At 68.9% G+C, this 50,710-nt stretch carries 58 protein-coding genes and 1 pseudogene; 26 read left to right on the forward strand and 33 right to left on the reverse strand.

What is annotated here, in order from left to right:
• The coding region (locus ACFY2X_RS44975; RefSeq protein ID WP_389950902.1) for a hypothetical protein at positions 1-206 on the reverse strand (206 nt) is incomplete at its 3' end.
• A 90-nt stretch (positions 207-296) separates the two neighbouring features.
• Here ACFY2X_RS44975 and ACFY2X_RS44980 point away from each other — a divergent pair.
• From ACFY2X_RS44980 to ACFY2X_RS44995, 4 genes and pseudogenes are all read left to right on the forward strand, one after another.
• A pseudogene (locus ACFY2X_RS44980) lies at positions 297-626 on the forward strand (DUF6245 family protein); the annotation flags it as partial.
• 17 nt (positions 627-643) lie between these two features.
• Positions 644-1,174, forward strand: a complete 531-nt coding sequence (locus ACFY2X_RS44985; RefSeq protein ID WP_389950905.1) for a recombinase family protein — start codon at positions 644-646, stop codon at positions 1,172-1,174.
• A 188-nt stretch (positions 1,175-1,362) separates the two neighbouring features.
• Positions 1,363-1,977, forward strand: a complete 615-nt coding sequence (locus ACFY2X_RS44990; RefSeq protein ID WP_389950908.1) for an RNA polymerase sigma factor — start codon at positions 1,363-1,365, stop codon at positions 1,975-1,977.
• Positions 1,974-2,597: a hypothetical protein gene (locus ACFY2X_RS44995; RefSeq protein WP_389950911.1), complete on the forward strand. Its 624-nt coding sequence runs from the start codon at positions 1,974-1,976 to the stop codon at positions 2,595-2,597. The genes ACFY2X_RS44990 and ACFY2X_RS44995 overlap by 4 nt, the downstream gene beginning before the upstream one ends.
• A 415-nt stretch (positions 2,598-3,012) precedes the next feature.
• Here the strand turns inward: ACFY2X_RS44995 and ACFY2X_RS45000 are convergent, their stop codons facing one another.
• The 6 genes from ACFY2X_RS45000 to ACFY2X_RS45025 form a co-directional block, all read right to left on the reverse strand.
• Positions 3,013-3,933 carry a transglutaminase-like domain-containing protein gene (locus tag ACFY2X_RS45000; protein WP_389950913.1) on the reverse strand — a complete coding sequence of 307 codons (921 nt, stop codon included), beginning with the start codon at positions 3,931-3,933 and terminating at the stop codon, positions 3,013-3,015.
• A 149-nt stretch (positions 3,934-4,082) separates the two neighbouring features.
• Positions 4,083-4,220, reverse strand: a complete 138-nt coding sequence (locus tag ACFY2X_RS45005; protein WP_389950915.1) for an alpha/beta fold hydrolase — start codon at positions 4,218-4,220, stop codon at positions 4,083-4,085.
• Between the two features lie 47 nt (positions 4,221-4,267).
• Positions 4,268-4,972 carry an alpha/beta fold hydrolase gene (locus ACFY2X_RS45010; RefSeq protein WP_389950918.1) on the reverse strand — a complete coding sequence of 235 codons (705 nt, stop codon included), beginning with the start codon at positions 4,970-4,972 and terminating at the stop codon, positions 4,268-4,270.
• Between the two features lie 113 nt (positions 4,973-5,085).
• Positions 5,086-5,640 carry an alpha/beta fold hydrolase gene (locus ACFY2X_RS45015; RefSeq protein WP_389950921.1) on the reverse strand — a complete coding sequence of 185 codons (555 nt, stop codon included), beginning with the start codon at positions 5,638-5,640 and terminating at the stop codon, positions 5,086-5,088.
• Positions 5,641-5,777: 137 nt separating this feature from the next.
• Positions 5,778-6,761 carry a hypothetical protein gene (locus ACFY2X_RS45020; RefSeq protein WP_389950924.1) on the reverse strand — a complete coding sequence of 328 codons (984 nt, stop codon included), beginning with the start codon at positions 6,759-6,761 and terminating at the stop codon, positions 5,778-5,780.
• A complete protein-coding gene (locus tag ACFY2X_RS45025; RefSeq protein ID WP_389950927.1) occupies positions 6,679-7,140 on the reverse strand; it encodes a hypothetical protein in 462 nt (153 codons plus the stop codon). The genes ACFY2X_RS45020 and ACFY2X_RS45025 overlap by 83 nt, the downstream gene beginning before the upstream one ends.
• Before the next feature lie 395 nt (positions 7,141-7,535).
• Here ACFY2X_RS45025 and ACFY2X_RS45030 point away from each other — a divergent pair, with 395 nt between their 5' ends.
• Positions 7,536-8,300: an alpha/beta fold hydrolase gene (locus ACFY2X_RS45030; protein WP_389950929.1), complete on the forward strand. Its 765-nt coding sequence runs from the start codon at positions 7,536-7,538 to the stop codon at positions 8,298-8,300.
• A gap of 120 nt (positions 8,301-8,420) precedes the next feature.
• A complete protein-coding gene (locus tag ACFY2X_RS45035; protein WP_389950933.1) occupies positions 8,421-9,086 on the forward strand; it encodes a class I SAM-dependent methyltransferase in 666 nt (221 codons plus the stop codon).
• 290 nt (positions 9,087-9,376) lie between these two features.
• On the opposite strand, the gene ACFY2X_RS45040 is transcribed toward ACFY2X_RS45035, so the two are convergent.
• On the reverse strand, positions 9,377-9,862 hold the full coding sequence (locus ACFY2X_RS45040; protein ID WP_389950935.1) for an ATP-binding protein: 486 nt from the start codon (positions 9,860-9,862) through the stop codon (positions 9,377-9,379).
• A 237-nt stretch (positions 9,863-10,099) separates the two neighbouring features.
• On the opposite strand from ACFY2X_RS45040, the gene ACFY2X_RS45045 reads away from it, so the two are divergent.
• From ACFY2X_RS45045 to ACFY2X_RS45055, 3 genes are all read left to right on the forward strand, one after another.
• Positions 10,100-10,912, forward strand: coding sequence for a helix-turn-helix transcriptional regulator (locus ACFY2X_RS45045; RefSeq protein WP_389951047.1), 813 nt, complete (start codon positions 10,100-10,102; stop codon positions 10,910-10,912).
• Positions 10,903-11,112, forward strand: coding sequence for a DUF397 domain-containing protein (locus ACFY2X_RS45050; protein WP_389950938.1), 210 nt, complete (start codon positions 10,903-10,905; stop codon positions 11,110-11,112). The genes ACFY2X_RS45045 and ACFY2X_RS45050 overlap by 10 nt, the downstream gene beginning before the upstream one ends.
• Positions 11,113-11,813: 701 nt before the next feature.
• Positions 11,814-12,413: an MFS transporter gene (locus ACFY2X_RS45055; protein WP_389950939.1), complete on the forward strand. Its 600-nt coding sequence runs from the start codon at positions 11,814-11,816 to the stop codon at positions 12,411-12,413.
• A gap of 151 nt (positions 12,414-12,564) precedes the next feature.
• Here ACFY2X_RS45055 and ACFY2X_RS45060 read toward each other — a convergent pair whose 3' ends face one another.
• Positions 12,565-13,371: an SDR family oxidoreductase gene (locus tag ACFY2X_RS45060; protein WP_389950942.1), complete on the reverse strand. Its 807-nt coding sequence runs from the start codon at positions 13,369-13,371 to the stop codon at positions 12,565-12,567.
• A gap of 156 nt (positions 13,372-13,527) precedes the next feature.
• On the opposite strand from ACFY2X_RS45060, the gene ACFY2X_RS45065 reads away from it, so the two are divergent.
• From ACFY2X_RS45065 to ACFY2X_RS45080, 4 genes are all read left to right on the forward strand, one after another.
• A complete protein-coding gene (locus ACFY2X_RS45065; RefSeq protein ID WP_389950945.1) occupies positions 13,528-15,912 on the forward strand; it encodes a nitrate- and nitrite sensing domain-containing protein in 2,385 nt (794 codons plus the stop codon).
• Complete coding sequence (locus tag ACFY2X_RS45070; RefSeq protein WP_389950948.1) at positions 15,912-16,319, forward strand: roadblock/LC7 domain-containing protein; 408 nt, start codon at positions 15,912-15,914, stop codon at positions 16,317-16,319. Before ACFY2X_RS45065 ends, ACFY2X_RS45070 begins: the two co-directional genes overlap by 1 nt.
• Before the next feature lie 61 nt (positions 16,320-16,380).
• Positions 16,381-16,728 carry a DUF742 domain-containing protein gene (locus ACFY2X_RS45075; RefSeq protein WP_389950950.1) on the forward strand — a complete coding sequence of 116 codons (348 nt, stop codon included), beginning with the start codon at positions 16,381-16,383 and terminating at the stop codon, positions 16,726-16,728.
• Positions 16,709-17,284 (forward strand): ATP/GTP-binding protein, encoded by a 576-nt coding sequence (locus ACFY2X_RS45080; protein ID WP_389950952.1) that lies wholly within the window; start codon positions 16,709-16,711, stop codon positions 17,282-17,284. Before ACFY2X_RS45075 ends, ACFY2X_RS45080 begins: the two co-directional genes overlap by 20 nt.
• A gap of 123 nt (positions 17,285-17,407) precedes the next feature.
• Here the strand turns inward: ACFY2X_RS45080 and ACFY2X_RS45085 are convergent, their stop codons facing one another.
• From ACFY2X_RS45085 to xylA, 5 genes are all read right to left on the reverse strand, one after another.
• Complete coding sequence (locus ACFY2X_RS45085) at positions 17,408-17,776, reverse strand: DUF742 domain-containing protein (protein WP_389950955.1); 369 nt, start codon at positions 17,774-17,776, stop codon at positions 17,408-17,410.
• Positions 17,773-18,162 (reverse strand): roadblock/LC7 domain-containing protein, encoded by a 390-nt coding sequence (locus tag ACFY2X_RS45090; protein ID WP_389950957.1) that lies wholly within the window; start codon positions 18,160-18,162, stop codon positions 17,773-17,775. Before ACFY2X_RS45090 ends, ACFY2X_RS45085 begins: the two co-directional genes overlap by 4 nt.
• Positions 18,163-18,259: 97 nt before the next feature.
• Complete coding sequence (locus ACFY2X_RS45095) at positions 18,260-20,476, reverse strand: nitrate- and nitrite sensing domain-containing protein (protein ID WP_389950959.1); 2,217 nt, start codon at positions 20,474-20,476, stop codon at positions 18,260-18,262.
• Positions 20,477-20,576: 100 nt separating this feature from the next.
• Positions 20,577-21,269, reverse strand: coding sequence for a DUF998 domain-containing protein (locus ACFY2X_RS45100; protein WP_389950962.1), 693 nt, complete (start codon positions 21,267-21,269; stop codon positions 20,577-20,579).
• Positions 21,270-21,416: 147 nt separating this feature from the next.
• Positions 21,417-22,568, reverse strand: coding sequence for a xylose isomerase (gene xylA, locus ACFY2X_RS45105; protein ID WP_389950964.1), 1,152 nt, complete (start codon positions 22,566-22,568; stop codon positions 21,417-21,419).
• 79 nt (positions 22,569-22,647) lie between these two features.
• On the opposite strand from xylA, the gene ACFY2X_RS45110 reads away from it, so the two are divergent.
• The gene (locus tag ACFY2X_RS45110; protein ID WP_389950966.1) at positions 22,648-23,817 is read left to right on the forward strand and encodes an ROK family protein; all 1,170 of its coding nucleotides are present in this window, start codon (positions 22,648-22,650) and stop codon (positions 23,815-23,817) included.
• Here the strand turns inward: ACFY2X_RS45110 and ACFY2X_RS45115 are convergent.
• Positions 23,786-24,007, reverse strand: coding sequence for a hypothetical protein (locus ACFY2X_RS45115; protein ID WP_389950968.1), 222 nt, complete (start codon positions 24,005-24,007; stop codon positions 23,786-23,788). The genes ACFY2X_RS45110 and ACFY2X_RS45115 overlap by 32 nt on opposite strands.
• A gap of 194 nt (positions 24,008-24,201) precedes the next feature.
• On the reverse strand, positions 24,202-24,651 hold the full coding sequence (locus ACFY2X_RS45120) for a MarR family winged helix-turn-helix transcriptional regulator (RefSeq protein WP_389950970.1): 450 nt from the start codon (positions 24,649-24,651) through the stop codon (positions 24,202-24,204).
• A gap of 72 nt (positions 24,652-24,723) precedes the next feature.
• Between ACFY2X_RS45120 and ACFY2X_RS45125 the strand changes: the two genes are divergently transcribed.
• Positions 24,724-25,233: a VOC family protein gene (locus ACFY2X_RS45125; protein ID WP_389950972.1), complete on the forward strand. Its 510-nt coding sequence runs from the start codon at positions 24,724-24,726 to the stop codon at positions 25,231-25,233.
• Positions 25,234-25,472: 239 nt separating this feature from the next.
• Here the strand turns inward: ACFY2X_RS45125 and ACFY2X_RS45130 are convergent, their stop codons facing one another.
• Entirely contained in the window at positions 25,473-26,438 is a 966-nt protein-coding gene (locus ACFY2X_RS45130) for a DMT family transporter (RefSeq protein ID WP_389950975.1), read from the reverse strand.
• Between the two features lie 232 nt (positions 26,439-26,670).
• Here ACFY2X_RS45130 and ACFY2X_RS45135 point away from each other — a divergent pair, with 232 nt between their 5' ends.
• Positions 26,671-27,717, forward strand: a complete 1,047-nt coding sequence (locus ACFY2X_RS45135; protein ID WP_389950978.1) for a YihY/virulence factor BrkB family protein — start codon at positions 26,671-26,673, stop codon at positions 27,715-27,717.
• Positions 27,718-27,778: 61 nt separating this feature from the next.
• On the opposite strand, the gene ACFY2X_RS45140 is transcribed toward ACFY2X_RS45135, so the two are convergent.
• The 7 genes from ACFY2X_RS45140 to ACFY2X_RS45170 all read right to left on the reverse strand — a co-directional run bounded on the left by ACFY2X_RS45140 (position 27,779) and on the right by ACFY2X_RS45170 (position 33,966).
• Entirely contained in the window at positions 27,779-28,639 is an 861-nt protein-coding gene (locus ACFY2X_RS45140) for a hypothetical protein (RefSeq protein ID WP_389950981.1), read from the reverse strand.
• Positions 28,640-28,798: 159 nt separating this feature from the next.
• A complete protein-coding gene (locus tag ACFY2X_RS45145; RefSeq protein WP_389950984.1) occupies positions 28,799-29,668 on the reverse strand; it encodes a hypothetical protein in 870 nt (289 codons plus the stop codon).
• Positions 29,669-29,771: 103 nt separating this feature from the next.
• Positions 29,772-30,656 carry a hypothetical protein gene (locus ACFY2X_RS45150; protein ID WP_389950986.1) on the reverse strand — a complete coding sequence of 295 codons (885 nt, stop codon included), beginning with the start codon at positions 30,654-30,656 and terminating at the stop codon, positions 29,772-29,774.
• A 293-nt stretch (positions 30,657-30,949) separates the two neighbouring features.
• Entirely contained in the window at positions 30,950-32,197 is a 1,248-nt protein-coding gene (gene fmdA, locus ACFY2X_RS45155) for a formamidase (protein WP_389950989.1), read from the reverse strand.
• A 116-nt stretch (positions 32,198-32,313) separates the two neighbouring features.
• Positions 32,314-32,961, reverse strand: a complete 648-nt coding sequence (locus ACFY2X_RS45160) for an AmiS/UreI family transporter (protein ID WP_389950992.1) — start codon at positions 32,959-32,961, stop codon at positions 32,314-32,316.
• 187 nt (positions 32,962-33,148) lie between these two features.
• Positions 33,149-33,424, reverse strand: a complete 276-nt coding sequence (locus ACFY2X_RS45165) for an FmdB family zinc ribbon protein (RefSeq protein WP_389950994.1) — start codon at positions 33,422-33,424, stop codon at positions 33,149-33,151.
• A gap of 143 nt (positions 33,425-33,567) precedes the next feature.
• Entirely contained in the window at positions 33,568-33,966 is a 399-nt protein-coding gene (locus ACFY2X_RS45170; protein WP_389950997.1) for a winged helix-turn-helix transcriptional regulator, read from the reverse strand.
• Positions 33,967-34,079: 113 nt separating this feature from the next.
• On the opposite strand from ACFY2X_RS45170, the gene ACFY2X_RS45175 reads away from it, so the two are divergent.
• Complete coding sequence (locus tag ACFY2X_RS45175; protein ID WP_389950999.1) at positions 34,080-35,012, forward strand: NADP-dependent oxidoreductase; 933 nt, start codon at positions 34,080-34,082, stop codon at positions 35,010-35,012.
• 4 nt (positions 35,013-35,016) lie between these two features.
• On the opposite strand, the gene ACFY2X_RS45180 is transcribed toward ACFY2X_RS45175, so the two are convergent.
• Positions 35,017-35,607 (reverse strand): TetR/AcrR family transcriptional regulator, encoded by a 591-nt coding sequence (locus ACFY2X_RS45180; protein WP_389951001.1) that lies wholly within the window; start codon positions 35,605-35,607, stop codon positions 35,017-35,019.
• 52 nt (positions 35,608-35,659) lie between these two features.
• Here ACFY2X_RS45180 and ACFY2X_RS45185 point away from each other — a divergent pair, with 52 nt between their 5' ends.
• The 4 genes from ACFY2X_RS45185 (at position 35,660) to ACFY2X_RS45200 (ending at position 38,135) form a co-directional block, all read left to right on the forward strand.
• Positions 35,660-36,616, forward strand: coding sequence for a GNAT family N-acetyltransferase (locus ACFY2X_RS45185; protein ID WP_389951004.1), 957 nt, complete (start codon positions 35,660-35,662; stop codon positions 36,614-36,616).
• Between the two features lie 135 nt (positions 36,617-36,751).
• Positions 36,752-36,880, forward strand: a complete 129-nt coding sequence (locus tag ACFY2X_RS45190) for a hypothetical protein (protein WP_389951006.1) — start codon at positions 36,752-36,754, stop codon at positions 36,878-36,880.
• On the forward strand, positions 36,877-37,200 hold the full coding sequence (locus ACFY2X_RS45195) for a hypothetical protein (protein WP_389951009.1): 324 nt from the start codon (positions 36,877-36,879) through the stop codon (positions 37,198-37,200). Before ACFY2X_RS45190 ends, ACFY2X_RS45195 begins: the two co-directional genes overlap by 4 nt.
• A gap of 5 nt (positions 37,201-37,205) precedes the next feature.
• A complete protein-coding gene (locus tag ACFY2X_RS45200; protein ID WP_389951010.1) occupies positions 37,206-38,135 on the forward strand; it encodes a hypothetical protein in 930 nt (309 codons plus the stop codon).
• A gap of 248 nt (positions 38,136-38,383) precedes the next feature.
• Here the strand turns inward: ACFY2X_RS45200 and ACFY2X_RS45205 are convergent, their stop codons facing one another.
• From ACFY2X_RS45205 to ACFY2X_RS45230, 6 genes are all read right to left on the reverse strand, one after another.
• Entirely contained in the window at positions 38,384-39,046 is a 663-nt protein-coding gene (locus ACFY2X_RS45205) for a GntR family transcriptional regulator (protein ID WP_389951012.1), read from the reverse strand.
• 208 nt (positions 39,047-39,254) lie between these two features.
• Positions 39,255-40,163 carry a polysaccharide deacetylase family protein gene (locus tag ACFY2X_RS45210; protein WP_389951014.1) on the reverse strand — a complete coding sequence of 303 codons (909 nt, stop codon included), beginning with the start codon at positions 40,161-40,163 and terminating at the stop codon, positions 39,255-39,257.
• Positions 40,150-40,863 (reverse strand): fumarylacetoacetate hydrolase family protein, encoded by a 714-nt coding sequence (locus ACFY2X_RS45215; protein ID WP_389951017.1) that lies wholly within the window; start codon positions 40,861-40,863, stop codon positions 40,150-40,152. The genes ACFY2X_RS45210 and ACFY2X_RS45215 overlap by 14 nt, the downstream gene beginning before the upstream one ends.
• Positions 40,864-40,866: 3 nt before the next feature.
• Positions 40,867-42,117 (reverse strand): MFS transporter, encoded by a 1,251-nt coding sequence (locus ACFY2X_RS45220; RefSeq protein ID WP_389951019.1) that lies wholly within the window; start codon positions 42,115-42,117, stop codon positions 40,867-40,869.
• Positions 42,114-43,529, reverse strand: a complete 1,416-nt coding sequence (locus ACFY2X_RS45225; RefSeq protein ID WP_389951022.1) for an amidohydrolase family protein — start codon at positions 43,527-43,529, stop codon at positions 42,114-42,116. Before ACFY2X_RS45225 ends, ACFY2X_RS45220 begins: the two co-directional genes overlap by 4 nt.
• 2 nt (positions 43,530-43,531) lie before the next feature.
• On the reverse strand, positions 43,532-44,281 hold the full coding sequence (locus ACFY2X_RS45230) for a sulfite exporter TauE/SafE family protein (RefSeq protein ID WP_389951025.1): 750 nt from the start codon (positions 44,279-44,281) through the stop codon (positions 43,532-43,534).
• A 51-nt stretch (positions 44,282-44,332) separates the two neighbouring features.
• Here ACFY2X_RS45230 and ACFY2X_RS45235 point away from each other — a divergent pair, with 51 nt between their 5' ends.
• Both ACFY2X_RS45235 and ACFY2X_RS45240 read left to right on the forward strand, forming a co-directional pair.
• Complete coding sequence (locus ACFY2X_RS45235) at positions 44,333-44,536, forward strand: hypothetical protein (protein ID WP_389951028.1); 204 nt, start codon at positions 44,333-44,335, stop codon at positions 44,534-44,536.
• Between the two features lie 9 nt (positions 44,537-44,545).
• Positions 44,546-45,547, forward strand: a complete 1,002-nt coding sequence (locus tag ACFY2X_RS45240; RefSeq protein WP_389951031.1) for a small ribosomal subunit Rsm22 family protein — start codon at positions 44,546-44,548, stop codon at positions 45,545-45,547.
• Between the two features lie 22 nt (positions 45,548-45,569).
• Here the strand turns inward: ACFY2X_RS45240 and ACFY2X_RS45245 are convergent, their stop codons facing one another.
• Entirely contained in the window at positions 45,570-46,226 is a 657-nt protein-coding gene (locus ACFY2X_RS45245) for a response regulator (protein ID WP_389951033.1), read from the reverse strand.
• Positions 46,223-47,485: a sensor histidine kinase gene (locus ACFY2X_RS45250; protein WP_389951036.1), complete on the reverse strand. Its 1,263-nt coding sequence runs from the start codon at positions 47,483-47,485 to the stop codon at positions 46,223-46,225. Before ACFY2X_RS45250 ends, ACFY2X_RS45245 begins: the two co-directional genes overlap by 4 nt.
• 117 nt (positions 47,486-47,602) lie before the next feature.
• Here ACFY2X_RS45250 and ACFY2X_RS45255 point away from each other — a divergent pair, with 117 nt between their 5' ends.
• The 3 genes from ACFY2X_RS45255 to ACFY2X_RS45265 are packed head-to-tail and all read left to right on the forward strand — an operon-like array spanning position 47,603 to position 50,535.
• Entirely contained in the window at positions 47,603-48,523 is a 921-nt protein-coding gene (locus ACFY2X_RS45255) for an ABC transporter ATP-binding protein (protein ID WP_389951039.1), read from the forward strand.
• A complete protein-coding gene (locus ACFY2X_RS45260) occupies positions 48,523-49,320 on the forward strand; it encodes an ABC transporter permease subunit (RefSeq protein ID WP_389951042.1) in 798 nt (265 codons plus the stop codon). The genes ACFY2X_RS45255 and ACFY2X_RS45260 overlap by 1 nt, the downstream gene beginning before the upstream one ends.
• 21 nt (positions 49,321-49,341) lie before the next feature.
• Complete coding sequence (locus tag ACFY2X_RS45265; RefSeq protein WP_389951044.1) at positions 49,342-50,535, forward strand: alpha/beta hydrolase family protein; 1,194 nt, start codon at positions 49,342-49,344, stop codon at positions 50,533-50,535.
• Positions 50,536-50,710: the final 175 nt, after the last annotated feature.

Genomic DNA, 50,710 nt, shown 5'->3' on the forward strand with positions numbered 1-50,710 from the left:
CCACCTTCCCGGAGGCGCCGCTGACCATGGCCCTCACCAAGGACGCCACCGCCCTGAACGGCCAGGTCGTCGACGAGCACTGAGACGCCGAAGGGGCCGCCCCCCAGGGACGGCCCCGGCGATCGCCAGGGCACCAGCACGAGACGGCCGCGTTCGATGATCTCGGCTTCGCCCTGGCCATCCGGTTCCCCGGCGCCAGGAGCCACCGCGCCCTACGGTGGGCGCCCATGGACATCCCCCCGCTGCACGATCAGCCCGCCACCGCCGTCCAGCTCGGCGGCCCCGAGCCGTACCGGATGAGGCTGGCCAACGCCCTGCTCGGCGCCGTCCAGGTCGAGGCCATGCTCGCCGAGAGCTCCGCGGCCGGCGTCGAGGACCTGGCGGCCGCGCACCACCAGCAGCTCGCCACCGCGGGTGTGGCCGACGACCCCGACAAGCTCGTCGGGTTCCTGCGCTGGCAAGCCCTACGCGTGGCCGGCCCGCTGCGGTTGATCGCTCAAGACCCGTCCACCGGCCCGATCCCGCTGGCGGCCGCGCACACCGCCGAGGGCCTGCAAAGGCTCCTGGGTGTCATCGGCGCTGGGCAGGTGCCCGACGTGGAGACGGTGAAGGAGCACATCGCCGAGATGCGGGCGGCCCGCGAGTGCCTGGTCACCGCGATCGGCAACGTCGACATCCTGCTATCGACAAGGCGTACGGGAAGATCGATCGACGCCCCGAGCTCGACAAGGCGCTGGACTACCTCTGGCCCGGCGACACTTTCGTCATCACCCGCCTGTCGCGCGCCGCCCGCTCCCTGCGCCACCTGCTGGACTTGGCGGCGCAGCTTCGCGAGCGCGAGGTCCACCTCCTGGTGCTCAAGCAGGGCATCGATACCTCCACGCCGTCCGGGCGCCTGCAGTTCCACATGTTCGGCGCCTTCGACGAGTTCCTCCGGGAGCTCATCGTCGAGGGCACCCTCGAAGGGCTCGCCTCGGCCCGAGCGCGCGGCCGCGTCGGCGGGCGCCCACCGGCCCTGGACGCCCACGGCGTGGAGATGGCCCGCGCGTTGTACGAGATGAAAGGCGACGACGGCAAGCGCCGCTACACCGTCCAGCAGATCGCCGACCGGCTCGGCGTCAGCCGCGCCACCATCTACCGCCACCTCAATCCCGACAAGCCGGACAAGGCATAGGAGGAGCCCGGCGCCACCCCGAAATCGGCCAGCTAGGTCGATGGCCCTCCAGCCGGGAAGTCATGGAGTCCCAGGAGCACGAAGAAACTTCCCACGAATATGGCGCTGGCCTGCGATAGCGCAGGAGCTTGGCCGCCTGTGGCGGCTATCACATGGAACTGGAATCGACGTGCGGACACAGACGAGTCGTGAGCATTGATCTCGAGTTATGGTCCCGCGCGGCCGAAGGGGACAGCGAGGCCTTCGGGGCCTTGTTCGACAAGTATGCGCGCGATGTCTATAACCACTGTTTCCGCCGCACCGCAGACTGGTCGGCCGCCGAAGACCTCACCTCGGTGGTGTTCCTGGAGGCGTGGCGGCGGCGCGGCCATGTGCGAATCCTCCATGAAAGCGCGCTCCCCTGGCTGCTCGGCGTGGCCAACAACGTTTTGCGCAATCGGCACCGGTCACTGCGCCGCCACAAGACGGCACTGGAACAGCTCCCGCCCCAGGTCTACGAACCCGACCCCGCCGAGGACATCGCCGGGCGAATCGACGACGAGCACCGGATGCGCGAAATCCTGGCGCTGATGGACCGGCTGCCGCTGGCGGACCGCGAAGTCCTCGCCCTTTGCATCTGGTCGGAGTTGACCTACGAGGAAGCCGCCGTCGCCCTGGGCATCCCGGTGGGCACGGTGCGGTCGCGACTGTCCCGGGCTCGAAGCCGCTTGAAAGACCTCCTGGAAAAGGAACCCAAACCACGGCTTGGACACAGATGGAGTGAGCGCCTCTCAGCGCTCCGCAAGAAGGGAGAGGAGCTGTGACAAACCACAAGCTTCCGAAAGAACGCGACCTTCCTGCCGCCCGGCACTCACTCAGAAAGGCCCACCTGATGACCATGATCGAACAGGAAACCGCATCTGCACCGGTACGCCCGCACCGTCGCTGGCTAGGCTTGGCCATCTTGGGAACCACAGTCGCCGCCGCACTGGCGATCGGCGTCCCCGCGCTGCTGGGCCAGGGTGCCACCCCGGCGAACGCGGTGATCCGCGAACCGGACGGGTCCATCAAGATCTACGTCAGGGACTACAAGCATCCCGAGGTGATCGAACGCCAGTTGCGCAACCTCGACGTGCAGGCGGACGTGACCTTCCTGCCGACCGGCAAGCAGTGCAAGGAGCCCCGGGGTACGTACCTGCCGGACAATCCGGCCTTGCTCACCACCGAACCGCCGGCTGAAGGTGAGGATGCCTATTGGAGGCTGCATCCGGAGCAGATCAAGCCGGGGCAGACCTTCGTCTACACCATGTGGTACGAGGAACACGGGGACAACCGTATGGCCAGCGGCCTCTACCGGGTCGTGACCGGCCCGGTGGCGCCCTGCGAAGTCGTTCCCGGCGGCCCCGTGATGCAGGAGGGCCCCGAGGGCGGCGTCGGGGGCTGATCCCGCACGCTGGTGACGCGCCCGGAGTGAATCTCCCAACGGAACCATTTCGCACGGCAAGCGCCTTCCCGCGGGGCAGAACGGTGCCAAAGGGGTCAGTGCGGGGTCGTAAGCGTGGTTGCAGGTCCCCCCTGCGGCATTCGATGGCTTTGCCCTGTGCACGCCCAACGCGCATCTCAAGCCCGAGTCTGATCCCGGGGACTCGGTAGTAATCGCCGAAAATCCAACGAACCTATCTCTGACCTGCTCTGATGTGAGGGCGCCGCGGGGCTGGCGGGCCGGGCCGAGGATCTCGCCGACCTCGTCCGGATGCCTCACGTCGATGCTGGTCGGCGAGACCCGTTGGATTCTCGGCGATTACTACCGGCCCCCATGATGCTCAGGCACATGTCTGTATGACCGGGCGCGGGGGCTATCAGCGGAGTGTGACTTCGCTCGGGCCATTGAACGGCGCCAGCGACAGCACCGTCTTCGGGGTCCGCAGCTCCTCGTTCTCCGCGAAGAGCTTCCGCACCGCGTCGAAGGGGACGTCGTCGCATGCCACCAGCGAGGCCTGGTCGTACAACTCACAGGTCGCGTCCGTCATCTCCCTGGCGCCGCCCGCTCCCGTCCCCCAGATGTCCCACAGCAGCGGCTCCACCTTGTTCAGCGCTGCGAGGTCGAACCGGACGTCATGGGCCACGAACCACTCCCCGAACATCGGCCCCTCCTCTGGAGGGTGGAGTCCGAAGGTCTTCGGGTCCGCCTCGCCCGCTCGGATGGCCTGCCACGCCTTGCCCGCAACCAGAAAGCGGTCGCGGGGCACGTCCATCGGGTCGAAGTCCACCTTCCATGTGTCGATGATCACTGGGTCGGTCAGCTGCGGGTCGGCGAGCAGCCAGCCGCGCTCCTGGTCCCAGTACTCGGTGACCACATGGTCGGCGTGGAAGCCATCCGAGCCGAAGTAGTCGGCGAAGCCGGACCGAAGGCGTGCGGGTATACCCGCATGGCGTAGGAACGAGCAATAAAGGAGCGCGAAGTCCCGGCAGACGCCGACGAAGCGGTCACTGACCTCGCGCCGTTGCGTCAACGGCGCATCGTTCCGCGCGACCATGATCCGCAAAATGTCGTCGAGGTAGCGCGTCTCGGCATCGTTGTGCAGGCGGTTCTGCAGGATGGCATACCGGAACGGCTCACCCTCCAGGCGATGGATCATCAGGTCACGTGCTATCCGGGCAAGCTGAACCCGATCACCCGGCAGGTCGACATAGAGAGGGGCGAGCCCTCCCGGGTCGGAGAAAGCGCTCTGCGCGGCATAGAAGGCGGCGGCTTCCGGTGAGAGATGAGCGGATGGCATGGCTGGCCCTCCGGACGAAATCGGCTACACGTTCGATTGCTGGCCAACGGCCCTCACCGTGCCAGAATTCGCCCGCAATTGTCTAGATTTCCCAGGTCTACGCTGACCTCATCAAAGGCGGTGATGCGTTGACCCCTTGAGACCGCCACCTAATCCCGACAGCTTTTGACGTTGGAGGCGAAGGCGGTGATGGCTGCGGTGAAGACATCGGACTGTTCGAGATGGCCCAGATGGCCGCTGTCGCGGAGGTGGGCGAAGCGGGAGTGGGCGATGCCTTCGTGCAGCATGCGTCCCCAGGAGGGGCCGCAGATGAAGTCGTGGGCACCGCTGATGATCAGGGTGGGTGTGGTGAGCGCGTGCAGTTTGCCGCGGTTGTCGAAGGGAGGTTCGGCGGCGTGCAGGGGTCCGCCCAGGCGCGTAGCCCGGCCCGCAGCCCGGCCAGTTCGCTCTCGTGGGCCCAGTAGTCGGCGAAGTAGGCGGGCAGGACGGCACGTAGTGCCCGGGTGCAGGATGCGTTGTCGGTGGCTTCCAGGGCTTGGCGGAAGGCGTGCGGGATGAGTGCGGCTTCGGGCTGGCCGGGGTGGCGCTCGGGAAAGCGGTCGAGGTTGTCGAGTGCCTGGTGCCAGAATTCCTGCCCGGTGCAGGGTGAGGTGTCGTAGAGGATGAGACCGGCCAGGGCGGTGGGGTGGGCCAGCGCGTAGTGCTGGGCGACGAACCCGCCGTGGGAGTGACCGATCAGGAACGGGGGCGGCGTGCGCAGGTGCTCGACGAGTTCGTGCAGTAACTGGGCGTAGGTGTCGATGCGGTAATCCTGCGGCCGGGACAGGTGACCGGATCCGCCGGTGCCGACCGGTTCCAGGTGGACCAGCGTCAGATGCTGCTCCAGGCGCGGCATGCGCAGGTACTCCCAGCCCAGACCCGGACCGCCCGGATGGACCAGGCATACGGGTCCGGTGCCGGCGACGTGGTAGCGCTGCAGGGCGCCCCGGATGCTGACGCTGTGGGTACCGGGCCGGAGCGGGTCGGATGAGGGTGCCATCGAGTCCTCTTGAGGGTGAGAGGTTGCCCCGGGATCGCCGGGACAACGCTCAGTGGGGGCGCCGATCGGAGCGGGATCCGATCGGCCTGGCGCTCGAAGAACGCATGGCAGGGTCAGCCGACGGCGTGGGCGGCATCCTTGATGACGCGGGTCACCAGGCCGGGCTGGCTCATCATCGGCACGTGCGAGGCCCCCTTCGCCTCATAGACGTGCGACTTGGCACGCCTGTAGAAGAAGCGCTCCAGAGCCGGCGGGATGGCCTTGTCCTGGGTGGCCACCAGCGCCCAGGAGGGGATGGTGCGCCAGGCGGCCGCCGTGGTCACGTCGGTGTAGGAGGAGGCGGCGAACGGGCGTTGGGTGGCCTGCATCAGCCGGGTGGTGGAGGCGGGCAGGTCGGCGGCGATGTAGGCCAGCGCGCCGACGTTGGGGTGGGTATCGGCCTCGCTGATGACCACGCCGCCGTAGGAGTGGCCGACCAGGACTGCCGGGCCGTCCAGGCCGTCGAGGACCTGGCGGGTCGCGGCGACGTCACCGGCCAGCGACAGCGTCAGGTTCTGCACGATGCGGACGCTGAAGCCGTCCCTGGCCAGCTCGTCGTAGACGCCCTGCCAGTCGGATCCGTCCACGAAACCACCGTGCACGAGCACGATGTTCCTGATGGTCGTCATGGTCACTCCTGACCTGGATGAACAGGCCCGCTGCCTGTCCGACGCCCCTCATTCAAATCGAGCGCGAGATCACGGACCATGCAGAACAGCACGCAGAAGTACGGCGGAACCTCCAGCGGTTCAGCGCCGGGCGGCCCCTATGCCGTCAACGCCGCTGCCAGGTCGCGGCAGCGGCCTGCCGCCTCCACCTCACCGCTCGACTCGAACACCTCGGCCGCCTGCGCGTAGGTCTGGCGGCTTTCTTTCCTGCGGCCTTGCTCGGCCAGGACGCCCGCCAGTGTCTCCAGAACACGGGCTTGTGAGCTGAAGGCGTGAAAGGTCTCCAGCCCGGCTGCTGCCTCGCTCAGCGTGGCGATCGCCTCGGCCGGGTGACCGAGCAGGCTCAGGCAGTGGCCGATCCTGGCCAATGTCTGCGGCCGGGTGAAGGAGGCGATGTCCGGTGACATGCCCGGGTTCTCGTCTTCCAGCAAGGACATCACGTGCCGGAACTGCTCCAGCGCCGCTTCGCGGTGTCCGTCGGCGGCAAGGACGTCGCCCAGCGCGTTCAGGCTTTGCGCGTAGGCGTCGATGTCGGCGTCGGTGTGGAACAGCTGCGCCGATCGCGTGAGGGAGTCGGCTGCCTCGCTGAGCCGGCCGAGATGACGCAGCGCCGTCCCGGTGTACTGGTGAGCCCAGGCGATCTGCGCCCTTGACCCGCTGCGGGTGGCGAGCTCCAGCACCTGGGACGCCATCAGCAGCACCGCTTGCAGGTCGGCGGGCGGCACCAGATGCACCCAGGCCAGATAGTTGAGCTGGGTAGCGTGCTGAGCCGTATCACCCAGGGCGTCGGCCGCCTGAGCGCCGAGCGTGAACACCTCTAGCCAGTGCGGCCAGTACATCCACCGGTCGGAGAACCAGTGCATCGATTCCGCGCAGTCCAGCACGAGCGCGTGCTGGCCGTCGCTGGAGGCCAGCCGTAAGGCGGCCAGCCAGTTGTCCGCGTCCGCCCGCAGCCAGCGCTCGGCCTCTTGCGAGGAGGCGACGACCGCGAGGTCGGGGTCAGGCCGGCCGGGGCTGCCACCGTAAGTGGGCTCGAACCACCGGCCGGCCATGATGGCCATGCGCAGCAGCCAGGAGGTCACCGATCGCCTCCTGGCCGTCGGCGGAGCCGCGTTTGGCCAAGATTCCGGTCAGCAGTTCCGCCGCCTCCTCCTGCGGCAACGGGCCCAGGCTCAGCCGCTGCACCCCCTCCAGTCCGGCCAGCAACCGGCGGCTGGTCACCAGAGCGCGGCTCGGCCCGCCGCCCGGCAGGAGCAGGCGGACCTGCTCCTCAGACCTGGCGTTGTCGAGCACGACCAGCACCCGCCGCTCCCGCAGCAGCGAACGGTACAGCGAGGCGCGGTCCGCGGCCTCGCCGGGTATCTGCCGCTCGGCCGTGCCGAGCGCGCGCAGCACCTGCGCCAGGGCGTCCCCGGCCGCGAGCGGCTGGGCGGACATGCCGTACAGGTCGACGAAGAACACCCCGCCGGGAAAGGCGGGGCGCAGGACGCGGGCGGCACGGACGGCAGAGGATGGAAGATCCTCTGAACACGCTCGTCCGGTCTGCTGCCTCAAACTCCCGGCCAACCAGCAGCATTCACCCCTCCCGAAGATCACGAACCGCAATCGTGATTACTCGCACAGCTACTTGGGGCTGGGGACATCTTCGGGAGCGGAAGGCCAGAGGCAAAGCAACTGCGAGCAACCGGGAGTTCCCGGCCAGGTTGGCATAAAGTCAGACATAGATCAGCACTGCCTGGGAAACACTCAAGTCGCGCTACCACGCCCGGCATTCGCTCAATGAGCCTTGGGCGCCTCCCTCAGCCCCGGTGGAATTCGGATGTGCCTCGCGATTCGGATCTCTACGATCGGGCCTCATGACACTTGCCCATGATGTGACCGGAAGCGGCCCGACGGTGGTCCTGCTGCACTCCACCGTGTGTGATCGGCGGATGTGGGACCCGCAGCTGCCGACTCTGGTCAACGCCGGCTATCGCGTGGTGCGCTGCGACTTACGCGGCTTCGGCCAGAGTCCCCTGCCAGACCGGCCGTACAACGACGCCCAGGACGTTACAGATCTGATGGATCTACTCGGGGTCGAGCACGCGGCACTGGTCGGGGCATCCGGTGGGGGCCAGGTCGCGCTGGAGATCGCAGCCCGCTGGCCGCAGCGAGTGACCGCGCTGGTGCTGCTGTGCACCGCGTTGTCCGGACACAAGCCCAGCGCCGAATTGAGAGCCTTCGGCCAACGCGAAAATGCACTGATCGAAGCGGGTGACATCGCGGGGGCTACCGAGCTCAATGTGGCCATGTGGTTGGGACCTGACTCCGACGAGGCTACTCAGGACAAGGTGCGCCAGATGCAGCGCCACGCGTTCGACGTTCAATTGGCGGCCGTCGAGGAGGTCGGGCCGATAACGGTCGAGGCCGACCTTGCTGCCATCACCGCCTCCAGCCTGCTCGTCTCCGGCCGCCACGACCTGGTGGATTTCCGGCAGATCGCCGCCCAGTTGTCGGATCAGCTTGCCGACGCCCGCCATCTCGAACTTGCCTGGGCGGGCCACCTACCGAGTCTGGAGTGCCCGGACGCGTTGAACCCGCTACTGATCGACTTCCTGCATGAGACACGCGCCGCCGACTGAGCCGTTCCGGGCCGCTCCCCGCCACAGGTGAAGATCACCAAGGGCCCGGCCTGCGCCTGACCCTCGGATGATCCCGCGCAACCTAGATCATTTTGAGAACGCTCCCTATCATGACCCCCCATGACCGAGCCGGACTTCCTCACCGCCACCCGCACCGCTTACGACGACGCCGCCGCCCACTACGCCGAGATCCTCCCCGAGCGATTCCACGCCAACCCGCTCAACTACGCGATGATCTCCGCCTTCGCCGAACTGGTCCGCGCCGACGGTGACGGCCTGGTGGCGGACGCGGGGTGCGGCCCCGGCCACGTCACCGCTTATCTGCGCTCCCTGGGCGTGACCGCCTTCGGCGTCGACCTGTCACCGGAGATGATCGTGCTCGCCCGGGACGCCTATCCGGAGCTCCGCTTCGAGGTGGGGCTGATGGACGCCCTCAGGGCAGAGGACGCCTCCTTGGCCGGAGTCCTCGCCAACTACTCGATCCTCCACATCCCACCCGAGCGGCTCCCCGCGACGCTCACCGAGTTCCACCGCGTGCTCGCCCCCGGCGGCCACCTGCTGCTCGGCTTCCCGGCATACGACGACCCCGCCGAACTGGCCAAGGCGTTCGACCACCCGACAGCCCTCGCCTACCAGTACTCACCCGACCGCCTGGCCGCGCTGCTGCTCCAAGCCGGGTTCGCCGAGGTGGCCCGGTTGCTCATCGCCCCGCGCGAGGACTCCAAGCTGGGTATCTCACACGCCTATCTCCTCGCTCGCCGTACGGCACCTGGGCCGCGCGCCTGACCACCCCACCTCACAACGGGAGGGGTTTTGGGCCCCCGGCAGGGGCTCTCTCCCGGACAAGAGACGAAACCGCGTGAATGGATGACGTGGGAAGTTCACACGGTTCCCTGCCGGGGACGGTTGTGGGGCGTCCAGTAGGCGTCCAGTGGGCGGACGGCGTTCGCCGGGGGCGGTCCGTTCCCCTGGTCGGCCGGTGGCCGTGGCACGGAAGGGGATCGGCGGCGCCGAGACGGCCGGAGAAGTGGCGCCGAGACGGCCGGAGAAAACGCCGGAAGCGGCCCGTTTTCTGGTCAGCCAGTGGTGGTGAGAACCGAGGGCGGGCCGGGGGTGCCGAGACGGTCGAGGGGTGGTTCGGCGGGGAGTTCGCACCACACGGTCCGGCCGCAGCCCCGGCCGTGGTCGCAGCTTCCCCAGTTGCCCTGGGAGAGTTCGTCGACGATCCACAGGCCCCGCCCGAACTCGGCCCTGGCGTTCTCGGCCACCGTCCGGGGAGCCTCCCGGCGGGGCGCGTCGAACGTGGCGCCCCGGTCGGTGACCTCGATCCGGTAGACCGCCCCCCGGCGATATAACGCGAACCGGATCAGATCGGCGCCCACCCGATGGCGATCGGCGTGTTTGAACGCGTTGGTCATCAGCTCGGAAACGACCAGCCTCACGGCCTCGTAGGCGTAATGGTCTCTTCCGATAAGCTCGCTTACCACATCGCGAGCGCGGGATACCGATTCGGCCGCACGCGGGAGGAAGACTTCCCCGAGTTTCGTGGACTGCGATTGCATGACAAGGCCTTTCTCCCAGCGTTCCCACTGATGTGGCGACCCTCTAGTCGATCGACGGTCGGGAGTCCGCCAGGTGGCGGTTCGCTTTTGACAATCTCAGAGAAGGGCTAGCCAAGCAGCTGATTTGAGTCCACAATCACTCACAAGTTCCTCCGAATCACTGGCGTGATGTGAAGTCCGTGAATGCGAATGAAGTTCCGCGAACGGTAGGGGATATCGATTATGACCTTCTCGGGGATGGAGTCACCCGCACCGCCACGTGTTTATTTCGGGACAGAACTACGCAGAGCCCGCGTTGCTGCGGGAATGACACAAAAACAACTTTCTGCGCTAATAACTGTGTCACCCAGTCAGCTGAGCATGCTGGAGAACGGACAGCGGGAGCCGAACCCGCAACTGGCTCAAGCGGCGGACCAAGCCCTCGGCCTGGGAACCACGCTCACGGATCTACTGGATGCGCTCAACAGAGCGGTCAACCAGCTTCCTCACTGGTTCCGTCCCTGGTTGGAGATCGAGACGGAAGCAAAAACCCTCCGCATGTGGGAGCCCCTTGTGCTTCCTGGCCTGCTCCAGACCCCTGACTATGCGCGGGCGGTCCTGCGAGGACAGCCTGGAATAACAGAGAAGCAGGTAGAAGAAGCACTTGAGACACGCATGAGACGGAAAGTCATCTTCAACCGTGAAGCGCCACCGATGTGCTCGGTAGTGATTGACGAGACTGTCATGCACCGCCCTATAGGGGGCCATGAGATCATGCGCGAGCAGTTAGAACACCTGGTGGAAGCGGCCAGACGCCCCCACATCACCGTTCAAGTAGTACCCCTGAGCCTGGGGGCTACCACGAGCCTCGTGGGAGGGTTCGCGATAGCTCAGCTCCCGTCAGGACCAGATGTGGCCTATATGGAGTCAGTGAGCCATGGCCAGGTAACCAATCGCGCGGAAGAAGTGCAGGCCGCTAGCCTCAGGTATGACGCGATACGTGCGGAGGCCCACCCTTGGCATGCATCGGTAGAGCTGATCGAAGAGATTGCGAAAAAGACATGGAGCTGAGCGACGAGCTGAAGACCGCAGCATGGCGCAAGGCCAAGGCGTCTACCTCCAACGGCGGCAACTGCGTTGAGGTCGCCGAACTGTCCGGCGGACGCCGGGCCGTCCGTGACTCCAAGAACCCCACCGGCCCCGCACTGGTCTTCACCCCCTCCGAATGGGCCGCCTTCGTCGGCGGCGTGAAAGACGGCGAGTTCGACTAGCCGGTCTCGGACGTCGTCGACCCACCGGCCACGCGGGTCCGCGACGCGAAAACCCCGGTCACCGGGCGAGGTCAGGGGCGTGGGGAGCCTTCGTGGTTCCTTACGTCCCTCCGGCGGACGGCCAGGCGCCGGTCCGATGGTCTTACAGGGTGTCCTTGACCTTGATCTGGCCGTTGTCGATCACGAACCTCTGGTTGGCGTGATCCAGGCACTGCCACAGGCGGATCTCGGTGCTGTTCGCGCGAACGAACAGTTACAGATCAAGCACTCTGCACACGTGCTTGGTCCGCCCATCTGGAACAGCACGCCGAAGAACCGGCCGGGATCCGCCGCGCCCCCAATCCTGACCCGCAGCCCGCAGCGATCACCTGACGTTCGGCATGGACGATCCATGACAGATTGAGCCAGAATACAGAACGAATCATTCTGTTCCGATATGCTGCTCCGTGTTGGCCAGAGCACGACCACAGGGGGGAGTGTTCGTAGGTTCGGTCTCGGCCGCTTTCGTGATCTCGCGGGCCCGGCGGCCCGGGGCGGGCATCGGTCGCATCGCCAAAGCACGCATCCCGCAGGCGGCTCGAACCCACGTGCCCCGCGGGTGGCTCGAACCGGTCACCTGGCGCACCACCGGCCACCTATCGGAACGAAACTTCCCTCTGTTCGTTGTGCTGCTCGCCAGAAATTGATCATAAGGAGTAGCAATGACCGAATTGAGCCAAATTCACGCCGCGACCGGACGCTGGCGGATGCTCAGCGCCCTCTCCTTGGGAGTTCTCGTCTTGGCGGCGAACGTGACCATGCTTGATTTCCTTCAACTGTTCGGGCTGGACCCTGAGGCGACTCCCATGACGATCACCTGGGTGATTTACGCCTATCCCCTCGCCTTCGTGGGCGTGCTGATCCCGGTGAAGGCTCGTAAGAGCGTGCTCATGTCGGGGTTCGCCGCCTTCGGTCTCGCCTCACTGTTGTGCGCCTTCGCCCTTCAGTCCGGTGGCCTGCTGATCTGTGGCCGGGCCGCACAGGGCTTGGCGGCCGCTGTGGCGCTCCGGGCGGGCTTCGGTCTCATGGCCGCGGCCTTCCCCGGCACCCAGGTGTGGCGCGCGGTCGCGATGCCGGCGGTGGCGATCCTGGTGGGCCTGAACGTCGGCCCCGTGCTGGGCATAGTCGTCGAGCAGCATCTTCTGTCCCAATGGGTCTTCCTGATGAATGTGCCGCTGGCCGCCATAGTCCTGGCGGCGGTCGCGGTCCTCGCACCGGGTCCGGCCCGGCAAGGTGTTCTCCGGACGCCGCACGGCCGCTGACCGGAGGACGCCGGGTAGCACGCAAGTCCCGGATCCCGCACCGGATCCGGGGCTCCGCACGGGACGCGTCGTCAGCCCTGGACGGGGACGTCGCCCCGGCCACCCGGAGCATCCCGTCACCGGCGTCGCCGCGTCCGGTTCGGAACCTCGTCTAAGCGACGGCCGCCGCGCTGGCGTCCCAGAGGGTGCGGGCCAGGGTGGGGTCGATCATGCCCTTGGGGACGGACGCGGGGGCGCTCTTGGCGAAGTAGCGGCCGGGGTAGGCGGCTCCGTCGGGGTGGGTGGCGAGGTGGACCATGGTCCTGGCGCCCTCCTCGGCGGTCTGGCCCATGCCGGGGATGTTCTTCACCATCCACATCATGAACGTCTTCGGGGCGAACTCCGTCTTGATCACGCCCGGGTGGAAGCAGGTGGCGGTCACCCCGGTCCCGGAGAGCCGCCGGGCCAGTTCCACCGTGAACAGGGCGTTGGCCTGCTTGGAGTCGCCGTACTGGAGCCAGCCGCTCCATCTCCGCCGCTCCCGGTTCAGGTCCGCGGGGTCGACGCGTCCGGTCTTGGCGGCCCGGGACGAGGTGGTGATCACCCGACCGGTCACCCGGTCCAGCAAAAGATTTGTCAGCAGGAAAGGCGCGAGATGATTCACCTGGATCGTCGTCTCGTGGCCGTCGCGCGTGAGCGTCCGTTCGGTGGTCATGACGCCCGCGTTGTTGATCAGAATGTCAATCCGCGGATAGCGGGAAAGCAGTTCCGCGCCCAGCCTGCGCACGTCTTCGAGGGAGGTGTAGTCGCAGGTCAGTGTGTCCGGGGTCGTTCCTGAGACGGCCCTGATCCGCTCGGCCACCCGGGCGACTTTGGCGGGGTTCCGGCCGACGAGGACGACCTGCTGCCCACGCCCGGCCAGCTCGACCGCGGCGGCCTCGCCGATTCCGGCACTGGCCCCGGTAATCACACTAATCATCAGATCCTCCACTGCGCCGAAACCTTATCGGTGCTAGTCTCCTGTGCGATCTTCCGGAGGCGAATTCATCCCAAAGCAGCACAAGCCTCCACACACTCAGAGGTTGGGACGAGTGGCATGGGCTCTGGAAACCGGTCAATTCGGTTCAAGATCTTTTTGCTGCTGCTCTTACCCCTGTTGTCGCTGAGCGCCCTGTGGGGCTTCGTCCTCAACCTCACCGTCGGCGATGGAGCGGCCCTGCTGCGGGCGAACCAGCTGTACCAGACCGTCGGCGTGACCTCCACCGAGCTTGGGCTCCAGCTCCAGGCCGAGCGGACGCAGTCGTCTGTGACGGTCAGTTCCCCGGTCGTCACCAGCGCGGTCAGCGAGCAGCGCCGCCACACCGACCAGGCGGTCGAGAAGTTCCGCGCGGCGGCGCTCTCCGACGACTCCCACGACCCGGAGATGCGCGCCTCGCTGGACGGGCTGCTCAACCAGCTCGACCGGCTTCCTGCCATCCGCTCCGGCATCGACGGCAACCGGCACAGCCGGTTGGAGGTGCTGTCGAGCTACAACCAGATCCTGGACTCGGTCTTCCTCCTGTACGACCGGATGGTCGCGCTCCCCGACCTGTCGATCTTCCAGCAGGCCACGGCCATGCAGTGGATGGGCAACGCCCGCGAGATGATCGCCAGGGAGAACGCGATGATCAGCGGGGTGCTGATCGACTATCGCATGTCCGATGAGGAGCGCAGCGCCTTCGGCGAGTACGTCGCCACGCGGCGTTTCCTGTACGCGCGCGGCCTTTCCGCCCTGGACTCCGAGTTGGACCGGCCGTACCGGGAGATCTTCAAGTCCGCGGCCTTCGAGAAGTTCACCGCGCTGGAGAGGGCCATCGTCGGAGCGAGCAACGGCCGGCTGCCCTCCTCGGTGAGTCAGTGGAAGGCGACCACGGACAACCTGTCGGCCTCGCTCGACCGGGTCAACCTCGCCGCGACCGAGAAGCTGTCCGAACGGGCCCAGTCGGTGGCCGCCGGCATCATGATCCGGATCGCGGTCGCCGGCGGCGTCGGCCTGATCGCGGTGGTCGCGTCGATCATCATCTCGGTCCGCTTCGGTCGCCGCCTGGCCGGCGAGCTGGCCGGGCTCCGCTCGGCGGCCCTGGAGCTGGCCGACGTACGGCTCCCGCGCCTCGTCGAGCGGCTCCGTCGCGGCGAGGAGGTGGACGTGCAGGCCGAGGCGCCGCCGATCAAGGCGGACGGCTCGCTGGAGGTCCACGACGTGGCCCACGCGTTCGGCTCGGTGCAGCGCACCGCCGTCGAGGCCGCCGTCGGCCAGGCCAACCTGCGCCGGGGCGTCAGCCAGGTCTTCGTGAACCTGGCCCGGCGCAACCAGGGCCTGCTCCACCGCCAGCTCGGCCTGCTGGACAGCATGCAGCGCCGGGCGGCCGACCCCGACGGTCTTGAGGACCTGTTCCGGCTGGACCACCTGACCACCCGCATGAGGCGGCACGCCGAGAGCCTGATCATCCTGTCCGGCGCCGCGCCCGGCCGGGCCTGGCGCAAGCCGGTGCCGGTGGTCGACATCGTCAGGGCCGCGATCGCCGAGGTCGAGGACTACACCCGGGTCAACGTGCTGCCGCTGCCCGACGCCTCGCTCGACGGGACCGCGGTCGCCGACATCACCCACCTCATAGCCGAGCTCATCGAGAACGCCACGCTCTACGCCCCGCCGCAGACCACGGTGACCGTGCGCGGCGACGCCGTGGCCAACGGCTTCGCCATCGAGGTGGAGGACCGCGGCCTGGGCCTGAGCGCCCTCGAATACGAGACGATCAACGACCGGCTGGCCAACCCGCCGGAGTTCGACCTGGCCGACAGCGACCGGCTCGGCCTGTTCGTGGTGGGCCAGCTCGCCGCCCGGCACGGTATCCAGGTCATCCTGCGCGGATCGCCGTTCGGCGGCACCACGGCCATCGTGCTCATCCCCCGCACGGTGCTCGCCGAGTCCTCCTCACCGCTCACCCTCACCGCCGAGCGGGTCACCGAGCAGCCGGCGGAGCTCACCGGGCCCTCCTCGCCCGCCGCTCCGTCCGCGTCGGCCGCTCCTTCTCACTCCGGCAACGGCCTGCCCCGCCGGACGAGGACGGTTCCCCCCGCCAAGGCCCCCTCCGCCCAGGGTTCCTCCGTTCCGCCTCTCGCCGCCCCGGCGCTCACCGTGGTGTCATCCGATCCGCTGGCCCGCCAGAAGGCCCCTGGAGCGGCTCCTGAACCCGTTCGCGAGCCGGTCGGCGGCACAGCCTCCGAGGCGGCCGGTAAGCCCGCTCACGAGACCACAGGGCCGGGGAGTCTGCCCCGCCGGGTACGGCAGGCGAACCTGGCGCCACAGCTCCGGCAGGAGCCTGCGGCGCCCGCCGAGCCGGAGCCCGAACCCGAGCCCTCCGAACGTTCGCCGGACGAGGTCCGCGCGCTGTTCTCCGCCTTCCAGGCAGGCGCGCGGCGCGGGCGCGAAGAGCACGGAAATGACTACGCACACCACACGACAGGTGATAAGGGGGACTAATGACCGGAAAAGTGACTAACACCGGCGAGCTGAACTGGCTCCTCGATGACCTGACCACCAGGGTGGGCGCGGTCCGACAGGCTGTGATCCTGTCCACGGACGGGCTCGCCGTGGGCTTCTCCAAGGGGCTCAGCAGGGAGGACGCCGAACATCTGTCCGCGGTGGCCGCCGGGTTCCAGAGCCTGGCGCGCGGCGCGGGACGCCACTTCGGCGGCGGTGAGGTGCGCCAGACCATCGTGGAGATGGAGACGGCCTTCCTGTTCGTCACGGCCGCCGGGCAGGGAACCTGCCTGGCCGTGCTGAGCAACTCCGACGCCGACGTCGGCCACATCGCGTACGAAATGGCCATGCTCGTCAAACGAGTCGGCCAGCACATCTCCACCCATCCGCGCCAAGGCCTCTCATGAGCCGGGGCAGGCACGGAGCGCACGGGTCGTTCGATTCCCGAGCCGAAGGCGAGAGGTACGGATGACCCAGTGGATGGACGAGGAGGCTGGACCGGTCGTCCGGCCCTACGCGCTCATCGGAGGCCGTACTCGCTCCTCCGGTGACGCGCTGGACCTGATCGCGATCGTCACCGCGACCCGCGCCGGCTCGCCGGGCGGCTTCGTGCCCGGGCCGGAGCAGGAACGCATCCTCTCTCTGGTCGCCATCCCGACCTCGGTCGCCGACATCGCGTCGGAGCTCGACCTGCCGCTCGGCGTGGTCCGTGTCCTCCTCGGCGACCTGAAGGACCACAACCTCATCTCGATCGGGCGCGCCTCGGCGAGCGAGCGCATTCTCAAGGAAGTGATCAATGGACTTCGGGCCCTCTGACGAACCCGTCGCGCTCAAGATTCTCATCGCGGGCGGCTTCGGGGTGGGCAAGACCACGCTTGTCGGCGCGATCAGCGAGATCCGCCCGCTCCGCACGGAGGAAGTGCTCTCCGACCGCGGCATCGGCATCGACGACGTCGAGGGCGTGGAGGGCAAGACCACCACCACGGTGGCGATGGACTTCGGCCGCATCACGATCCGGGAAGGCCTGGTCGTGTACCTGTTCGGCACCCCCGGGCAGGAGCGGTTCTGGTTCATGTGGGACGAGCTGTCCTACGGCGCCCTGGGCGCGGTCGTGCTGGCCGACACCCGGCGTCTGACCGACTGCTTCCCCTCGATCGACTACTTCGAACAGCGCGGCACGCCGTTCATCGTGGCGGTCAACTGCTTCGACGGCGCCGAGCGCTACGAGGCCGAGGATGTGCGGGTCGCCCTCGACCTGGACCCGGACGTCCCGGTGCTGCTGTGTGACGTACGGCGTCGCGCGTCGGCCAAAACCGTTCTGGTGACGCTTGTGGAGCACTCCCTGAGGGTGCTGACGGCAAGCCAGCGCTGACCGGGTCCGGTAGTCCGCGATCTCTCATCGCGGGACTACCGGCCAGTCACGCCTTCCACGGCGCTGACGGCCCGCCCGAGCGCTTCGCGTGCCCCCCGACAGGCACTCGGACATCCAGGGGGATCAGAGCGCCCGGAGGCCGCTGATCACTTCCCGCAGGAGGTTCTCCGCGGGCGGCGTGGCCGCCGGCAGCGGCGACCGCACCAGAATCAGGCCCTGATCCAGCAGGTCCCCCAGCAGCACCTTGATGACCCCGATCGGCAGCCCGAGGTCCGAGGCGATCTCCACGATCGGCCGGGTCCGCTTCATCAGGCCGAGCAGCCGCCGATGCTCCGACCCCAGGTGCGAGCTGGCGGAGATCGCCGCCCCCGTCGCCACCACCATCGACAGCAGGTCGAACGCGGCGGAGGACGCCTTGGTCCTCCCGCCCGTCAGCGCGTAGGGGCGGACCACCGGGCCCGCCTCCTCGTCGACCCACTCGACGTCGCTCATTGGCCTGCCATCCGGGGGCTGGTGGCCAGATGCTGGCCGACACGGGTGACCAGGCGGGCCATCTCGTAGGCGATCAGCCCGACGTCGGCGGCGCCGGTGGTCATGACCGCCAGGCAGCTTCCCTGACCGGCAGAGGTGACGAAGAGGAACGCGGAGTCCATCTCCACCATCGTCTGACGTACGGCTCCGCCGCCGAACTGCAGGCTGGTCCCCTTGGCCAAGCTCTGGAAACCGGAGGCGACCGCCGACAGGTGATCGGCGTCCTCCTTGCTCAGCTCCCGCGACGAGGCCATCAGCAGCCCGTCGTTGGACAGGATCAGCGCGTGCGAGACGTCCGCCACGCTCGTGACGAAGTCATCCAGCAGCCAATAAAGCTCACCCGGCACGTGGTAAAACCCTTTCCCCTTGTGATCACGCTTGTTTGGGTCCTGATCGATCTCGTGGCCCTGGCTCAGCGGCCGCGCTTGCGCTTCCGAGCCCCGTTCATCGATCCCTACCACTGTTGTTCTCCCCGTCCTCATCATCGGCGGCCCGCCCGCGCCGCCATCCCGACTGGAGCGAGTTCAGCAACGCCCGCGCCTCTTCGGGCGACCGCTCCGCGGGCCCGGACGCCGGCTGGGGCTCCTGCCGCTGCAACTGCGGCGACAGGTTCGCCTGACGCACCCGGCGAGGCAGCCCTCCGTTTCCACGCCGCACCGGCGCCTTCCACAGATCGGCCGGGACCGGAACCGCGGAGTCCGCGAATCCGGCGGGCTCCGAGACCTCCCGCAGCACCGGCTCCGCGGGCTTGGGCACCTCCCGCAGCACCGGCTCGACCGGCTCGGGGTCTCCCAGCAGGGATTCCGGAAGCAGGATGACCACCCCGGTCCCGCCGTACGGCGAGGCCCGCAGCGCCACGCTGACCCCGTATCGCGCGGCCAGCAGGCCGACCACCGCGAAGCCCAGCCGGTCGGTCTCGGCCGGGTCGAACTCCGGTGGGCTGGCCAGGCGCTCGTTGATCGCGGTGCGCTTCTCCGGGGTCAGGCCGAGCCCTCTGTCCTCGATCTCGACCGTGAAACCCCGGCCCACGAGCTCGCCCCGGACCGACACCTCGCCCCCGGGCGGGGAGAAGACCGTGGCGTTCTCGATGATCTCGGCGAACAGGTGCATCATGTCCGCCACCGCGTCGCCGACCAGGGTGGTTCCGGCCATCGGGTAGATCCGTACCCGGGCGTAGTCTTCGACCTGGGCCGCGGCGCCGCGCAGCACGTCCTCCATCAGGACCGACGAGCGCCACTTACGGCCCGCCGCTCCGCCGGAGAGGATCACCAGGCCCTCGGCGTGACGGCGCATGCGGGTGGTGAGGTGGTCGAGCTGGAACAGCTTCCCCAGCGCCTCCGCGTCCTCCGTCTGCTTCTGCATCCCGTCGAGCAGCTTCAGCTGGCGCTGCAGCAGCGACTGGCTCCGCCGGGCGAGGTTGCGGAAGGACTGGGCGACGGCGTCGCGCAGTTTGGCCTGCTCCACGGCGGCGTCCACGGCACGGTACTGGACGCTGTCGAAGGCGGCGGCCACGGCGTGGACCTCGGCCGTGCTGCCCATCGGCGTCAGCGAGGGCGCCTCGCCCTCCACGTCCACCGTCTCGCCCCGGCGCAGCTTCTCCATGACCCTCGGCAGCCGCACCTCCGCCAGCTCCGCGGCGGCCCGCCGTACGCCGGCGAGCTCGTGGGTGAGCCCTCGGCCCACCCGGTAGGAGACCAGCACCGACGCGACGACCGCCAGGAGCCCGAGCACGCCCGCGATCCCGGCCTTGGCGAAGGTCTCGAAGGCCGCGGGCGTCGCCCGCTCGGACAGGGCGGTCCCGATCGTCACTATGGATCTCTGGTAGGCCGCCTCCAGCTCGTTGCTCGCGGCCCGCCAGTCGGTGAACGACACGACGGAGCCCTTCAGCACGCGCTCCTCCAGGTCGGTGAACCTGGAGTACAGCCGCGAGGTGGACAGCTCGTTGAAGGACTCGCGCAGATCCGGATCCAGCTCCGGCAGACCCTGCTCCATGAGGAAGGCCCGCTTGATGGAGAGCTGCGCGAACAGCTCGATCTCGGCCTCCGACAGCGGGCGGGCGAGTGAGAGCGGTCCGGCCGCGAGCGCCCGCTGCCGGCTGAGGAAGTCCTTGGCGTAGATGATCAGGGTGAGGCCGCGCGACTGCCGGTAGAGCGGCAGGTCGTTGTTGAGGCTCATGCTGTTGAAGAGCCGATGCAGGGCCTCGGGCACCAGGGCGAACTCTTTGGTGAGCGTGACCGGCCCGATCCGGTTGTTGTCGACCCTGGCCCGGACCGTGTCGAGCGCGTTCACGTGGCTCATCAGCTCGTCGAAGCGGACCCGCACCTCTTCGGTCATGGCCGACTGGGCCGCGTCGGAGGTGGTCGCCTCGCGGAAGTGCCTGCGGGCCTGGTCGGTCACCGCGCGCTGCCCGGTGAGGGTGGCGCGGTCGGCCTCCGAACGGCTGGCCAGATATTCGGCCGACAGCAGGTGCTCGCGCTGGATCGCGTTGCTCAGGTCGTCACCGGGACCGCCGAAGGAGTCGTACAGCGTGGTGACGGCGAGCAGGCTCATCGAGTCGCCGACCGTGACGGTCGCCGCGAAGCCCCACAGCGCGACCAGCGAGGTCAACGGGATCGCCACCAGCACTGAGATCTTGAACCGGATGGACTTGCTCGATGCCATGTCACCTCAACGGTTCGGTCTCGGAGCGCCGGAGTGGAGACCTCCGGACGATCTCAGATCGCCGACGAGGATAGCACTGACTACTCCTGTTATTCGTATCCTATTTGTGACCTGTCAGGAAAGAGTCATGAGATGTGACAAGTCTGCCCAGAGCGGCACGTGAGACACGGCTGGCGTCCCGCGTCCAGGTCAGCTGTGCCAGCCGTACGGCCAGCACCCCGATCAGCGCGACCTCCGCGCCCAGCAGCGCCCGCTCGACCAGGCCGATCAGCACCCGGTCGCCCGGAAGCGCCACGTAGGTGATCGCCAGCAGCCCGAACCCGCCGACCAGCGCCAGCCACTCCACCGGCCTGGCCACCACCCGCCACCGCTCGTCCTCGCTGAAGCGCGCCACCATCAGCGCGCCCGCCGCGGGCATGGCGACGAACGCGGCGACCGACACGTAGCGGTGCACCTGGGCGGTCAGGTCCAGCGCCAGCCCGGGGGCGGTGGTCGGCACGATCGCGATCACGATCAGCGCCGCGCTCCACACCAGCATCAGCCGCTCCGCCGCCGCGCCCACCGGCGCCTTGACCGCCCGCAATCCCACGACCAGGGCGAAGGACGCGATTCCCAGGCAGGCCATGGCGAACTCGGTGGCTCCCCCGCGATCCAGCGCCGCGTACTCGCTGATCGTCAGATTGAGCGGGTCCAGATACGGATCCGGGTCGATCTGGCCGACGACCGCGGCCACGACGGCCATCGCGATCCCGGCACAGGCGACCAGCGGGTAGAGCCTTCTCAGCGCGAGCATGCGCCAAGACTGCCCGCCGAGCCGTCCCCGACACATCCGGCGGTACCCCTGGCCCGACCCTGACCGATCCCTGAGAACCCGGCCACCCGGCGTCCGTGAGCACCGCCTCGCGGCTTCAGGGCGGCGAGCCGGTCCCGGCCACGAGCGTCATCCGCGGACTCCGAGGAGGTGCTCCAGGGCGAGCTGGTTCAGGCGGGAGAAGTGGAAGCCGCGTGCGGCGGCCTCCTCCAGGTCGAAGTCGTCGCGGGCCAGGTCGGCCGGTGTCTCGCCGGGGGCCAGCGTGGGCTCGGCCAGCTCGGCTACCCTGCTCGCGGCCAGCGCCTCGGCGACCTCCGGATCGGCGCGGTAGGCCTTGGCCTTCTCCTTCAGGATCAGGTAGGTGCGCATGTTGGCGGTGGCCGAGACCCAGACGTCCTCGGCGTCCTCGGTGCGCGGCGGTTTGTAGTCGAAGTGCCGGGGGCCGTCGTAGCCGCCGTTCTCCAGCAGGTCCACCAGGAAGAACGAGCCGATCACATCACCGTGGCCGAAGACGAGGTCCTGGTCGTATCTCGGACCGTGCTGGCCGTTGAGGTCGATGTGGAACAGCTTGCCGTGCCAGAGCGCCTGCGCGACGCCGTGCGCGAAGTTGAGCCCGGACATCTCCTCGTGGCCGACCTCCGGGTTGAGACCGACCCGCTCGGGATGCTCCAGCTCGTTGATGAAGGCCAGGGCGTGACCGATGGTCGGCAGCAGGATGTCGCCACGCGGCTCGTTCGGCTTGGGCTCGATGGCGAACCTGATGTCGTATCCCCGGTCGATCACATAGGAGGTCAGCAGGTCCATGGCCTCCTTGTAGCGGTCGAGCGCGGCCCTGACGTCCTTGGCGGCCCCGGACTCGGCGCCCTCGCGGCCGCCCCAGCAGACGTAGGTGGCGGCGCCGAGCTCGGCGGCCAGGTCGAGGTTGCGGATCACCTTGCGAAGGGCGTGGCGGCGGATGTCACGGTCGTTGCTCGTGAACGCGCCGTCCTTGAAGACCGGGTGGGTGAACAGGTTGGTGGTGGCCATCGGGACCTTCATCCCGGTCTCGGCCAGTGCCTTCCTGAACCGCTCGACGGCCCTGTCACGGTCGTGCTCGACGGCCAGCAGGTCGTCGTCGTGGAAGCTGACGCCGTAGGCGCCGAGCTCGGCGAGCCGGTGGACGCTCTCCACCGGATCCAGCGGGGGCCGGGTCGCGTCCCCGAAGGGGTCGCGGGCCTGCCAGCCCACGGTCCACAGCCCGAAGGTGAAACGGTCTTCGGGATTGGGGATGTAGTCGCTCATCTGCGATTCTCCAATTTAATCCACGTTATGGACTTAACGTGGACAGGGATGGTGGGATCGTCAAGGAGTGGGGGGTTCCATGACGCAGCCCGTACGCCACGATTCGATGCGCGCCCGCAACCTCGGCGTGGTCCTCGGCGAGGTCCACCGGAACGGGCCGATCACCCGGGCGGCGCTGGCCGAGATCACCGGGCTGACCAAGACCACGGTGTCCAAGATGGTCGGCGACCTGCTCGACGCGGGCATGGTCGCGGAGTCGGATGCGCTCAGGGACGGCGAGCGCGGGCGTCCGGGAAGGGCGGTCAGCCTCAGCGGGGGCCGGGTCGCGGCGCTCGGCCTGGAGGTCAGCGTCGCCTACCTGTCCGTCTGCGTCGTGGATCTCACGCTCGCAGTACGGGTCAGTCATACACAGGCTGTGGACAACCAGGTCGCCTCTCCTGTGGAAACTCTTGCTCACCTGCAGAAACTTGCCCACAGGGCTGTGGATGAAGCACGTTCGGCCGGGCTTGTCATCGCCGGATCCGCCCTCGCCGTCCCCGGCCCCGTGACCGGCGGGCTGTTCTGCACCGCCCCGAACCTCGGCTGGAGCAACGTCCGCGTCGGCGACCTGCTGAACTTCCCCGTGACCGTGGAGAACGAGGCGAATCTCGCCGCGCTGGGCGAGCTCTGGTTCGGCTCCGGTCCCCTCGACTTCCTTCGCGTGTCCGGAGAGATCGGCATCGGCGCCGGCCTGGTGATCGACGGCAGGCTGTTCCGCGGCGCCCACGGCTTCGCCGGGGAGCTGGGCCATATGATCGTCTCTCCCGACGGCCCCGCCTGCCGCTGCGGCGGGCAGGGATGCCTGGAGCAGTACGCGGACCAGAAGGCCCTCCTGCGAGCCGCCGGCCTGGCTCGGATGCCCGATCTCCTGACGCACCTCCAGGCGGGCGAGAAACGCGCGCTACGCGCCTGCGAGCGCGCCGGGCAGGCGCTCGGCATCGTCCTCACCTCGGCGGTCCACCTGATGGACCCCGGGACGATCGTGCTGGGCGGGATCTTCGCCCCGCTGTTCCCCTGGGTCCACGCCCCGGCTCGCGAGACGATGACCGCCCGGCTGGCCAGGATGCGCCGCGCCGTCCCCGAGCTCACGGTCTCCCGGCTCGGCGTCGACGCCGCGACCCTGGGCGCCGCCGGGCAGGTCATCCACCGGATCATCGCCGATCCGGGGACCTACGTGACTACAACCCAGACGGGTCTCGCCCCACGCTGATCTCCTCGGCGATCCGCCGGAGCCCGTCGTCGTCCAGGCCCGGCACGTCGACCAGCCGCCCGCGAAGTGCGGCGACCACCTGGGGCATGTCCGCGCCGGCGTATGCCACCGCGATCTCGTGGACGATCCGGAAGAGCATGCGATTCGCCTCGTGCTCGGTGTTCGCCTGGATCAGAGAAGCCTCCGCCATGTCCGCATCCCCCTGTTGAGTCGAATTGGTCGGGGGAAACGGTACGACGAACAACCGGCGGTCGGCTTCACGGCCCGCTGGGAAAGATCCTTCTTCCCGGGGCCCCGAGGCTTCCCGGGGCCTTCCGAGGCTCCCGAGGCTTCCCGCGAGCCTCCCGAGGGCTTCCCGAGACGGGGAGGCCGCCTTCGCGGGACTCAGGGGGCGCCCTTCCTGAGCACCGCCGTGCAGATCTCGGTGAGCTGTCGGACCTGCTCGGGGTCGAGCAGGTCGAACAGGCTCCGCCGTACGGCCTCGACATGTCCGGGCGCCGCCGTGGCGAGCGCCGCGAACCCCTCGTCGGTGAGCACCGCCCAGCTCACGCGCTTGTCGGCCGCGCACGGCTCGCGCCGCACCCAGCCGCGCTCCTCCAGCCGGGCCACCGCGTGGGAGAGCCGGCTCTGCGAGGAGCCGACCTCCACCGCGAGCTCGCTCATCCGCATCATGCGGCCCGGCGCCTCCGACAGCTTCACCAGCGTCGCGTAGTAGGCGTGCGGCATGCCGGAATCGCGTTGCAGCTGCCGGTCCAGCTCCTCGTGGACGAGCTGCGTGGCTCCCATGAACGCACGCCATGCACGCTGCTCGTCATCGTCCAGCCATCGCGTCACGGACACAGCTTACTTGAACTCTCAAGTATTCGAGGATAGAGTACTTGAGAGTTCAAGTTTTATGGAGGAAGCATGCCGATCCAGCGCCTCAACCACGCGGTCCTGTTCGTGCGCGACGTCGAGCGCAGCGTCGCCTTCTACCGGGAGGCCCTCGGCTTCAAGGTCGTCATGGGCATGCGGGGCGCGGCCTTCCTACAGGCCTCCGGCTCCAGCAACGACCACGACCTCGGCCTGTTCGAGATCGGCGCCCAGGCCGGCCCCTCCGGCGCCGGGCGCTCCACCGTCGGGCTCTATCACCTGGCCTGGGAGATCGACACGCTGGAGGAGCTGGAGCGGATCGCGCTCAAGCTCGGCGAGCTGAACGCCCTGGTCGGCGCCTCCGACCACTCCACCACCAAGGCCCTGTACGCCAAGGACCCCGACGGTCTGGAGTTCGAGGTGTCCTGGCTGGTCCCGGCCGACCTGATCACCGAGGAGGTGCTGGGCGGGCGCGGCGACATCAAGCCCCTCGACATCGCCAAGGAGAAGGAGCGGTACGGCGCGCGGACCCGGGGCGGCGTGGGCGTGTCGATCCCCGCCTGACCGTCCCGGCCACATGGGGGCCTCCACCCCGGCCGGAATGAGCCAGACGATTTCCGCCCACGAAAGTCACGATCCGGTAAAGTGGGAGAAAAGGATCACGAGGAGGCGCCGTGGCGGAAGAGAAGCGCGAGAAGTGGCGACACCTTCCAGAGCGGATCACGTTCGACCAGATGACGACCGCACAACCCGTCGAAAACGCTCCAAGTCCCCGGACGGGCCCCGACCCGGAGTTCCACCGGCTAATGCTGTACGGAACGGGAGGCTGACGACTCGGCGGGGGCCCGGCGCCGGTCACCTCGTCCACGGCCGCCCTCCGGCTTTCCCCGTCCTCGGGAGACGGCCACGCCGGCGAGGCACAGCAGGCCGCCGACGAGGGTCAGCCAGCCCGGAACCTCCCCGAGGAGCGCCCAGGCCATCACGACCACCAGGGCCGGAACGACGTAGGTCGTGGCGCCCATCTTCCCGGCGGTGGTGCGGGCGAGCGCGTACGCCCAGGTGGTGAACGCCAGGGCCGTCGGAAAGACGCCCAGGTAGACGACGTTCAACACCGCCGGCAGCGGGGCGCTCGCGACCTGGGTCACCAGCTGGCCCGCGAACGGCAGGCAGGCCGCCGTGCCGACGAAGCAGCCGAAGGTGGTGACCTGCAACGCCGAGGCGTGCCGCAGCGCGGGCTTCTGGCAGACCACACCACCGGCGTAGGTGACGGCGGCGAGCAGGCACAGCAGGACGCCGACGACCGACGCCCGGCCCCCGTCGGACATGGAGACCCCCACCACGACGGCGCCGGCGAACGAGACCGCCATCCCGGCCAGCAACCGGGGCGCGAACCCCTCCTTGAGCAGCCAGCCGCCGAGGAGCGCGATGAGCACCGGGCCGATGTTGACGACCATCGCGGCGGTGCCCGCGTCCACCTCCTGCTCTCCCCAGTTCAGGGCCACCATGTAGAGGCCGAACCACAGGATCCCCGAGCCCAGGATGCCGGGCCACGCGGCACGTGGCGGCAGCCCTTCACGTCGCACCAGCCAGATGAGCCCGAGAACGACCGAGCCCGCCAGCAGCCGGCCCAGGGCCAGGGCTCCGGGGGCGAAATACTGCGCGGCGCTGCGGATGGCGACGAACGCGGAAGCCCACAGCAGCACCGTGACGGCCGCCGCCGCGAGCGCCCGACGGTCGGCACGGGCCTCTGAAGTGGTGGTCTGTTCCATATTCGAACCTTAGGACCTCAATAGTTCGCCATGCACCGAAATATCCGGCTTGCGAACCGCCCATCCGGTCTCCGGGCCGACCCGTCCGGCCTCTGCGCCGGACCGTCCGGCCTCCGGCCGCACGGCTGATGGGGTGAGACTTTTAGCGGGATTTAGGTTGATTCGCGGATTCACCCGGCCGGGGAGGGTAGCGCCGACTCCAAGCGAGGACGCGCAACCTTTGGAGACCTCGATGAGTGAGTTTCCTACCGGAGTGGGGCCGCATCGGCGACAGGAAGACATGTGGCGGGCCGAGGCCACCGCCGGAGAAGAGGCGGCCACCGGCCGCGTGCCGGAGAGCGAGACGGCGCCCGAGAGCCCGGCCGAGCTGCCCAAAAGGTCATGGTGGAGCGTGCTCAAACGGACGGCCAAGGAGTTTCAGGACGACAACCTCACCGACTGGGCCGCCGCCCTCACCTACTACGCGATGCTGTCGATCTTTCCCGCGCTGCTGGCCGTGATCTCGGTGCTCGGCCTGTTCGGCCAGTCGGCCACCCAGTCCCTCATCGACAACCTGGGCGCCGTCGCCCCCGGGCCCGCCCGGCAGACCCTCGATGCCGCGCTCCAGGCCCTGCAGAGCAGCCAGCGTGCCGCCGGAATCGCGGCGATCCTGGGTATCGCCGTCGCGCTCTGGTCGGCCTCCGGTTACGTCGGAGCGTTCATGCGGGCCGCCAACATCGTGTACGAGATGCCCGAGGGCCGGCCCATCTGGAAGACCCTGCCGCTGCGCCTGGCCATCACCGCCGTCCTGGTGATCCTGGCGGCGATCGGCTCGGTCGCGGTCGTGTTCACCGGCGGGCTCGCCGAGCGGGCCGGGAGGCTCCTCGGGGTCGGCGATACGGCGATCACGATCTGGGGCATCGTCAAATGGCCAATCCTGGTGATCATGGTGATCCTGGTCCTGGCCCTGCTGTACTGGGCCGCCCCCAACGTCGAGCATCCCGGGTTCCGCTGGATCACCCCCGGCAGCACGCTCGCCGTCCTCCTGTGGATCGCCGCCTCCGCCGTTTTCGGGTTCTACGTGGCCAACTTCGGCTCCTACAGCAAGACCTACGCGGCCCTCGCCGGGGTGGTCGTCTTCCTGATCTGGTTGTGGATCTCCAACATCGCCGTCCTGCTCGGGGTCGAGTTCGACGCCGAACTCGCCCGCGAGCGTGCCGTACGGGAAGGCCGGCCGGCCGACGAGGAGCCCTACGTCGAACCCCGCGACACCCGGAAGTTCGACGAGGAGAAGAAGTAGGCGGTGCCACCTGCCGCCGCAGGGCGCCGGGCGCCTTCCTGGGCGTCCGCTCACGCTGTCATCAGGAGCCGAACTCGCGCTGCACCCGCTGCTCGATCTCCTGTTTCTTCGGCAGGTAGACGGCGTAGAAGTCCTTGCCGCACTCCAGGTCGTCGAGCGCGGTCTTGATCTCCTTCACGAGGTACGGCCGGAGCTGTTCGGGGGCGAGATGAGACAGGTCTTCGTGTCTTTTCCCCCGACCGAGCTTCTTCGCCTCCAGGAAGATCGCCTCCGCCCTTTGTTTGCTGACGGCCATCACGGTCGGCTTGAGGGAGGTCACCGGATATCCCTTGGCCTTGAGGCAGTCGCCGAAGGGCGCCGCCAGTTCCACGAGCCGGGGATCGCCGTCGAGCTCCCGCCCCATCACCTGATCGAGCTTTTTGAAGCGCTGGTTGTCCAGATCCAGTTGCGAGGTCACCTTCTTGTGCACCACCTCCTGCGCGGCCTTGACGGTGCAGTCCTTCTGAGCGTTGTCATAGGCGTTGATCTGAGTCAGGTTGAGCGCGTCCTGGATCCGTTCGTTGGGATCGACGGGGAACATCTCCCTGGTTATGTCGCCCGCCTGCGGGTCGCCGGGGTAGATGAAGCGGGCAAAGACCTTGAAGCCATATTTCGCACGGAGCTCCTTCATCGCCGCGTAGTCGCCTTGCTCCGCCCTCCGCTCCGTCTCGGACTGCTTCTGCCGCGGCATGACGAACGGGACGTAGGTGAAGCCCTTCTGCTTCATGCAGTCGGCCTTGATCCTCTCCATCCGCCACGCGTTCTGCGCGACGTCGCCTTGAGTTCGAGTGGGCGCCGCGACCGGCGCGGACGCGGGTTCCGAGCCGCATGCCGTGAGCACGGCCAGCGAGAGCGCGACGACAACGGCGGATCTTGCGAACATGGATGGCACTCCTGTGAGAAGGCAGGGAAAAGAGGGCGCGCGTCGCGGTCGACGTCGCCTGGTGTCAGGAACCGATGTCAGGAGAAGGCCGGTGAGGAGGGTGCTCGCACTGGCCGCGCCGGCCGTACGGCGCGGCGGGAAAGCCGCCCGCTCTCCCTGTCAGATGGTCTCGCCGAACTCCGCCCGCACCCGCAGCCGGATCTCCTGCTTCTTGGGCGCGTAGACGGCGTAGAAGTCCTTGCCGCACTCCAGGTCGTCGAGCGCGGCCTTGATCTCCTTCACGAGGTACGGCCGGGCCTGGTCAGGTTTGAGATTGGGCAAGTTGCTGTTCTCGCTCGGACCGAACTTTTCTTTCATAGCCTTCCGTTCATCGCGGAACGCCTCCTGCCCGCGGTCCTCCATCGCGGTCGGCTTGAGGGAGGTCACCGGGTAGCCCTTGGCCTTGAGGCAGTCGCCGAAGGACACCGCCAGTTCCACGAGCCGGGGATCGCCGTCGAGCTCCCGCTCCTCGATCTGCTCCGATCTCTCGTGGAGCTGTGTGACCAGTTCAAAGAGCGAGGACACCTTCTTGTGCAGCACCTTCTGCATGCCTTTGGCGAAGCAGGCATCCTCCGCTTCCTGGTAGGCCTCGAGCTGGGTGTCGTTGAGGGCGGTCCGATAGCGGTCGTTGGGATCGGGGGCGATCGCTTCCCTGACGAAGGCGCCCGACGCCGGGTCGTTGGGATAGACGTGGGCGGCGAAGACCCGGAAGCCGTACTTCGCACGGAACTCCTTCATCGCCGCGTAGTCGCCTTGCTCCGCCCTCCGCTCCGTCTCGGACTCCTTCTCCGGCGGCTGGACGAACGGGGTGTAGGTGAAGCCCTTCTGCTTCATGCAGTCGGCCTTGATCCTTTCCACCTGCCGCGCGGCCTGCGACGCCTTGTTCGGGGTGGGGGCCGCGGCCGGTCGCGGGGCGGGCGCGGGTTCCGAGCCGCATGCCGTGAGCACGGCCAGCGAGAGCGCGACGACAACGGTAGATCTTGCGAACATGGGTGTCGCTCCTGTGAGAAGGCAGGGAAAGGAGGGCGCGCGTCGCGGGTCGACGTCGCCTGGTGTCAGACCGGTTTTGTCAGGAACCGGTGTCAGGAAAAGTTCAGTGGAGGGCGTGCCTGCGCCGGCCGTACGGCACGATCGCGGCGAACAGGGTGAGGAAGGCGAGGAGGGCCCAGTAGGCCTCGTCCTGAACGGAAAGCTCGGAAAGGTTCTCGGCGAACGGGACCGACGCCGCGAGCAGGTAGATCGCCGAGGCCAGCGCCCAGCGGAGGTCGCGCGCCAGGTGACCGGCCCACACGGCCGTGCCGAGCAGCGCGCCCTCCACGAGGATCCTGGTCAGTGGCAGGGCCGCTCCCTCCGTGTAGCCCATCCATTCCGGGTCGGCCGCCGCGACCAGCGGAACCGCCAGCAGCCAGCACCACGATCGCGGGCGGCCGGGCCGCCCGCGGGCGGCCAGGGCCAGCAGGCCGGTGAAGGCGAGCGCATGACCGACGACCGCACTGAAGAGCCCGCCGGTGGAGTAGAGGGCACTGGTGACGAGGAAGTCGGGAAAGACCGGCAGGAGGGTGTGGTCCAGCAGGGGCGTGGCCGTGGCCAGGGCGCCGGCCTTGACACCGGTGATCAGCACGAGCGGGAGCGCCGGCCGTACCCACCCGCGCAGCACGGCGATCACGGCGAGCGCGGACAGCGCCACCCACAGCGGCAGGAGACGCGCGTACGGCACCAGCACCGCCAGGTTGGCGATGGTCAGGGCCGTGACCCCCAGATGCATCCCTTCGACCCAGGCGGGTTCCCGGCCCCCGCGCGTCACTCGGGTGCGCACCCCTCCAGCGAGCAGTCCGGCCGCCTCCTTGAGCGACGGCAGCGAGCTACCGGGTTCGGCGGTGTCGAGCAGAAGGTCGAGGAGCTCGTCACCGTGAGCGGACCGGTATTCGCGGGGGTAGGCCAGAAGCAGCCGGCGGTAGCGCCGTTCGAGGACCGTCATGAGCAGGACGCTCTCAGGACGCGCCCCCGGAAGAGCTCGGCGACGCCCTTCAAGATCACATGCCCGTGGCACGGACCGCCCAGGAACACGGCCAGGATGAAATGCATCGGCTCGCCGGCCTCTGATGATCCTCTCGGCATGACGAGGACCATACTTCGTTCAACGTAGCATGGTCAACATTCGGCCTTGAGGTCGAGCAAACGGCACACGGCGGGATGATCGATTTGGCAGGATCAAGCAGGGGGCGGTGGAGGTGTGGGCCACCGCCCCCGCATTCGGCCACGCCTCGCCGATCAGGATGTCACGGCGCACTGCCCGCGATCCTGACGGACGGGCCCCTCCGCGTTCGGGCGCACGTCGAAGTCGAAGATCGCTGTAGGCAGGTAGAGCGAGCAGCAGGCGTTCGGGATGTCGACGATCCCGCTGATCCGCCCCTCGATGGGCGCCGAGCCCAGGAGCAGATAGGCCTGCTCGCCCGTGTAACCCCACCTCCTGAGGTACTCGACGGCGTTGAGGCAGGCCCGGCGGTAGGCCACCGTCGCGTCGAGGTAGTAGTTGGTGTTCGTGTCGTGGTCGACCGACACTCCGATGAACGTGAGGAACTCCGAGTAACGCGGTTCGACGTTGCCCGGCATGAAGACCGGGTTCGTGCTGATGCCGTACTTCTCCATCCCTCCCTTGATGAGCTCGACGTGGAAGTCGATGAATCCACCCATCTCGATCGCGCCGCAGAAGGTGATCTCCCCGTCTCCCTGGCTGAAGTGCAGGTCTCCGCCGGAGAGCTTGGCGTCCTTGACGTAAACGGGGTAGAAGACGCGCGATCCGCGAGTGAAGTTCTTGATGTCGTGGTTGCCGCCGTTCTCCCGCGCGGGCACGGTCCGGGCGCCCTCCCGGGCGATGCGGTCCGCCACCTCGCCGGTCGCCGTCCCGGCCAGGGTGTTGTCGGGCAGCGGCGGCAGACCCAGCGGCGGGACCCGGTCGGGGTCGGTGTCGATGAGAGCCTGCTCCCGCTGGTTCCAGCTCGCGAGCAGCTCCGCCGACGGCGCCGTGCCGAACAGGCCCGGGTGGGTGATACCGCTGTAACGGATACCGGGCAGGTGGCGGGACGTCGCCTGGACGCCGTGGAAATCCCAGATGGCCTTGTAGGCGTCCGGGAAGTAGTCGGTCAGGAAGCCCCCACCGTTCACCTTGGCGAAGATGCCGGTGTAGCCCCATCCCTGTCCCGGCGCGTCGCCGATCTCCTGGGGGACCGGCCCGAGGTCGAGGATGTCGATCACCAGGAGATCGCCCGGTTCCGCCCCCTCGACCCCGATGGGCCCGCTCAGCATGTGCGCGTGGGTGAGGTCGACGTCTCGCACGTCGTTGGCCGTGTCGCTGTTGTGCAGCTGAGCATCGGTCCACTCACGGCACTCGACGCGGAACTCATCTCCAGGCCGCACCATGGCGGCCACGGGAATGTCCGGATGCCATCTGTTATGACCTGGTACGTCCTGGTCGCGCATCGACTTCGACTGGTCCACTCTGAACACGACTTCTGGCATGACGACTCCTTCTCTTGATCAGGCACGCAGTGGTCGAGCACGGAAAGCGGCACCACCTCCTCCCCGGCTCGCCGGCCTCGGCTTCCCGCCAGGTCGGCGGAGAGCCTCGGACCGGCCTAATGAGCGGTGATGGTCTCTCCACCTGCGGGACCCGCCCGAGTGGGGACCGCTCCCCCCTTTCTCGTCAGCACCCACAGCCCGCCGAACACCACCAGGCCGAACACGACCAGGACGATCGCGAGAAGGTCCTGGTTCCAGCGCTGCCAGTAGCCGGTGAGCAGGAGATATGACGGGATGGCCGCGGTGACCCACCCCTCGATCGCCGTCACCCAGCCCGTGTAGGTGGTGAGGTGTTCGTGTTTCAAGCCGAGCAACAGGAAGAACAGCAGCCACAGGAACGACCAGTAGAGCCAGATGACCGCGAACGGCTTGTCGTTGAGGAGCCGGTAGTTGGCGAACGAGTAGCCCAGCGCCATGATGGCCACGAACAGCGAGAAGTAGCCGATCCCGGTGCTGTCGAACCCCCCGAGCAGGCCGATCCCCACATACAGATAGGTGAAGCCGAACAGGAAGATCCCCGACGCGCCGAGGATCACGTCCGGTCTGTTGCCGGCAGTGATGATCAGCACGGTGGGTGTGATCACCTGCAGCGTCCCGACGAAGAGGTTGAGGATGGCCGCCGCTCGTGGATCGATCCTCCCCAGAAGCATCAGCCCGTTGATGAAGAGCACCGCGCCGACATAAAGCAGTCCGACGACTCCCATCGATGACACACCCCCTTGTGTCTGTGATGGGCTGTTCAGTTGGGCAGCGTGATCCGCGTACGCCATCCGGTGGCACGGCCGTGCCCAGACCGTGCTGACCGTGGCCGCATCCGAGCGTCAGCTTTCGCCAGGCGTCAGGCGTCGCAGGTTCGGACGTACGTGAATGTGTTGTTGTGCGTTTCGCCACTCATGGTCGAGGCAGGCGCGCCAGCGCCGGGTGCGGCGGCCGCGGGCGCCGCCGACGGGGCACGCTGGAGACGACCTCGGGCGCGTCCCGGCTCTGTTCGTCGCGATCGAGCGCGGCGGACAGCGAGGGATGCGTCGAAGAGAAGTTCGGCGGGGAGAAGACACGGCGGGCGTCGCGCTCGCATGTGGAACAGTGGCGAGAGGCCGGTGCGGTTCCTATCGCGAGATGCACCTCAAAAAGCCCACAATTCGGACAAATATATTCATAGGTCGCCATGGGCACCTCCACCTCGCCCGTCAGAGAGCGGAGATTCCCGGCTCCCTGGCCGGCGACACCGTGAATCCATGTCAGCTGGACCCACAGTTCCGGAGTATCGGAACCTGACTCGCCATGTCAAGGCCCCCGGCCGCGACCGGGGCTCAGTGCGCCCGCACGGGCTCGGGCTCCTCGGCCGCGCGAAGGTCGTAGACGTCGCGAGCGTCCAGAATCTCGATCAGGTGCTCCTCGGACCAGCGCCTGATTCCCTCCATCAGCGCGGCCACGCTCCGCCCCAGCTCGCTGAGCTCGTATTCCACCCTGGGTGGGATCGTCGGATAGACGGTACGGATCACCATCCCGTCGCGTTCCAGGTTTCGCAGCGTCTGGGTGAGGCTCTTCTGGGTGATCCCGTCGAGCCGGCGGCGCAGCGCGCCGAACCGGACCGGACCGGCCTGCAGGGTGTCCACCACCAGGCAGGTCCACTTGTTGGCGATGGCTTCCAGGACGGTCCGCGAGGCGCACTCTCTCAGGTACGCGTCAACGACGCCGAATTCTCCCATAACAGGGGTGGTATCCATGAGGTACCTATATACCCTAGAAGTGCCTTCTTACAAATAGATACCGTTCCGGCCACGATTGATCTCGACAAGGTGCCCCAACCGAGGAGAGCAAGATGCGTGCCATCACCCAGTCCGCTTTCGGCGACCCGTCCGTGCTCAAGGTCGTCGACGTCGACCGGCCGGAACCGAGTTACGGACAGGTTCTGATCAAGGTCGGGGCCGCCGGAGTCAACCCGGTCGACGGGGCCGTCCGGTCCGGAGCCTATCCGCTGCTCGGCGAGCCGCCGTACACCATCGGCTGGGACGTCGCGGGAGTGGTCGAGCTCGCGGGACCCGGCGTGTCCGCGTTCGCCCCCGGTGACGAGGTCCTTGGCCTGCTCGCGTTCCCCGGCGCCGGCAACGCCTATGCCGACTACGTGCTGGCTTCGCCCAACGAGATCATCCACAAGCCCACCGGGCTGACCATGGAGGAGGCGGGCGCGCTGCCGCTGGCCGGTCTGACCGCCTGGCAGGCGCTGGTCGGCCTCGCACGCGTCAGCGCGGGCCAGCGGGTGCTCATCCACGCCGCCGCCGGCGGTGTCGGTCATCTGGCCGTCCAGATCGCCAAGGCGGGAGGAGCGCACGTCATCGGCACCGCCCGAGCCGAAAAGCACGACTTCCTCCGCGGACTCGGCGCGGACACACTGATCGACCACACCACCGCGGACTTCGTCGCGGAGGCCGGGCCGGTGGACGTGGTGCTCGATCTGGTCGGAGGCGAGTACGGGCCGCGTTCGGCCGCCGTCCTCAAGCCCGGCGGCGTGCTTGTCGGGGCCGTCGGCAGCAACCTCGGCATCACCCCGGAGGCCGCGGCCGAACAGGGGGTACGGCTCGCCGTGCAGAACGTGCGTCCCTCGGCGGCCGACCTGGCCCAGCTGGCCACCCTGGTGGAGACCGGGCGGCTCAAGGTGCATGTCGGCCAGGTGCTGCCGCTGGCCGAGGCGGCCAAGGCGCACGAGCTGATCTCGGCCCGCCACACCACGGGCAAGATCGTCCTGGTCCCGTGACGCGTCAGCGGGTGAGCGTGGCGAGGAAGTCGTCGACGAGCTCGACCTGGTGATCCGGCGGGAACCTCTCCGGGTCGAAGAGCGCCTGCACCACCAGGCCGTGTGTGAAGGACAGCACGGTCGTGGCCAGCCGCCGCGGATCGGCCTGGGCGGGCAGCTCGCCCAGACGCTGCGCGTCTTCGATCGCGGTGTACAGCCCCGCGCGGATGCGCTCGTAGCGGGTGGTCTGCGCGGTGAAGAGCGCGGGATCGGAGAGGGCCACATCCCAGGAGGCGACCCAGATCCGGTTCATCGCCGCGCCCTCCGGTGTCAGCGGGAGGATGTTGAGCATGTGGGTGCGCAGCGCGGCCAGCCCGGCCGCGGGCGCCCGCAGGCGCGGGCGCTGCTGCGTGCGCGCTTCCAGGATGTCGAGGGCGTGGGCGATCAGCTCGTGCTTGCCCGCGAAGTAGTGCGTGACGAGCCCGGTGGAAGCCCCCAGGGCCGCCGCGACCGCGCGCAGGGTGAGGCCGGCGAACCCGTGTTCGGCGAGGACCCGCCAGACCGCCTCGGAGACGTCCTGACGCCGGGCTTCGTGGTCGGTGCGCGGAGGGCTCATGACCTATTAGGGTACATACCGAACGTTTGTTATGAACGCGCTCGGAGGCCCTATGTTCTCCCTTCCCCTCACCGCTCGCGCCGAGTTGCGGCCCCTTGAGCCCTGGCTGGCCGAGGAGTTCCTCTCCCATCTCGACCGGGCCCGCGAGCACATCTCACCGTGGGTGGGATCGTCGTTCCGCGCCACCGACCTCACCGGGGCCCGCGCGCTGTTGCAGCGCTACGCCGACAAACGGGCGCAGGACGCGGGCGGCATCTGGGGGATCTGGCTGGAGGGCACGCTCGTCGGCGGCGTGCTGTTCGTGTCGTTCGACACCGCGCTGGGCGTCTGCGAGGCGGGCTGCTGGCTCGAACCCGGCGCGGAGGGAAACGGGCTGATCACCCGCGCCGCCGAGCGGATCATCGACTGGGCGGTGAACGAGCGCGGCATCCAGCGCGTCGAATGGCGGACCAACGCCGACAACGTGCGCAGCATCAACGTCGCCAAGCGGCTGGGCATGACCCTCGACGGCACCCTGCGGCAGGCCTTCCTGTCCGGGGACCGGCGCGTCGACCTCGCGGTCTGGTCGGTGCTCGCCGACGAGTGGCGCGCCCGGGGCGCACGGGCCGCCGCCGACAAGGCCGAGATCGACGAGCTGACGGCCGCCTTCTTCCGGCTGTTCACCAACGCGGGCGGTGCCCGCCCGGACGTCGGTGCGATCCACCGGCTCTTCGTCCCGGGTGGGATCATCGTCAGGGGCGGGTCGCAGCAGGAGGTCTACGACCTGGATTCGTTCGTCGAGCCACGGCAGAAGCTGCTGGCCTCGGGCGAGCTCACCGAGTTCTCCGAAGAGGAGATCTGGGAGCGCACGGAGATCTTCGGCGACGTCGCGCAACGACTGGGCCGCTACCGTAAGCGCGGCATTCACAACGGCACGCCGTTCACCGGAGCCGGGACGAAGAGCATCCACTTCCTGCGCACGCCGGAGGGCTGGCGGATGACCGCTCTTTCCTGGGACGACGACCGCTGAAGTCTGGCCGGCGGGTAACGTCTGTCTGGCGGATCATGTACTGATTCGTGACAGGACGGCGACCGGGGTGATCACCAAGTCGACGTCGTCCTACCATCTATCGTGATCGAATAGATGGGTGCGGGGAGGTGTCGCATGGCTGACCCCAGCGGGCACGACGTGCGCGAGACCGGCGAAGACGAACCGGAGGTCCAGTCCATACGCGACTCCGAACGGCTCACCGTGTCGCTCGACGAGATGCCGCGCCGGTCGGAGGACAGGTGACCTGGGGACCGCGCGACGGGGTGGTGATCGACGCCCACAGCCGGTCCGCCTCCGGACACGCCTTCGGAAAGCTGGCGGACGAGCATGCCGACTTCGTCGCCGGGCTGCGAAGCGAGTGGGGCGAGGAGGCTCCGTTGCCGTACGAGGAGTTCTCCGGCCCCTACCTGCGGCTGAGGCGCAACCTGCTGGACGAGTGCGAACGGCTCGGCGCCAATCTGCGTCACGTCGGCGACGGCCAGGTCGTCATGGCCGAGCGGAACAGGGAGGCCGAGCGCGCCAGCACGATGAGGGACACGCCGGCGGGGCTGTTCGAGGCATGAGCCTGATGAGCGAGCCGGCGGTCGCCAGCGGCCTCAGCCTGCTCGATGTCCCCCCGCTGCCCGACACCACCCTGCTCGACAAGCACATCGGCGAGCTGGACCGGGCGGCCGCCCATCACCGGCTGCTGGCCCACGCGGGCGGGCAGGCCTACCGGCTGGCCGGCTCCAACCAGGGTCTAGCCACGGACACCCTGCATGCCCACATGACCAGCCGCGACGGCGCCGTACCCCAGGCGACCGACCTCGCCGGCCGCCTCACCACGGCCGCCGACAGCCTGCGCGTCTCGACGGCCATCATCAAGTGGGCCGGCGGTCTGCTGGCGGCGGTCGCGGTCGCCGCCGGCGCCGTGGTCACCTTCGCTCCACACCTGCTCCCTCGGCTGAAGGAAATCGCCACGCGGTTCAGTGCCATGCTCCGCAACGCCCTGAGCCACGTCGGGCGCATCCTCACCAGCCTGCTCAGGACGTCCCGGGTGCGCCGGGCCGACACCGGGCGAGTCGCCGGGCTGCGGCGCGGGCCCGGCCGTACGCCGCAGGCCGGGTCGGAGCCCGACTACCTGGCGGTCGCCGCGGACAGGCACACGCCCGTGGACGACGTCCTGGCCGAGGAACTTCGCCGGCCGGGCAACCGGTGGCGCACCGAGGAGGGCCGTGTGTACCACGGCACCCCGGCCTCCCTGGACCGGCTCTTCGAGCAGGGCGTCCGCCCGTACCATCCGGGCGACCGGGTCTACACCTCCCTCGACGAGGAGATCGCGGATGAGTACTCCAGGGGCCGCTACACCCTCTACATTCGCGTTCGAGGTGGCTTCGCCAGGGGTGACGCCCAGGAAACGGTCACCTTTCCCGGTGGGATTCATCGCCGCTTCATCGAGGGCGCGTACGACCACAAAGCCGATAAGTTCATCCCCGGCCCGCATTTCGACCCCAGCTAGAAGCTGTCCGCCGGATCGTGCGCCGATCCGTGAGAGGACGCCGGCCAGGGTGATCCCGGCCCGGGATCGGGCATCGCGATTCCCGCTTTTCGGAGATCGGCGGGACACAGCGCCTCCATGGAGACAAGGGGAGGGTCGTCGCCGACGAAGGCGTACAGCGGCTCAAGGTGCACCAGCCGACGGGCCGGCTCTGACAGCCACGGCTCAGGAAGATCGTGGACGCGCCCGAAGGCCATGACCAACGATCGCTAGACGAGCGGCTGATACGCGCGGCCGGCTGCCTCGATGTGCGCCTTGGCGGCGCGCCGGGCGGTCTCCGGATCTCCGGCGCGTATTCCGGCGACGATGGCACGGTGCTGGTCGGTGATCGCACCGGCCCAGTGTGGGTCGTCCAGGTTGGCCACGGTCGTGACCGCGATCCGGTCCCACACGCGATGCAGGGCGTCTTCGAGGAAGGGATTGCCCGCCGCTGCCCCGATGGCACGGTGCAGAGCCAGATTCGCTTGTGCGGAGGCGCGGGCGTCCTGTGCCTTCACCGCGACCTCGACCTGGTCCACGGCCTGGTCCAGCGCGTCGACCTCGGCCGGGGCGAGCTGGCCCAGCATCTGCCGGGTGGCGGCCAGTTCCGCGGCCAACGCCTCGAGATCGGCGCGCAGCACGAACAGGTGCTCCGCCTCCTTCGACGTCAGCGCCGCGACTGCGACCCCCCGTGCGGCCGGGACGACCAGCCCTTCGGTCAGCAGCCTTCCGATCGCCTCGCGCACCGGCGTCCGGCTGACTCCCAGGTCTGCGGCCAGAGCCGTCTCGGTCAGTCGCTGGCCTGGTGCGTATTCGCCGCTTGAGAACCGATGGCGCAGCGCCGCATACACCGCGTTGGCGCTGCCGGGCTGGGGTCCGGAAGGGATGGCCATGGGCTTAAGTATACGCTGCATACAATTCGGCCGGGGTGGCCGTGGAAGCACTGCCGAAATGAATCCGGCAGGCCGGAACCGAAGCTGGGCAACGCCGTAGACGTCCGGCCGGTCCAGGTGGCACGGCGGGTCGAGCCGGCCTGAGGCACGGCGCCGAGACTGCTCCCGGTCCGTTCCCCAGGCCGCCCTCCGAAGCGGAACGCCGAGGCTAACGCACGACCAAAGAGTCTGGTTCCAGGGATGACGGTGCGGGACGGGCCTGCCGGTACCAGTCGAGAATCTGCTCACCGGTCCAGAACTCGACGTCCTCGTGGGCGCGAATGTGCTGCAGGGCCTGCTCGAAGTACTTCAGACGGTGCGGCGCGCCCATGATGTAAGGGTGAACGACCAGGGCCATGACCCGGGCGGACTCGGCGGAGTCCTTGTGGAGCTGGTCGAACTGGTCGACCGCCCGTTGGAAGTACTCACGTGCCGGATGATGCTGGATCAGCATCATCGCGACGTCGTTGCACTCCTGGGTGTAGGGAATGTTCACGATGGGCGAGGTCCGGGTGGCCAGTTCCACAGGCTGGTCGTCAAGGACCCAGTCACACACGTACTCGTATCCCTCTTCGACGAGGATGTCCGGCGTCTCCCAGGTCTCGGTCAGTCCGGGCCCCAGCCAGCCCCGGGGCCGGACACCGAACGCGGACTCGATCGCCCGGGTGGTGGCCCGGATGTCGGCCCGCTCGTCCTCGACCTTCTGCATGTTCTTCTGGGTGAACCCGTGGCCGATGAACTCCCACCCCCGGTCGCGCGCCGCCCGTGCGATCTGCGGATAGTGCTCGACGGCCTGGCCGTTGATCGCCAGCGAGGCCCGCACCCCCTGACGGTCCAGCGATCGCAGCATGCGCCAGAAGCCGACGCGGTTGCCGTACTCGTGCCAGGCCCAGTTGGGGATGTCCGGGGCGGGAATGCCGCCCGCCGGCGGGGTGAGAACGGTCCGGGGCATGGGGTCGGTGTCGGACCAGGTCTCCACGTTGACGATGACCCACACCACCATTCGCTTGCCACCAGGCAGGGCAAGTCTGGGGCGGCCCTCGATGGGGTCGTACTCAAGCCGTTCACTGGGACGCACAGGTGTCTCCCTCACTGATGGTCACGGTCAGGGTGGGCAGGCCGGTGATCTCAACCCGGATCTGGTCACCGCGGTGGACGGCGGCGACCCCGGCGGGCGTGCCGGTGTAGATCAGATCACCGGGCATCAGCCGGTAGGAGTGGGACAGGTGGCTGATGATCTCCGGAACGTTCCAGATCATCAGGCTCAGGCTCGTGTGCTGCCGCTGACGGCCGTTGACGCTCAGCCGCAGCTCCCCGGACAGAGTCGAAGCAGCCTCCTCGATGGGGAGGATGGGGCCGCAGGGCGCCGAGTGATCGAAGGACTTGCCGGCCTCCCAGGGGCGCGCCATGTCGCGGCAGTCACGCTGCCGGTCGCGCCGGGTCAGGTCGATGCCGGCGGCGAGCCCGAAGATGTGTCCCGGCGCGTCCTGCGGACTGACGCCGGACCCGGTCGCACCGATGGCGACGACCAGTTCGCCTTCGAACTGAAGGTCGTCGGTCTGCGGCGGATAGGGGATGGCGGAGCCGTCGGGAACGACGGCGTCCGTCGGCTTCTGGAAGAAGAAGGGGTCGTCTCGTTCGCTGCCCTCCTGCATCTCCCGGATGTGGTCGAGATAGTTGCGCCCGACACAGTAGACGCGTCGGACGGGAAAGGACTCGGGCCTTCCGCTGACGGGGACGGTGATCCGAGGGAGGTGCCAGAGCATGGGTGTGGTCATGGGTCAGTGATCCTGAGGTGTGTTGGCCTTGCTGAACAGGTGCGGACGCAGGATGAGGGCCAGGACGGCGCCGAGCGCCGAGAAGCCGACGATCTGCACCATGGCCGCCGTGATCCAGCCGGCGGCTGCGATCAAACTGCTGAACAGCAGCCCGGCGAGGCCGGCGGCGACATAGATGCAGGCGACGAACAACCCTGCCGCGCGGCTTACGGCCTCACTGCTGACGGACTTGACGAGATAGCTGGCCGCGGCCACGTAAAGGCCGCTGCTCGCGAAGAGCCCGAACAGGAACGAGAAAGGCGCCTGCCAGGCCGCCGAGCCGGGTCCGAGGAACAGAGCGCATCCGCACGCCGCGACACCGAGGTTGAGCGCCGGCAGCAGAATCCGGGGGCTCATCCGGTCGGCCAGATAGCCGCCGAGCGGAGAGGCGAACGCCGCCAGTCCGGACAGTCCGACGACGAACCCGGCCCCGCTGGGGGCGAAGTCCAACTGCCCACGCAGATAGCTGGCGTACAGGCCGATGAACGCGAAGTCGGTGAGGCCGAAAAGCACGGTGATGACGGCGAGTACGAGGGGGTTGCGGGAGAGAAGCGTGCCCGCGCCACCGATGTGCAAGGTCGAGCCCGCCGACGAGTCGAGCTCGGTGAGCCGAGGCGACACCAGGAGCAGGACGGCTATCGCGAGGGCGACGCCGATGGCGCCGTACGCGAGCATCGGCGCCCGCCAGGTGCCGTAACTCTCCAGCAGACCGCTGCCGAGCGCCGGGCCGATGACCGACCCGACGGCGAAGGCCACGTTGATGCTGCCGATCGCCACTCCCCGACGGGCCGGGAACGCGCTCGAGGCCACAGTGATGATCGCCGCGAGCTGGAGCGCCTCACCGACTCCGGACAGCACGCGCCACAGCAACATGTCCATGAACCCGGTCGAGGCGGCGGTCAGGGCGGTCGCGAACGAGAAAACCAGGGTGCCGGCGACGATCGTCCACTTGCGTCCCAGCGTTCGCTGGAGCCATCCGGCGGGCAGGCCCGCCAGGCCCATCCCGAGGGCGAACACGGTGGCCTGCAGTCCGGCCGCCTCAAGACTGAAGCCGTACTCACCACGCACTTCAACGAGCAGTATCGGGAAGACCATGCGGTCCATGGCGTTGACGGCATAGGCCAGCAGCAGCAGGACGAACATCCCGACCGCGGCGCTGGGGGTCAAGGCCTCCCTCGGCGGGGGCAGGGTTTGGGGGATTGGGGCGGCGCTCATTGCAGGCTCCCTTCACCTGGGTCGCCGACGGATCCGAGAAGGTCGGGGACGGGTTGTCTGGTGGTGCGGGTCGGCAGGTGCCAGTCGCCGGCCGCCGCGGCTCTGCGCAGCAGCGCCTCACGGCGGATCGCGGCGACGGTGACGGGGTTCTCCTCTCCGTCGGCGGGCTTGAGACGGCCGTGTCGCTTGAGAACTCGGCCGTCGGCTATGACGGTGTCGATGTTGTCGATCTGGCCCGTGTAGACCAGTGCCTCGACCGGATCGCCGGAGGGGACGAGATTGATGTCGGACGAGCGCAGGATCACGATGTCCGCGCGTTTGCCGGGGGTGATGGAACCGACGCTGTCATGAAGCCCGAGGTCCTTGGCGCCGTCGATCGTCGCCAGCTGGAGCAGCCTGCGCGGTGTGACCGTGCCGGAGCCGGTTCGGGCGGTCTCGACCGAGATGATCGTGCGCAGATGCCCGAGCATGTCCGCACTGGTCGGCATGGCGAGCGTGTCCAGGGAGAGCGAGACCTGCACGCCGGCTTCGAGGAGTTCCGTGAGCAGCGGGAACCCCATCGTCCTCATCTCTGTCATCGGACTCAGCGACACCCGGGTCCGAGTGCGGGCCAACGCCCGGATGTCCTGCTCACTGGCGTGTACGGCGTGGATGACCTGCACGTCCTCGCCCAGCAGGCCGAGTTCTTCGAGGCGGACCAGGCCGCAGGACCGGCAGCCCTCCTCGCGCAGACACCGATCGCAGTGCATGGTGATCGGCAGACCGAGCGACCGTGCCGTCTCCCACTCGCGCTCGTACACCTCTGGAGGAGTTCGGTAGGGTCCGCGCAGGGCGACGCCGAAGTCCAGCCGGCCGTCGAGGCGGTCACTGGGCCAGCGCGCCCGCAGCGCCACCAGGTCGTCGAGGTCGTTCGTGTTTTCGGGCGCGGCCGAGTCGGGGTGCCCGTAGGAGAAGCGTCCACGCAGACCGGAGTCCAGATGCGCCTGGATGTTGGCGTCGGCGTCCTGAGGCCCGCGGACGTTGTGGTCGAAGTTGTGCACCGTGGTGATGCCGCCGCTGATCGCCTCGGCCAGCCCGAGGCGGGCCGCCCAGTAAAAGTCCTCCAGCTCGAAGTGCGGCGCGAGCGCGCGTTTGACGGTGAAGTAGTCCGTTCCGGGCCGGTCGCCGACCGTGCCGCGCAGGAGTGAGTTCCACAGGTGCCAGTGCGTGTCCACGAAGCCGGGGAGGATCACCGTTCCGGCGGCATCGATGATCTGCACGTCGCCGATCTCGCGGACCGCGTCGTGCGGGCCGACTTCGACGATCTGACCGTCGCGGACGAGGATGTCGGCGCGCGGAATGTCCCCCAGGTCGGGGTCCATCGAGATCAGGTACGTGTCCACGATGAGTAGGTCGTGTCGTTGGTGGCGCATGATTACCTCACGAAGAGCACGATGGACAGGACGAGACCGAAGCCGACGACGAGCCAGCGAAGGTACTGAGCGGGCACACGCCGGGCGAGAACCACTCCGCTCCGGCCACCGGCGAGACCGGCGAGCGACATGACGGCGACGGGGAGCCATTCCACGGGCCCGAACATGGTGAAGAACAGCGCGGAGGCCGACCCGACGATCAGCGACAGAGCGCTCTTGAGGGCGTTGAGCCGGTGCAGGTCCTCGGCCATGAAGGCTCCGAGAATCGCGAGCATCATCACGCCGAGGCCCGCGGCAAAGTATCCACCGTACATCGAGACCACGAACTGGGCCACCAGAAGCCCGCGCCCTCCGCCGGCGGCCCTCGCCTGGTCGAGACGTCGCGCCACCACGCCTTGCATGGCCAGAGCGACGACGGACGCGAGGACGAGAACCGGGACGACGGAGGCGAACCGCTCCGCCGGCGCGGTGAGCAGCACCACCGATCCGCATGCCGCCCCGGCGGCGCTCACCGCGGCGAGTTGCCGGACTCTCGGTCCCACTGTGGCCAGCTCATCGCGGTAGCCGACGAGCCCGCCCGCGTAACCGGGCAAGGTCGTCAGCGCGCTGGTGACATTGGCCGTCACCGGCGAGTAGCCCATGGCCAGCAGCGCGGGGAACGAGATCAGTGAGCCGCCGCCGGCGACCCCGTTCACGGCACCGGCCAGGAAACCTGCCACGGCGAGGACGATCAGTTGCAGGTGGTCCAGCACGGTCCCTCCTCTCTCGCTCGGCGCTTCAGCCATAAGTATGCATTGCATGCAATGCATGTCAAGGAGGGTCCAGCCTCGGATTTCGAGCTTGTACACGCCGAGAGCCTGCCGATCGCCCACGCACTCGGCGTCGATCCGCGACCGACGGTCGACGTGGTGACCGGCGGGCGGGCGTCAAAGTCGATGCCACCGCTGCCGGTCTGCGGCGGTCCCAACGGCCCGCCTGTGAAATTCCTGCTGGTCAAGACTGGTTAAATGGCCGTCATGGCCAGCTTGCCCAAAGATCTCAGCGATGCCTTGGACAGCGTTCTCGGGCGTTTCGCCCCGGCGGACATGACCCGGTCCGTCCAGAACCTGATCCAGCAGTATCGGGAGGGCTTCGACCCCGCCGACACCGTGCTCGGCTCCGAGATCGACGTCGCGGCCTACGCCGGCTACCGGATGCCCGCGACCTTCGCGGCCATCTCCACCGCGCTGCGCCACACCGCGGAGATGGCGCCGGGGTTCGCTCCCCGCACGCATGTCGACGTCGGCGGCGGCACCGGCACGGCCATATGGGCGGCCACCGGGATCTGGCCCTCGCTGGAGAGCGTGGCCGTGCTGGAACAGGCGCCGAAGGCCATCGCCCTCGGCAAGCGGCTGGCGAAGCGGGCCGAGTCGCCCGCGGTACGGGACGCCCGCTGGGAGCAGGCCGTCATCCGCGGGACCGTGACCAAGCCTCCCGCCGACCTGGTCACCATGTCCTACGTGCTCAACGAGCTGCCACCCGACACGCAGGAAGGCGTCGTCCGGTCCCTGGCGGCGCAGGCGCGCATGGTCGTGCTGGTCGAGCCGGGCACGCCGGCCGGATACGCCCGGATCTCCGCCGCTCGCGACGTGCTGATCGACCAGGGCCTGTCCGTGGTGGCACCCTGCCCCCACGATCACGTGTGCCCGATCCCCCGCGACCGGGACTGGTGCCACTTCTCGGTACGGCTCAACCGCAGCGCGCTCCACCGGCAGATCAAGGTCGGCACGCTGGGCTTCGAGGACGAGAAGTTCTCCTATGTCGCGGCCTCGGCCCAGCCGTGGGCACGAGCGGCCAACCGGGTCCTGCGCCACCCGCTCAAGCGCAAGGGGCTGGTGTCGATGCGGCTGTGCACGGGCGGCGAGGGCGTGACCGACGAGATCGTCTCCAAGCGCCATGGCGACGCCTACCGGATGGCGCGCGACGTCTCCTGGGGAGACGAATGGCCGCCTTCGACCGGCGACGGCTCGGAGGAGTGATCCTCCTCCCAGTCATCGATCGTCATGGAGCTGGGGACACCAGGCCGGCGTCGTAGGCGGCGATGACGAGCTGGACGCGGTCGCGGGCGCCGATTTTGGTGAGCAGGCTGGCGATGTGGGCCTTGGCGGTGCCGGGGCTGATGTGCAGGTGGGCGGCGATCTCGGCGTTGGACAGGCCACGCCCGACCAGGATCAGCACCTCGCGTTCTCGTGCGGTGACGCCTGCGAGCTCGCGCGGCCGGGGGCGGGGTTCGGGACGGCCGGCGAACTCCTCGATGAGGCGGCGGGTGACGCTGGGTGCGATCAGGGCGTCGCCGGCGGCGACGACGTGGACGGCGGACAGGATGTCCTCCAGTGCCATGTCCTTGACCAGGAACCCGCTCGCCCCGGCACGCAGCGAGGCGTAGACATTGCTGTCGTCGTCGAACGTGGTGAGCATGATCACACGGGTGTTCGGGGACTCGGCGGTGATGGTCTGGGTGGCCTCGATACCGTCCATGCCGGGCATGCGGATGTCCATCACGACCACGTCGGGACTCAGCCGCCTGGTGAGCTGGATCGCCTGGGTTCCCGTCCCGGCCTCGCCCGCGACCTCGACGCCGGGGGTGCCGTCGATGACCATGCGCAGGCCCGCGCGGATCAGCGGCTGGTCGTCGGCGAGCACGACGCGGATGGTCAACGTGCCTCCATGTGAGCGGTCTGGCCGCGCTCCCGCACCGGGGCGCCTTGTTGTGCGGGGGTGTGCAGCGGGAGGGCGGCGGTGACGCGGAAACCGCCCTCGGGGCGTGGTCCGGCGCTGAGGCGGCCGTCCAGCAGGGCGACTCTCTCGCGCATGCCGGCGATCCCGTATCCGCTGCCGGGCGAGGCCGGGGCGGCGGTGCCGCGTCCGTCGTCGGTGATGTCGATGCGCAGTTCGTCGGGCGCGTAGTCGAGCACGACCTGGCAGTGGCGGGCGTCGGCGTGACGTACGACGTTGGTCACCGACTCTTGGACGATGCGGAAGGCGCACCGGTCCAAGGCGGGGGGCAGCCCGTGCGGCCTCCCCTGGCGGCGCACGTCCACGCGGACGCCGGCGGCCGTGGTCGTCTCGGCGAGCCGGTCGAGGTCTGCCAGCCCCGCCAAGGGCGCCGATTCCGGCTCCGAGGCGGTGGCGGGCTCGCGGAGCACGCCGAGCACGTGCCGCAGCCCCTGCAGCGTCTGCCGGCTGGCGGCCTCGATCGCGCCCAGCGCGTCACGTGCCTGTTCCGGGCGGCTGTCGATCACCCGGGCTCCGGCGCCGGCCTGGATGGCGATGACGCCGATGCTGTGCGCGACCATGTCGTGCAGCTCGCGCGCGATACGCAACCGGTCGGCGGTGACCGCCTGAAGTTCGGCCTGCGCACGCAGCGCCTCGCCGTACTCGCGTCGTTGCCGCAACACCGTCCCCGCCGTCCAGGCGATGACGACGCCCAGGCCGAGCAGGACCGACAGCGCGAGGAAGCCCGACGCGAAGACGCGCAACCCCTGGGTCAGCAGAGCCGCGTGCCAGGCCGCCTCCTGGACGATCAGCGTGGTGGCCGCCGCGGCCAGGCCGGCACGGTGTGAGCGGGCGGCCGTGATGAAACAGACCAGGAGATCGGCCGCCGGCACCAGCGGCCAGGTCCGCTCCGCGGGCTGCGCCAACGCCACGGCCACGAGCAGTTCGGCCAGCAGCACCGCCAGCACCGCGCACGGCCGCCGCCGGGCCCACACCAGGGGAAACGCCATCGCGGCGGCGAAACCCGCGTGGACCGCGCCCACCGGGAGCAGACTCTCGCCGTCGGCCAGCGTCACGGCGTACAGCAGCGGAAGGAAGGCCACGACGGCACACCAGGTCAGCGCCGTCCGCACACCATGCGGCAGCCGCTGCGTCAAGGGTGGCCTGGGCGTTTCTTCGCGCACCTGGCCGATCGTAGTCATCCGTTTCCTCCGCGGGCATCGGCCTTCCGGCCTATGCCCGCAGGCCATCCCATCCCGCGCGGAAACCGGCCCACGGCCAGATGTCGCGCATGCCCGGCCTGCGACACCGTTGTCCAGGTGATCGAAGTCAACGCACTGACCAAGCGCTACGGCGAGGTGACGGCCGTCAACGGCCTGACGTTCACCGTGCGGCCGGGCCACGTCACCGGGTTCCTCGGCCCGAACGGCGCCGGCAAGAGCACCACGATGCGGATGATCCTCGGGCTGAACCGGCCCACCAGCGGCAGCGCCACCATCGACGGCCGCCCGTTCGCCCGGCATCGTGCCGGACTGCGGCACGCCGGCGCGCTGCTGGACGCCGGCGACGTGCACGGCGGGCGCAGCGCCGCCGCACACCTGTCTGCGCTGGCCCGTAGCAACGGCCTGCCGCTCCGCCGGGTGACCGAGGTGCTGCGGGAGGTGGGGCTGGAGAGCATGGCCCGCCGCCGCGTGGGCGGGTTCTCCCTGGGCATGCGACAACGGCTCGGCATCGCCTCCGCCCTGCTGGGAGACCCGCCGGTGCTGCTGTTCGACGAACCGGTCAATGGCCTGGACCCTGAGGGCGTGCGCTGGGTACGCGGTCTGTTCCGGCGCCTGGCCGGCGAAGGACGCACCGTGCTCGTCTCCAGCCACCTGATGAGCGAGATGGAGCACACCGCCGACCGGATCATCGTCATCGGCCGCGGCGAGTTGATCGCCGACGAGAGCGTGGCCGAGTTCGCCGCCCGCGGCACCGGCGCGTCGGTCACCGTACGCACGCCCGACCCCGCCGAACTCGCCGCCGTCCTCACCCCGGCGGGCGCCCATGTGCGGCAGGACGGCGGCGACGCCCTGACCGTCACCGGGCTGAGCGCCGCCCGCATCGGCGAACTCGCCTACGAACGGCGCATCCTGCTGCGGGAACTCGCCCCGCGCGCCGCCTCTCTGGAGCAGGCGTTCATGGAGCTGACCGCCGACCGCGCCGACTACCGCGCCGCCTCTCCGGCCGGTGAACGGTGATGAGACCCGCCCGCTTCCGCGACCTGCTCGCCGCCGAATGGATCAAGCTCTGGTCGCTCCGCTCCACCCGCTGGCTGCTCGGCTTCGGCACGCTGGCCATCGTCGCCTTCGCCGTCCAGAGCAGCCTGGACGCCTATTACAACTGGCCCGGCTTCCCGGCGATGGAGAAGGCCAGGTTCAACCCGCTGACCGAGGCGTTCAGCGGCCTGGCCGCCACCATGCTCATGATCGGCGCGGGCAGCATCGGCGCGCTGACGATCGTCGGCGAGTACGCCACGGGCCTCATCCGCACCACCCTGACCGCCGTCCCGGCCCGCCACCGCGTCGTGGCCGCCAAGCTCACCGTGCTGGGCGCCGTCATGCTCGCGACCGGCGTCCTCGTCTCAGCGGCCACCTTCGGCGTCAGCCAGGCCATCCTGTCCGGTCGCGGTATCGCCGTCTCGCCCGGCGACCCCGGCGTGCTGCGCGTCCTGGCCGCCAACGCGCTGCTCGCGCCGGTGTCGGCGCTCGTCGGCATCGGAATCGGCGCGCTGCTGCGGCACACCGCGGCCGCCGTCGTCACCGTCTGCGCCGTGCTGGTCATCGTGCCGACCTTCTTCCGGCCGACCGTCCACGAGTGGCTCAACGACCTGTACGCCCTGGTCCCCTTCTACGTCTGGCGCACCTGCCTGGGCCTGCCCCAGCTCCGCGACGACCCCGCCCTGCCCACGGTGGCCGGCTCTTGGGCCGTCTTCGCGCTGTGGCCACTGGCCGCCGCCGTCCTGACCCTTCTCCTCGTACACCGCCGCGACGTCTGACCGCCCCTCGAAAGGAATCCGATGAGCACCCTGATGTTCCCGCGCCTGCTGGCCGTACCGCTGACGGCCTGCCTCACCCTGACCGCCACGGCCTACGCCACGACGACCGCATCAGCCACGCGACCCGGTCCCGCCGCTGCGGCCACCACATCGCCGGCCGCCCTCCGGCTGGAACTGCCCCGCCCCACCGGCCCCGATCCGGTCGGCCGCGACGTCCTGTACCTGGTCGACAAGAGCCGCAAGGACCCCTGGGTCCCGGCCTCCGGCCCACGCCGGCTCATGCTCTCGATGTACTACCCCGCCCGCTCCGCCACCGGCGACCCCGCCCCCTACATGACCCCCGAAGAGGCCAAGTCCCTGCTGCGACGCAAGGCCCCCGGCACCGATCTTCCGCCCGAGATCATCAGCGGCATCCGCACCCACGCCCACACCGGCGCCCGCCCCAAGAACGGCCGCCACCCGCTGGTGGTGCTCTCGCCCGGCCTCGGCCTGCCCCGCGCCAGCCTGACCTCCCTCGCCGAGGACCTGGCCAGTCACGGCTACGTCGTCGCGGCGATCGACCACGCCTACGAATCCTCCGGCACCGCCTTCCCCGGCATCGGCCTGCTCACCTGCGCACCCCTGTGCGACCAGCCCAAACCCCCCAAGGGCGGCAAGGCCACCATCACCAACAACCGCGCCAAGGACGTCTCCTTCGTCCTCGACCGGCTGACCGGCCGCCACCCCGCCTGGAAGCGCGCCAACCTGATCAATTCCAAGCGCATCGGCATGGCCGGCCACTCACTCGGCGGCGACGCCGCCTCCGCGACCATGCTGGCCGACAAGCGGGTCAAGGCCGGGATCAACCTCGACGGCACCATCAGCGCCACATTGCCCGCCACCGGCCTCGGCGACCGTCCCTTCCTGCTGATGGGCAGCGAGAGCGACCACAGCCCCGGCAAGGACCACACCTGGAACAACACCTGGCAGGCTCTGCGCGGCTGGAAGCGCTGGCTTACCGTCGCTCAGGCCGAGCACGACAGCTTCACCGACCTGCCGATCGCGAGGAGCAAGGCCGGCCTGTCGTCCCCCGGCGCCATCGCCGCCGAACGCGGGGTCGAGCTCACCCGTGTCTACGTCGCGGCCTTCTTCGACCGGCACCTCAAGGGCAAGAGACAACCCCTGCTCGACGCCCCTGTACCGGTCAATCCCGAAGTCGCCTTCCACAACCCGTGACCTCGCACTGCGTGGTCGCTCTGGGCTGACGGGAGTATTACCGCTGCCGGGGGGGGGCGGCCGGGGGGCGGGGGGGGGGCCCCCCCGCCCCCCCGGGGGGGGGGCTATTCCCGCCGGGCGCCCCCGCTACCGCGGGGGGCGGGGGACGGGTCCCGCCCCGGGCCGGCCCCCCCGG

The organism is Streptosporangium sp. NPDC000396 (genome assembly GCF_042898655.1).
GTDB lineage: Bacteria > Actinomycetota > Actinomycetes > Streptosporangiales > Streptosporangiaceae > Streptosporangium.

Bases quoted from the DNA above. Each gene is read 5' to 3' on its own strand.
- ACFY2X_RS45135 (WP_389950978.1), top strand. From the start codon at position 26,671: ATGAGTGAGTTTCCTACCGGAGTGGGGCCGCATCGGCGACAGGAAGAC.
- ACFY2X_RS45240 (WP_389951031.1), top strand. From the start codon at position 44,546: ATGGCCAGCTTGCCCAAAGATCTCAGCGATGCCTTGGACAGCGTTCTC.
- ACFY2X_RS45035 (WP_389950933.1), top strand. From the start codon at position 8,421: ATGACCGAGCCGGACTTCCTCACCGCCACCCGCACCGCTTACGACGAC.
- ACFY2X_RS45165 (WP_389950994.1), bottom strand. From the start codon at position 33,424: ATGGCGACCTATGAATATATTTGTCCGAATTGTGGGCTTTTTGAGGTG.
- ACFY2X_RS45030 (WP_389950929.1), top strand. From the start codon at position 7,536: ATGACACTTGCCCATGATGTGACCGGAAGCGGCCCGACGGTGGTCCTG.
- ACFY2X_RS45205 (WP_389951012.1), bottom strand. From the start codon at position 39,046: ATGGCCATCCCTTCCGGACCCCAGCCCGGCAGCGCCAACGCGGTGTAT.
- ACFY2X_RS45015 (WP_389950921.1), bottom strand. From the start codon at position 5,640: ATGACGACCATCAGGAACATCGTGCTCGTGCACGGTGGTTTCGTGGAC.
- fmdA (WP_389950989.1), bottom strand. From the start codon at position 32,197: ATGCCAGAAGTCGTGTTCAGAGTGGACCAGTCGAAGTCGATGCGCGAC.
- ACFY2X_RS45125 (WP_389950972.1), top strand. From the start codon at position 24,724: ATGCCGATCCAGCGCCTCAACCACGCGGTCCTGTTCGTGCGCGACGTC.
- ACFY2X_RS45250 (WP_389951036.1), bottom strand. From the start codon at position 47,485: ATGACTACGATCGGCCAGGTGCGCGAAGAAACGCCCAGGCCACCCTTG.
- ACFY2X_RS45150 (WP_389950986.1), bottom strand. From the start codon at position 30,656: ATGACGGTCCTCGAACGGCGCTACCGCCGGCTGCTTCTGGCCTACCCC.
- ACFY2X_RS45265 (WP_389951044.1), top strand. From the start codon at position 49,342: ATGAGCACCCTGATGTTCCCGCGCCTGCTGGCCGTACCGCTGACGGCC.
- ACFY2X_RS45215 (WP_389951017.1), bottom strand. From the start codon at position 40,863: ATGACCACACCCATGCTCTGGCACCTCCCTCGGATCACCGTCCCCGTC.
- ACFY2X_RS45220 (WP_389951019.1), bottom strand. From the start codon at position 42,117: ATGAGCGCCGCCCCAATCCCCCAAACCCTGCCCCCGCCGAGGGAGGCC.
- ACFY2X_RS45085 (WP_389950955.1), bottom strand. From the start codon at position 17,776: ATGAGCGACGTCGAGTGGGTCGACGAGGAGGCGGGCCCGGTGGTCCGC.
- ACFY2X_RS45100 (WP_389950962.1), bottom strand. From the start codon at position 21,269: ATGCTCGCGCTGAGAAGGCTCTACCCGCTGGTCGCCTGTGCCGGGATC.
- ACFY2X_RS45235 (WP_389951028.1), top strand. From the start codon at position 44,333: ATGCATGTCAAGGAGGGTCCAGCCTCGGATTTCGAGCTTGTACACGCC.
- ACFY2X_RS45070 (WP_389950948.1), top strand. From the start codon at position 15,912: ATGACCGGAAAAGTGACTAACACCGGCGAGCTGAACTGGCTCCTCGAT.
- ACFY2X_RS45115 (WP_389950968.1), bottom strand. From the start codon at position 24,007: ATGGCGGAGGCTTCTCTGATCCAGGCGAACACCGAGCACGAGGCGAAT.
- ACFY2X_RS45185 (WP_389951004.1), top strand. From the start codon at position 35,660: ATGTTCTCCCTTCCCCTCACCGCTCGCGCCGAGTTGCGGCCCCTTGAG.
- xylA (WP_389950964.1), bottom strand. From the start codon at position 22,568: ATGAGCGACTACATCCCCAATCCCGAAGACCGTTTCACCTTCGGGCTG.
- ACFY2X_RS45180 (WP_389951001.1), bottom strand. From the start codon at position 35,607: ATGAGCCCTCCGCGCACCGACCACGAAGCCCGGCGTCAGGACGTCTCC.
- ACFY2X_RS45075 (WP_389950950.1), top strand. From the start codon at position 16,381: ATGACCCAGTGGATGGACGAGGAGGCTGGACCGGTCGTCCGGCCCTAC.
- ACFY2X_RS45190 (WP_389951006.1), top strand. From the start codon at position 36,752: ATGGCTGACCCCAGCGGGCACGACGTGCGCGAGACCGGCGAAGACGAA.
- ACFY2X_RS45260 (WP_389951042.1), top strand. From the start codon at position 48,523: ATGAGACCCGCCCGCTTCCGCGACCTGCTCGCCGCCGAATGGATCAAG.
- ACFY2X_RS45170 (WP_389950997.1), bottom strand. From the start codon at position 33,966: ATGGGAGAATTCGGCGTCGTTGACGCGTACCTGAGAGAGTGCGCCTCG.
- ACFY2X_RS45055 (WP_389950939.1), top strand. From the start codon at position 11,814: ATGACCGAATTGAGCCAAATTCACGCCGCGACCGGACGCTGGCGGATG.
- ACFY2X_RS45140 (WP_389950981.1), bottom strand. From the start codon at position 28,639: ATGTTCGCAAGATCCGCCGTTGTCGTCGCGCTCTCGCTGGCCGTGCTC.
- ACFY2X_RS45110 (WP_389950966.1), top strand. From the start codon at position 22,648: ATGACGCAGCCCGTACGCCACGATTCGATGCGCGCCCGCAACCTCGGC.
- ACFY2X_RS45225 (WP_389951022.1), bottom strand. From the start codon at position 43,529: ATGCGCCACCAACGACACGACCTACTCATCGTGGACACGTACCTGATC.
- ACFY2X_RS45040 (WP_389950935.1), bottom strand. From the start codon at position 9,862: ATGCAATCGCAGTCCACGAAACTCGGGGAAGTCTTCCTCCCGCGTGCG.
- ACFY2X_RS45200 (WP_389951010.1), top strand. From the start codon at position 37,206: ATGAGCGAGCCGGCGGTCGCCAGCGGCCTCAGCCTGCTCGATGTCCCC.
- ACFY2X_RS45145 (WP_389950984.1), bottom strand. From the start codon at position 29,668: ATGTTCGCAAGATCTACCGTTGTCGTCGCGCTCTCGCTGGCCGTGCTC.
- ACFY2X_RS45005 (WP_389950915.1), bottom strand. From the start codon at position 4,220: ATGCTGCACGAAGGCATCGCCCACTCCCGCTTCGCCCACCTCCGCGAC.
- ACFY2X_RS45095 (WP_389950959.1), bottom strand. From the start codon at position 20,476: ATGGCATCGAGCAAGTCCATCCGGTTCAAGATCTCAGTGCTGGTGGCG.
- ACFY2X_RS45045 (WP_389951047.1), top strand. From the start codon at position 10,100: ATGGAGTCACCCGCACCGCCACGTGTTTATTTCGGGACAGAACTACGC.
- ACFY2X_RS45160 (WP_389950992.1), bottom strand. From the start codon at position 32,961: ATGGGAGTCGTCGGACTGCTTTATGTCGGCGCGGTGCTCTTCATCAAC.
- ACFY2X_RS45080 (WP_389950952.1), top strand. From the start codon at position 16,709: ATGGACTTCGGGCCCTCTGACGAACCCGTCGCGCTCAAGATTCTCATC.
- ACFY2X_RS45050 (WP_389950938.1), top strand. From the start codon at position 10,903: ATGGAGCTGAGCGACGAGCTGAAGACCGCAGCATGGCGCAAGGCCAAG.
- ACFY2X_RS45175 (WP_389950999.1), top strand. From the start codon at position 34,080: ATGCGTGCCATCACCCAGTCCGCTTTCGGCGACCCGTCCGTGCTCAAG.
- ACFY2X_RS45010 (WP_389950918.1), bottom strand. From the start codon at position 4,972: ATGGCACCCTCATCCGACCCGCTCCGGCCCGGTACCCACAGCGTCAGC.
- ACFY2X_RS45000 (WP_389950913.1), bottom strand. From the start codon at position 3,933: ATGCCATCCGCTCATCTCTCACCGGAAGCCGCCGCCTTCTATGCCGCG.
- ACFY2X_RS45060 (WP_389950942.1), bottom strand. From the start codon at position 13,371: ATGATTAGTGTGATTACCGGGGCCAGTGCCGGAATCGGCGAGGCCGCC.
- ACFY2X_RS45130 (WP_389950975.1), bottom strand. From the start codon at position 26,438: ATGGAACAGACCACCACTTCAGAGGCCCGTGCCGACCGTCGGGCGCTC.